This window comes from Bacteroidales bacterium (assembly GCA_014860585.1).
Lineage (GTDB): Bacteria > Bacteroidota > Bacteroidia > Bacteroidales > 4484-276 > RZYY01.
The window spans coordinates 1-57,671 of the sequence record JACZJL010000085.1 but is presented as its reverse complement, the minus strand read 5'-3'; the positions used below and the strand labels follow the sequence as shown (position 1 = coordinate 57,671).

Sequence of the window (57,671 nt, the reverse complement as noted above, 5' to 3'; positions counted from 1 at the left end):
AACTCACTATTTAACGAATTACTAAAACTCCCATCAATATATATAATCAGGGCTGTTAATGAGTTGGATCAAGAAGTTTTTCTACTGAACAAGAACATGGATGCATTTTTAAAATCCACAGAAGGAGAACTTTCCAGCCTTGAAAAACAATTGAGTTTGTTGCACCCTGAAAATGTGCTTAAGCGCGGCTACAGTATTACTTTGTTAAATGGTAAATCGGTAACCTCAACGAAGAACATTGTGCAGGGCGATATCATTGAGACCATTTTGCATCAGGGAAATCTAAAAAGCAAAATAATAAAAACATCAAATACCGAGGATCATGAGTAAACAAATGGACTATACAGAAGCCTTTCATGAGCTTCAGCAGATTGTAAGCGAAATCGAAAAGGGCGAAATCACTGTTGATGAACTTTCGGCTAAGGTGAAAAGAGCATCCGAGCTCATCAGGATTTGCAGGAAAAAACTAACTACAACCGAAAGCGATGTCAGCCGCATTCTTGCAGAACTCGATGGTTCCGGGATTGAAAGCGAAGAACAGTAATGCCGAAAAAAAAGCCGGTCAGTCTTATACGCTGCCGGCTTCCGTGTTTAGTGTGAATTGTTAGAATTTTCCAAATTTCAACGATAACCCCGTTGAAAATCCATCCAGCACGTGTTCGTCGGTTTTCACGAGGTTAAGTCCCGAAGTGTAACGATAATAGGCGCCTAAGCCGATCCGCATAAACTTTACCATGTTAAATTCAATCTCGATACCCGGTTCAACCACAAAAAACGGCGAACTGTCGATGGTATAATAATCCCAGTCGTCACCCTGGTAGTCATACCAGCCATTGTTTACATAGGCAGCACCCCCTCCTCCGATTAGGATTGGTAATGCAACGTGCACAGGTTGATGTGGAAAAAGAATTGGCTCAATCAGCAATCCTCCGTATCCTCCGCTGAGAAAATAGTCATCGTATGTTTGTCCACCTATCTGTAAATCATCATAGGCAATCTGGTTGGCGAATCCATATCCCCCCAATCCTATAGCAATTCCATGATTGATAATCCATCCGCCCCTGCCGCCAACGAGGATGACATCCTTATCTTCAAATTGAGAATAATTAATCAGGAGCGCTCCGTAACCCCCATGTGAAATTTTGTCGTTATTGCCAAACAAGGTGCGGATTTCCCCCTCTTTCTGTTCCTGAGCAAAAGACAAATTGCAAATAACAAATGTTGCAATTAAAAACATCAGACTTGTTTTTTTCATTGTGAAATAATTTATGGATTAATAATTTATTGAATTCATTAAAATGTGTACCTCAAAGTAAATCCGAAATCCCAGAGGTCAACCCTGACCATATTTTCGCTGAAAAATTCGATAAACGGTTTGTAATCGAGGCTCATGGCCAGTGGAATACTGTAAAAATGGTATTCGGCGCCAACAATCCCATCAGCCCCTAATACCGGATTGAACCTTGTGTCGGTATATATTTCGCATCCATTTACCCCTTGTCGTGCGTAAGTTCTTTCAATTCCTTTGTACCCTGCATGTCCGCCGGCGCCATAGTATAAGTATAAGTTACTGATCCGGTCAGTTTTGATAGGTTTATAGGCTTGAATAAGACCGATAAACTGTATTCCATTGTCGCGGAATGCAAGAATCGTTTCGAATCCCCGGTAATAATCTTCAATATACTTGTAGGAGATCCCTCCATGCCCAAAGCGTACTCCGATCGAGTTTACAACTTCCTGCGCTTTAGAACCTTTTGCTGCAATCATTACCAGGGTAATGACTAATAAACTGATTACTCTTTTCATACGGCTAATTTTCATCATTATTGACAAGATTAAATGTTAACAGTTGCAGTTGAATCAAATTATTTTAAAAATTTGTTAGCGACAGCTGTCCTGAGGTGATGTTGATATTCACATCAGGGAAATTTTTTCCTGAACCGATCATTCCTGAACTTTGATACAGTCCGGCTTTTTCGTCGATCACTTCCTTTTTAATGTTTGAGAAATCGAGGGTATTTGCGAGGGTTGTCTGTTTTGAATACGCCAGCATCAGTTTAAATGCCGATGTTTTGTCAAAATTCAGGCTGACCTCGGTATATTTAGCGGTGAGATGAATGGCGCCAAATGTTTTGTGAACTGACTGCAGGTCAATTTTTCCATAGTTGGCAGTCAGGATGGCATTTGTTGTTAATTGATCCATACGTAAATCTGTGAATGACAGGTCGCCTTTGATGACCTTTACTGCGTCAATGTTGATTTTATCGCGGCGGGAAGTGATCTCGAGGGATTCCACAACGCCAAAATCAAAGGTTGAAGACTTTGAATCGAGCCGAACTTTGCCTGCCTGTTGAATTTCCACCTCTGCATAGCCCGATGAAATTTTACAGTCGCCTGATTTTTTGATATTTACCGAGCCAAAATCAATTTTCAGATCGAGCTCTTTTGAGAATTCATTGGCCTTCATATCGCCGTTGGAAAGGATAATGTTGACCCGCTCTTTAAAATCAGTCATAAAGATGTTCCCAAATTTATTTTCAATTTTCAGTGGGCTGCTTTCCGGAACAAATACCTTGTAATCAATCTTCACACGATTGGTAGCGGTAAACAAGGTGTTGGCAAGGCTGCTCATTTCATCAAGAAACGTTCCCTGAGGATTTTTAAATACGGTTTTGGCAATCACATAATGTGAGGTGGGTAAAAAGTCAAAATTAATTTCGCTCATGGTCTTTTCGGCCTTGTCCATTTTGTTCGAAACCACCACGAGGTTGATCTCAAATCTCACGGAATCCTTGTCCCAGGCTACAATATGAACATTTCCGTACTTATTCGAAATCTGAATTTCTGTTCCGGCATTGATAGCGAATGCCCTCGTTTCGTTACGAACACTTTCGTAGGCAACGGCACTGAATTGACAGGCCAACAGCCAAAAGATCATTAAAATTAATGGTCGCTTATTATAAGTTGACATCATTTGTTTGGTTGGTTTCTGTTTCTTCATTTCTTGCTGAGCGCATCTGGCTCAGCACATCTTCAAGTATATCGAGTTTAATCCGGTAATTCTGGATCATGGCTTCGATCACTTCCTCATTGGAGGCATTGTCTTTCAAATCACGCTTCAGGTCGGCATAAATACTATCCAACTCCACCAGTTCATAGTTAATTTCCAGTTGAATTTCAGGTTGATCCTGCGCCAGCAGGTTCAGTTCCCTCCGACGATCGTCAATTTGTGCTGTGTAAAAAGCTTCGGCTTCGATCATCATTTGAATCATTTCCGAAGGTTGTTCGGAGGTGGCTTCAGCAGTCTGCGGTATTGGCTGCCGAGGACTCATATAGTCATGAAAATAGTAAGAGGCGACAAAAATTACCAAAACGGCTGCAGCTTTCCAAAGCACATTGTTCCAGCTAAACATGGGAATAACCGGTTTTGGTTTCCTGATACGCTCAAACAGCGCAGGATCAGGTTCGAACTCGTCGAACTTATCGCGGTTGCTGATAATAAACTGTTCTAATTTATCTTTTTTCATTTTAATCGGAATAATCTTTTCTTCACCTTTATGATTGACCTTTATAATTTGCTGATGTTAATCACATCCTAATTTTCATTGAAGTTACCTCCCCCACTCAGAAGTATTTCCTTAATCCTTCTTTTTGCCCGCATGTATTGCGATTTTGAGTTAGACTCGGAAATACTGAGTATCTCTGAAATCTCTGTATGATCGTAACCTTCGAGCAGATAAAGCGAAAAAATCAACCGGCTTCCTTCAGGCAACTGCACCAATGCCCTTTTTACGTTTTCTACGCTTAACTGATTCTCGTATTCCTGGTCTTCCGTTTCATCTTCGCTCTCAAACATCACCATGTCGTCAAAGAACTCCAGGTCAGTTTTACGGCGGTTGATCTCGTTAATACAATGATTAATTACAATTCTTTTGAGCCATGAACCAAAACCTGAATCAAACCTGAATGTATCCAACTTCCCAAAAGCATCCGAAAAGGCTTCCTGCAGCAAATCTTCAGCAGCTTCGCGTGTTTGCATCATTCTGAGGCAGATGTTGTACATCGAACGCGCATAGAGCTGGTAAAGCTCGTATTGTGCCCGCGCATCACCTTTTCTGCATTTTTCTATGACGTCTTTGTGTACCTCTGTATGCTCCAAATTCGCGTTATTCTGAATGACCTTTCGCATTAAAGACAAAATTTAAAATCAAGGGTTGCAAAAATCCCCGGCAAGATTAAATGAATCTGACTACATCGCATTTCGACGCGGAATTATTGCCAATGAATATAGCAGGTTTGATTTTGTAAAGTCTCCATTACCTGCGAGGTTTGAAGTGTGGGGAATCAGGCTGTGAGAAAATCCTTTATCTGCCTGTAGGTTTGCTCAAAATCAAATTCGCGTTCTACTCTCTCTCGCCCGGCTTTTCCCATGGCTAACCTGAGACTTTTATCTTTAATCATTAAAGTGGTTTTTTGAAAAAGCTCATCCATGTTGCCAGGTTCAACCAAAAAACCGGTTTTTTGGTTGTCAATCAATTCGGGATTACTGCTGTGATTGAATGCAATGACCGGTTTATGACAAGCCATCGCCTCAGCCAGCACATATCCGAATCCCTCCCATTGAGAGGTTAAAACAAAAATATCAATCTGTTGCATAAAGGCCGTAACATCTTTCACATATCCAACCAGTTGAATGAATTGTTGCAAACCTTCCTTTGCAATTTTACCCGCCAGCTCTTCCCTGAGCCTGCCATCCCCACCGATCAGTATTTTGAAATTAAAACCGCCCTCCCGCAACATTTTCCCCAATTCGATAAACAGGTGTTGTGCTTTTTGCTTTTCCAGTCTTCCAAGGTTACCGATGATCACCGGGTCATTTTGAGCCCTTACTGGGAAAACAGGCAGATCAAACTCCGATAGGTTCAATCCGTTATAAATCATCCTTATCCGTTCCGGTTCAATCAGGTCTGGCTTGTTGGAAAGTATTGTCCGTTTTGTTTCCAGCGAATTGACCAAAACATCGGTGATTACTTTTTTAAATAAAAAACGGTTGAGCATGGTATTGCGAATCGGGATGGCACTGCCTCTGCGGTAAATGACCCTGCGAACTCCGGCCAGCCGGGCAGCAATGCCTGCCAGTTTTAGATCAGCCGGAAGGTTCATCACGATCGCACGCACCCGGTGCTTCCTGAAGAACCGCTTCAATCGCAGCATTTTGAAAACATTCAGAAAACTTAGGTTCGAAACAGTGAGCGCAATTGGTTTCAGCCCTTTTGCCTCAAGCCTTTTTTGTAATTCTGAATTCGTGTTTGTTATCACAATTACTTTTTTGCCCTCATCCAAAAGTCTGGTAGCCATATCAAAATGCCATTTTTCGCCACCTCCCCAGGCTTTGGTTGTATTGAAAAAACAGATCATGACTGATGGGTTTTTGGTCTTTCCTGCTGCAACTGCCAGGCTTTGAAATATTTCAGGAATGTTTGAAGAGCCGAAATCCGGCAGATCACATAACCGTTGTATCCGTCAAGAAATCCGAGGTTGAAAACATATTTCCGGATAAATTTCACCAATGGATTAATCAACACTTTTAAAAAAGAAACTTTTTTTCCGCTTTCGACAAGCTGCCGTGCTCCGATCGTGCTGAATTTATTGGTCTGTGCAATGTGTTCCTCAACGCTGTAATAACTGTAATGCAGCAGATTACCGGTGAGATGGCTGACTTGTATTGATTTGTCATAGATAAGATCCTCATGAACTTCGCCTTTCCAGACGGCTTTGGTTTTGTCGAAAATTCTGAGTTTAGTGTCGGGATACCAGCCACAATGGCGGATCCACTGACCGCAGTAATTGGTTAACCGGTTGAAACTGGAAAATTGAGGATCGGGCAGCTTTTTCCATCCAAGGATTGATTCTTTCAATTCTTCTGAAATAGCCTCATCAGCATCAATGGACAAAATCCAGTTGTTCGACGCCAGGGCATTGGCATAATTTTTTTGACCTGAATAGCCTTTCCAGGCTACCTGGAAAAACTGCACTCCAAAACTTTCACAAATCTGCTTTGTATTGTCAGTTGAAAGGGAATCCACAACAACAATTTCATCGGCAATATCAGAAACGGATTCGAGGCAGCGGCCAATGTTGCGCTCTTCGTTAAAAGTGATGATGACGGCTGAAAGTTTTGGCATTTTTGGTTTTTGTAACCCTGTCAGGGTTGATGATTATCGTCTGAGTTCAAAATTCTGTCCTAGATACACCCGGCGTACATGTTCATCGGCGGCAAGCTCTTCGGCATTGCCCGATTTCAGGATTGATCCTTCGAAAAGCAGGTAAGCACGGTCGGTAATCGAAAGGGTTTCGTGCACATTGTGGTCGGTGATGAGGATGCCGATGTTTTTCTCCTTTAATTTGCTGACGATATTTTGAATATCTTCCACTGCAATCGGGTCAACGCCGGCAAAAGGTTCATCGAGCAGGATAAACTTTGGATCAACAGCCAGCGCGCGGGCAATCTCGGTTCTTCGGCGTTCACCACCCGAAAGTGTAATCCCCTGGCTTTTCCTGACGTGTTTCAGGCCAAACTCTTCAAGCATCTGCTCAAGACGTTCTTTTTGTTCGATTTTGGTAAATCTCGAAAATTCAAGCACCGCCCTGATGTTGTCCTCTACGCTTAGTTTTCTGAACACCGATGCTTCCTGTGCCAGGTATCCTATTCCCCGCTGCGCCCGGCGGTACATCGGTTCGAAAGTGATTTCCACATTATCCAGCAACACCCTGCCATCGTAAGGCTTGATCAATCCGACCATCATATAAAATGTGGTGGTTTTTCCGGCGCCGTTTGGCCCAAGAAGACCCACGATCTCTCCCTGCTCAACACTCACCGACACATCGTTCACAACCATGCGCTGCTTATACTTTTTAAAAATATTCTTTGTTTCTAATATCATCTGATTGATTTTCAAATCAAAATTCAAAAATAGTTTAAAACTGTAACTGAAGGCTCACAAAAACAGCAAATTTTGTAATTCCCGGATGATCGAGGTAAGATAACCTCCAGATGGCATCCACCCTAAGTACCTTAAAGATGTTTTCGATTCCGGCTCCTGTTTCAAAGTAGGGTTTATCCAGGGAATACAAGCCTTCGGGAAATACAGAATAATCCTGGTTCTTCTCGTCAAGCCCCCCAATTAACGCTCTTCCGTAAACTACCTCACGCCATTTTAACTTACGCAACAAAGGCACACGGTTGAAAAAGTAACCGTCGAAATGATGTGTATAAAAAACATTCAGGTATTTGTCACTTACAAATTCATAGTAGTTCATCATGTTAAAAGCGTACTCATCATAGATAAAGGTTTCGTTTCCCTCATGCAGTTTGAGCAAAGGGTAAGGGAGTCTTCCCCATATCCTGCCGGTTTCGATCATGTATTTACTCCAACCTATATTAAGCACGTTGAACCAGTGCGTGATGCCAAGTTGTAATTTGTGGTATTCATATTCGCCGTTCAACTTTTTAGGAATACCATACCCATAGCGAATGTCAAGAATCGGATACTTGGCGCCCAGGCTGATCCGTTCAAACTCACCCATCAGATATTGCTCCCGGTAAGCCAGACGGGTGTCGAGCCTGACTTCAGTATAAGGTATCTTGTTTTGCGCCACAAAACTTTGCACGGTATCGTCGTAGAAGTAAAACTGAAAATCCGTATTTGCAGGCGAATAAAGATCGCGGTGGATGAAATTGATTGTGTTTTGAAAACCCGTGAACCACTCATGTTCATAGTAAGTTTTATACTCCCTTACCATCGAAAGTTTATCAGCCGGATTTCGCCTGAACAGGAAAGCGAGGAAGAAATCCTCTCTGAAAGCGTTCTCACTGGCGCCCAATTGCTCGATATCAAATTTGTACGAAGCACCGAGCGCCCGCCTAGGGTTTTTGCTGAGCATGTAAAGCAGCCCTGCGCCATACTTAAACTCCTGATCTTTTGTACCATAAGCCAGGTGACCATTTACCATCAATTTTGTGCTGAATGCATTACTGGTACGCCCGCCAATCCTCATTCGCAGGCCTTCAACATCATTCAGGCTTAAGAGTGAGGCATAAGGCCCATACTCAAAATTCCCTGAAACATAGTAACCGGTTGTGATCATCTCAATGATATCAATATAGGTATTGAAGCGAGGTAATGTCTTCAGCGTATCAATCATAAAGTAAATGGTCTTTTCGTCTCGGGTTAGCTCCTCATGGCGGTTTTCGACCCAAAAATCATCTGACTGTTTACTGGCATTCTCTTCCACAATGATATTTACCGGCGTTTTATAAAAATCATCCGTACGGGGCTGATTAACAACATAGTCGCGGTAGGTTGTGGTTTTGTGTCCAAAAAATCCCAACACTTTGTCATTGTTTTCGATCAGGTTAAAATCGCCGATCACAAAGTCTCTCACCGGCAGCCACGAGGTGTCGCTGATCAAATCGTAGGTTTTGGCTATCACCATGTCATTGATGAAGTTAATATTGGCATCATCTGCAATCTTCATTTCAATCTCCTTAATGGCAAATGTTGTATCGTGCACCCAGTAATGGCCGGTAAAAGTCAGTGTTTGCTTTCGTCGTGGTTTGAACATCACCTTGTAACACCATTTGTTGTCGTGATAAGCACTGTCGACAAGGTAATACCTGTAAAAATTCAGCCCGAAGTTGGCAATCGGGCTCACGAAATTTTTCTGAAAAAGCTCGATATAATTATCATAAACGTTGGTGTATTGAACTTTGTCGCCTAAAAACTGTGTCATGCTCTCGTTTTCGATTCCCGATACTTTGGTCGCTTTTATCTTTTCGATGGAAGCACGCGGATTCTTACGATAATAAACATTCGAAACAGCTTCAGAAAGAAAAATCGGAAGGTAGGTTTTACCGTTAACTGCCGATGTATCCACATAATCGAAAATGAAACTAAATGGCCTGAAAATCCTTTTTTTCCGGAAATCATCATCAATATTGTTCACATCAATCTGAATCTTATTGTATGCTTCGTACTCAAATGCATCAAATTTGGTGGGATCATTATTTGATTTGTTTTCGATAATTTTCCGCAATAATACTTCGGCAGGGTTTTCCCCGGCAACGATTACGACCGTTTGCAATTCGAACTCAAGAGGAACCATTTGAAAATCGATGTATTGGAATTTTCCTTTTACCACTTTTTTAATTTGCCTTTCGTAGCCCATGAAAGAGGCAATCAGGCTGTCGCCGGGCGTTTTAGTTTCGATGGAATATTTTCCGTTAAAATCTGACGTAATACCAATGGCTTTGTCGTTGAATACGATATTCACATAGGGCATGGGTTCGCCGGTTTGTTGGTCAGTCACAGTTCCCATGATTTTTGTCAACTGGCCGGAAACTGTCTGGCCAATCACCAGAAGAAGGGATAAAAGCAAGAAACTGCGATTGTTGGTAAACAAGTTCATAGGCCATTTGTAAGCAAACAATTAAACAATTAAGCGCGGTTGTTTATTGCTTTTACAAAATCCCTTCTCTGAGAATGTCGTGGATGTGAATTACCCCTAGGTAGACATTATTGTCGGTAACGGGGAGTTGGGTAATGTTATTGGTGCGCATGACATCGAGGGCATGGGCCACTAACATTCCGGGGCTGATTGTTTTTGGGTTCTTTGTCATAATATCAGATGCTTTCAATTCATTCATCGGCCTGCCACCCTGCATCATCCTCCGTAAATCGCCATCTGTGATGATTCCAACCAATTGATCCCCATTAAGCACTGCAGTGGCGCCAAGTCTTTTTGAAGAAATTTCAATGATGGCCGAGGGGATATCAGCATCAACCTGAACGGATGGTTTTTCATTGTTGGGAAAAATATCAGAAACCCGCAGGAATAGTTTTTTACCCAGCGTACCTCCCGGATGCAGCATGGCAAACTTTTCCTGCGTAAAACCGCGATACTCGAGAAGGCAAACCGCAAGGGCATCTCCCATCGCCAACTGGGCTGCCGTACTTGTGGTTGGGGCAAGATTGTTCAACCCCACCTCTTTTTGAACAGAAGTCCTGATCACAAAATCGGCCTGCCGGGCCAGGTATGAGCTGGGATTGCCAACCATGGCAATCAATTTATTCCCTGAAAGTCTGATAAATGGCAGCAAAACTTTGATTTCGGGAGTATTCCCGCTATTTGATATACCTATTATAATATCATCCGGCTGAACAATACCCAGATCGCCATGAACGGCATCCGCAGCATGCATAAAAATCGAAGGCGTTCCGGTTGAATTGAGCGATGCTACAATCTTTTGCCCAATAATGGCACTTTTCCCAATCCCGGTCACTACTACTCTTCCTTTAGACTCATAAATGAGCCGGACACAATTGGCGAAATTTTCATCAACAAATTCTTTTAATCCATTGATCGCCTCGGCCTCTGAAATTAGCGTGGATACAGCAATTTCACTGATTTGTCTGTTTGTCAAATGCTTCATCGTTCTATCTTTAACCTCAAAAAAAGTTAATTTTTTCGACAAATGTAATTCATTAATAAAATAAGGTTTAATTTTACTAATAAGTTCAGATCACTAATTTGATCTTCAAATTATTTTTGTTTAAAAATGAAAGATTTTATTTTTATTTGGTGGTTTGTAAAAAACATTTAGATTTGTACTGAAGTCTTAAAGTTGGAAAATGGATATTTAAAAATATAGTATCCAATATTTCGTTAGCGAGCTTCAATAATGATAATCAGAACTATAAAAAATACTATCGGATTTTTAAGCTTTTATGTTGGAACAGGAAATGACAATAACCAGGACAGAAGATTACCCGCTACATCAGATGTTGAAGCGGTTTTTTGGGTTTGATAGCTTCAAGGGACACCAGGAGGCCATCATAAAAAATCTTCTACAGGGAAACAATACGTTTGTAATTATGCCCACCGGTGGTGGAAAATCAATGTGTTATCAACTGCCGGCCCTAATGAAAGATGGCACAGCAATCATTATTTCGCCGCTTATCGCATTGATGAAAAATCAGGTGGATGCACTCAGGAATTTTGGGGCAAAAGAAGGAATCGCACATTTTTTAAATTCATCCCTGACAAAGCCGGAAATCATTCAGGTAAAAAATGATATGACCGAAGGAACTACAAAATTGCTTTATGTGGCTCCCGAATCATTGACCAAAGATGAGAACGTCGATTTTTTGAAGGGGATAGATGTTTCGTTCTATGCCATTGATGAGGCGCACTGCATCTCAGAATGGGGTCACGATTTCAGACCGGAATATCGCCGCCTTCGTCCTATTATCGAGTCTATAGGCAAAGATGTTCCTGTGATAGCACTCACCGCTACAGCAACACCAAAGGTTCAGCAGGATATTTTGAAAAATCTCAATATCATCGATGCAACAATTTATAAATCCTCCTTCGACAGGCCGAATCTTTATTATGAAGTAAGACCAAAAACAAAAGATGTGATTAAAGATGTAATCAAATACATAAAATCACACCCCGGCAAATCAGGTATTGTGTATTGTCTTAGCCGCAAAAAGGTTGAGGAACTTGCAGAAACACTCCAGGTAAATGGGATTAAAGCATTGCCTTACCACGCAGGATTGGATGCCGTAACACGCCGTAACAACCAGGATAAATTCCTGATGGAAGATGTTGATATCATCGTTGCCACCATTGCTTTTGGGATGGGTATAGACAAGCCGGACGTGCGTTTTGTGATTCACCATGACATGCCAAAAAGCCTTGAAGGTTATTACCAGGAGACTGGTCGCTCCGGTCGTGATGACGGCGAAGGAAACTGCATCACCTTCTATAGCTATGATGACATTCAGAAATTGGAGAAGTTCATGAAAGGTAAACCGGTAGCAGAACAGGAAATTGCCCAGCAACTGCTGCTCGAAACCGTTTCCTATGCCGAATCTTCAGTGTGTCGTCATCGCCAGTTACTGCACTATTTCGGCGAAGAGTATAAACAGGATAATTGTGGCGCCTGCGACAATTGCCTGCATCCCAAAGAAAAATTTGAAGGGAAAAAATATGTGACCATCGTACTTGAGGCCGTGCTCGAAGTGAAGCAACTCTTCAAGTCAAAACACATAGTAAATATTCTTGTCGGTAGAAATACAGCTACACTCAAGTCATACAAGCACCACCTGATCAAATCATTTGGCCGGGGTGAGGAAGAAGATGAAAAATTCTGGAATGCCGTTATCCGGCAGGCACTGATTTCCAACCTGCTTGTAAAGGATATCGACAATTACGGCCTGTTGAAAATAAGCAAATTAGGGTACCAGTTTTTGGATAACCCCTGGTCGTTCATGCTCACCAAAGATCATGACTATGACAACTTTGACGAAGAAGTTGACATCATTACCGGCGCTCACAAAACAAGTTCGGCCGACCAGGCACTGTTCTCTATGTTAAAAGACCTGCGGAAACAGATTTCAAAGAAAGAAAACCTGCCACCATTTGTCATCTTCCAGGATCCTTCGCTTGAAGACATGGCCATCCAGTATCCCGTTACCATGGATGAGTTGACTCAAATCACCGGCGTTGGAATAGGTAAAGCACAGAAGTACGGAAAGCCATTTTTGGACTTCATCAAAAACTATGTCGAAGAAAATGAAATCATCCGTCCGAACGACATGGTTGTAAAGTCGGTAGTGAACAAGTCGGGGCTGAAGGTTTATATCATCAAAAGTATTGACCGGAAATTATCGCTCGAAGACATTGCCCACACCAAAGACCTTGCTTTCGACGAACTCCTGAACGAAATCGAAAGCATTGTGGCATCGGGCACCAAAATCGACATCAATTATTACATCAACGAATTTGTTGACCCTTATCACCAGGAAGAAATTATCGAATACTTCCAGGAAGCCGAGTCGGATTCGATTGACGCAGCTTTGAAAGAATTGGGTGAAGACGAATTCAATGAATATGAAATCAGGCTGATGCGAATCAAGTTCATGTCAGAAGTCGGTAATTAATAGAAAAATTCAATACCCGGCGTGGAGTTCCTGACTTCAGACAGCCGCGCTTTTTCTTTAAAAAAACTATCAGCGATAATGAAACAACAACTTATTGCTACCCTATTACTGGTCAGCTTGCTGGCAGGTTGTGCCCCTTCGGGTGAAGGTGAATCAAGGAAAATCCCATCAAACATCATACAACCGGAAGCCATGGCAGCCATCATTGTAGATATTCAGATTGCTGAGGCCGTGCTGCGCGAGAACGAGCGATCGGGTAAACGTACTGACGACCAAACAGTGAATTATCTTTCAGAAGTTTTTGAAAAACATAGCATTACACGTGAGCAATTCATTGAAAGCACAAGGTTTTATGAAAAAAATATTGAACTTTACGATAAGATTTACGAAAAAGTGATCACCCAGTTAACCCAAAGGCAAACCGAATTAAAGAACCCGGATCAAAAGGACTTGAACCAGGAGAGCAGTGAATAATGGATAGTGTTTATCCAGTCATAATGATTGGGGGTTCAACCAACTCTTTGTATGATCTCATAATTAATATTCGTCGCAGGTTTGCCATTTTTCCGTATTGTACTTCCGATTGCAAAAACATTTTTTACTTTTGGCAAAATTTTTCACTAACCAAAAATAGTAAAATCATGGCCTTAGAATTCACAGATGCAAACTTTGACGAACTGGCGCTGAAATCAGATAAGCCTGTTATTGTTGACTTTTGGGCAGTATGGTGCGGCCCTTGTCGTATGGTTGGCCCCATAGTCGAAGAAATTGGAAAAGAGTATGAAGGAAAAGTTGTTGTCGGAAAACTCGATGTGGACACCAACCCTGCAATTGCCCAGAAATTCGGAATACGAAACATCCCCACACTTTTGTTCCTCAAAGGTGGACAAATCGTGGATAAGGTAGTTGGCGCAGTACCAAAACAAGTATTGGTAAAAAAACTCGAAGCAATCATGTAATTGATCGCCTGGCGAAACTGATGATTGAATGCCGGCTATTCAATCATTTACCTCTGCCGGTAAGGGTAGGCGTCATTTCATCATTAATCTGTCGCTTATCGGGCAAAAAAATCAGGTGTAACAGGAAAACAAAGCAAAAAAAATCCTGTTACACCTTTTTGATTTTCTTTTCGTTTGCATAGCTAAAAACAAATTTGTGGAATATTCGATAGACAAAAACAGACTTCAACAATTTGGTTCACTGGAATTCATTGCCCGGCAAGTGGTTGAAGGTTTTATCACCGGCCTTCATAAAAGCCCGTTTCACGGCTTTTCGGTAGAATTTGCCGAACACAGACTTTACAACACCGGCGAGTCAACCAAGCACATCGACTGGAAGTTGTACGGCCGGACTGACAAACTTTTTGTGAAACGGTACGAAGAAGAGACCAATCTCAGGTGCCAGATCATCATCGACAACTCCTCTTCGATGTACTTTCCGGTGAAGGACAATCTTTCCATTGACAACCCGAACAAAATCACTTTTTCGATCTATGCAGCCGCAGCCATCATTGGAATGCTGAAAAAGCAACGCGATGCCGTGGGACTCTCCCTGTTTTCTGATCGTATCGAACTCCACACGAATGCCCGTTCCACCACTGCCCATCAGAAATATCTTTACTCCCAGCTCGAAAAAATGCTTCAGCCCATCGGCGAAGAGATACATAAGAAAACTTTCGCTGCTGATTCTCTGCATGAAATCTCCGATAATATACATAAACGTTCGCTGGTGATCATCTTTTCCGATATGTTCGACAGCATGGCCAGCGCCGAAGAGGTTTTTTCTGCCCTGCAGCATCTGCGGCACAACAAGCATGAAGTCATTCTTTTTCATGTAGTTGATCAGGCCAAAGAAGTTGAATTTGATTTTGAAAACCGGCCATACAAGTTCATCGATATGGAGAGTGGCCACGAATTAAAGGTTAATCCCCTCGAGGTTAAAGACCTGTATGTTGCACAATTGAAGGCTTACAAAAACGAACTAAAATTGCGCTGCGGCCAGTACCGTATTGATTTCGTGGAAGCCGACATCAACAAAGGCTTTAAGCAAATCCTTCTCCCCTATCTGTTAAAAAGAGAAAAGATGTATTGATCTTCAGTCGACCTGCGGTTGAAGAAAAATATTTAGTTTTATCGCTGAATTAATTCCGGATCAATTGACTGATTTTATGCCAGCAGCCGAAAACCCATTGCATATCGCCTCCAGGTATGTCAATTGCACTAACCGGCATGTATTCATCACCGGGAAGGCAGGTACGGGAAAGACCACTTTTCTGAAAAGTATTTCAAAAACTACGCACAAGAAAACAGTGGTTACAGCGCCAACCGGAGTGGCAGCCATCAATGCCGGCGGGGTTACGCTACACTCTCTGCTGCAACTGCCTTTCGGGAGTTTCATCCCAAACGATGCTCCATTCGGTTTCTACGATATTTCATCAAAAATCAGCACCCCAAAAACCATTGTCAGAGACCTCCATCTCAGCAAGCGTAAGCTGATACTCCTTCGCGAACTTGAGCTGCTTATCATCGACGAGGTGAGCATGTTGCGTGCCGATCTTCTCGACGCAATTGACGCCGTTTTGCGTTTTGCACGGAGAAAAAGAGAGCCTTTCGGCGGGTTGCAGATTTTATTCTTCGGCGATTTATTGCAACTGCCACCTGTGGTGAAAGACCATGAATGGAGGTATTTATCAGCCTATTACAAATCCCCCTATTTCTTTGAGGCTAAAGCTTTACAGGGTAATCCGCCGGTTTATATCGAGCTTGAAAAAGTGTACCGCCAGAGCGATGCCGATTTCATTGAGATTCTTAACCATTTCCGCTTTAACAAACCAACACAGCATGATCTTTCGGTTCTGAATGCCACCTGTGAAAAGATGGCTGCAGTGCACAGCAGGAATGACTACATTTTCATCACTACACACAACCGTATTGTTGACGAAAGAAATTCCGATGAATTGGAGAAACTTAAAGGGAAACAATTTACCTATGATGCTGAAATTACGGGCGATTTTCCGGAACATCTCTACCCGGTTGAATTTACCCTTAAACTGAAAAAAGGCGCCCGCGTGATGTTTATCAAAAATGACTACTCCGGCGACCAGCTTTATTTCAACGGTAAAATCGGAACCGTATTAAGTCTTGATGAGGATGACATTGAGGTAGGTTTTGATGACGATTCTCAGGAGGTTTGGGTTGAGCCCTATGTTTGGGAAAATAAATCCTATGAACTCAACGAGGATACCGGCGAAATCATGGAAGAGGTAACAGGTACTTTTTCCCACTATCCGCTGAGACTTGCCTGGGCGGTTACCGTGCACAAAAGCCAGGGGCTCACCTTTGAAAAGGCGATTCTTGATCTTTCAGGCGCCTTTGCTCCCGGGCAAATTTATGTTGCACTGTCCCGGCTGCGGGCTCTCAATGGGCTGGTTCTGGCTGCTCCGCTCACTCATAACCATCTCCGAACCGATCAAATTGTGATCGCATATGCCGAAAACAAACCGGACATCTCTTCAGTAAGAGATCATTTGCAAGCAGATACTAAAGCCTATACTTTGAATAATGTGTTGAAAACCTTTGACTTTTCGGAACTGCAGCGCAATCTGTACTATCATCTCCAAAGCTATGATAAAGACGAAAGTAAGTCGGCAAAACAAAAGTATAAGACCTGGGCATCCAACCTTCTCAAGTCGTTCAGGGAGGTGGCAGAAGTGGCCGATAAATTTGTGACACAGGTCACCCGGTTGATTCAGCAGACCGATCAGCAGGGATTGGCAACGCTTCATGCACGGGTGGGCGCTGCCAGAAATTATTTTGATCCGATATTCAGGGATTTTACAAAAAAAGTTTTCGAGCAAAAAGTAGCCGTAAAATCGGAGAAAAAGATCAAAGCCTACCTGAATGAACTGATGGAGCTGGAAATGATGTTTCTACGCCAGATGTATTACATCCACAAAGCCGAAGCCATTATCAGATCAGCGATCGACAACACTGAATTGAAGAAGGATGAAGTGAAAGGTGATGCGATTTATGGTGAACGAAAGAAGATGGCTGAAGAAATCCGGACAAATCAGGGCAAAAAGAAAAGGAGAGATGAAAAAGAACGGAAGCAAGGCACCCGCGTAATTACTTATAGCATGTTTCTTGAGGGCAAAACAATTACGGAAATTGCAAAAGAACGTTCGCTGGCCGTGTCAACCATCGAAGGCCACCTGGTTCCTTTTGTTCAACAAGGGTTGGTTGACATCTCAAAGTTGGTTGATGCGGAGAAAGTGGCTGAAATACTGAAGGCGGCTTCAGAGTTTGAGGAGGGTCAACTTACACCGATTAAAGAGAAACTTGGTGCAAATTTTTCCTGGGGAGAAATTAAATTAGCGCTGGCAAGCCTTGAAAAAGAACGGCCGGAAAGCAAGCTTTAATACTTTATCCATTTCCCGCGCACCCTGCTTTTATCCGCCAATTTTGCATCAAAATAATAAATCCCCGGTGACAACCCACTTACATTAACCTGCAGATTAGGGTCGGTTAATTCAAGCACAATGCGCCCGTGAATGTCTATTAAAGTCAGGTTAAAAACTGGATCTTTACAGCTTATTGAAATGAAATCGCTACCGGGGTTGGGATAAACAGTTACCTGATTTTTTTTGTTTGCTAATTTTACGGCAGTTGGCTCGCCAGGAATGTGGAATGGGGTTGTTGTGATTGTTGAAGCCGATTCATCGTCAGTGTTAACTGTAAACCGCAAATAACAATCTTCCGATCCATAATCGGGTACTATCCATTGATGTTTGCCATTGTTGGGGAGATTTTCAGCCACCAGCCACCAGGGACCATCTGGTCCGAGTGCTGAAATTTCGATTTTTACAGTCGAAAAAACATTCCCCGGCACAGCCGATCGCCACTCAACAAAACGCACCGAACCGGGATAGAACGTTTCGGAACCTAATGGGTAAACCGCTTTTATCCACAACGATTCAGCCGGATTATTTTCGAAATAAACGTAAAGGAAGTTTTTATCAAACTGAATCCACCCTCCCGACAATTCCTGCGCAAGAATCACAAGGTCAGCGTAGCCGTTATTGTCAAAGTCGCCGCCGGTTCTCATTGCTCTTCCTAATCCCGGGTTTCCGTCGGTCATGAAAGTAGCATCGGGAGTCCAGTTTCCGGCGCCATCGCCAAGCCAAAGTTTGAAGTTCCGGTTACCGAAAGCCATCACATCGGCAAAACCGTCACTGTTCATATCACAAAGTTGGGTCATCTGATAAGTTCCGGAAGCCGGGAGAGTACCTGACAAGTTTTGCCAGCCTGAAGACCCATGATTCCATGAATAGACAAAAACACCACCGGAAGAGTTGGTAAATGAAATACCGGTTAACGCTTCAGGGTTTAAATAGGCCACATCAAATCCGGCCCTGGCTGTATTTCCGGCTCCCGGCAAACCGCTGTCATTATTGATGAAATTGCCCGTTCCATCGCCAAAATATACCGTACCGTACTGGTGCCCGCTGATGATGTCCATAAACCCATCTTTATTTATGTCGAATACCCTGACAAGCAGGGAAGTATTGCCATTAAGAAATCCAAAGGAATTTACCCATGTTCCGTCCGACTGGTTCAAATAAACCTGCAATCCGGAACAACAGCCAAAGGAAATACTTACCAGATCGAGAAGGCTGTTATTGTTAAAATCGGCGAAAGCCGTTCCAAACATGCCCCAGGTTTCTCCATTGGTCGCCAGCCCTTCATCCCATGACGTCCAGTTCATTCCCGTGCCATCGCCCAGGACAACCTCTATCAGCTGGTCTCCCCAGTTCGTTCCCGAATAGTTGTGATGCACGCCATAACCGACATCTTTATATCCATCGTTGTTCACATCTCCAACGGCAATACCCCCATAGCCAAATTGTCCGTTCGAAAAATTCTGAAAATTGCCCTGTCCATCACCAAACCAAACCATAATGCCATGCTGGTCGGAGTTGAAAAACGGCGAACCGTGATCGCCAACAGAAAGTAAATCGAGATGTCCATCCATATTGATGTCATCCAGTGCAAAATCAGTTCTTCCCTCTTCAAATTCGGGAATTCCAAGGCCATTGGTGACCCTGCTGTAAGAAAGTGTTTTTTGCCCAAAGAGAACTCCATGCAGCAATAATGCTGTGATGAACAAACAGGTGAAGGAGTAAGTTTTCATTTTTCCATGCGCTAATTTGATACTTTGCTTTTCACCCATTTCCCATTAAGCGAATTGCCATTATTCATCTGAATTTTATAAAAATACAACCCGGGAGGAAGGGCAGAAACATTCAAAGTAACTGGTGGATTTTCAATGTCAAGAACTGTTTGCCCAAGGCTATTCATCAGCACAAATTGCTTAACCGGCTGAATGGTATTGATCATCAGGATTTGATTTCCCGGGTTTGGGTAAACCGCTGCATCAAATGAAACTGGTTTTTTGGATACTGCTGTTGGCTCTCCAATAATGATGAAAGGAGCATCGATAACGGAGGACATTTCTTCAATACCATCACTGACAGTAAGTTTTAGATAACACTCATCAGAGCCGTAGTTTGGAACCGTCCATTGGTATTTGCCATTATTGGGAAGATTATCGGCCACAAGCCACCAGGGTCCGGTAGGTCCGAAAATAGAAATTTCGACCTTAACTGACGAAGAATCCCCGTTTGGAATCGCAGATGCCCATCGAATAAACCGGACCGATCCGGGATAAAAATTTTCATTTCCTTTCGGGTAAAGTGATCTTATCCAGACGTTTTCGGGTGTGTCATTTTCGGCATAAACATAGAGGTAGTTTTTGTAGTTGATCCATGTTCCTTCCTGGGTAAGAAGCACAATATCGCCATGCCCGTTTTTATTCAAATCACCGCCAACCCTGAAGGCTTTGGCAGAGCCGGGTGTATTGTCGGTCTGAAAAGTTGCATCTGCGATCCAGTTGCCTACGCCATTCCCTAACCACAGTTGGAAAGTTCGTCCGCCATAAGCCATCACATCCATAAATCCATCGGCATTCATATCGTAAAGCTGGGCAAGATCGTAACTTCCTGCAGTCGGTAAATTACCGGAATAATCAGTCCAGATGTTGTCATCATTGTCCCACTCAAAAACTTTAATACCGCCACCACTGGTAACATAGGCAAACCCGCTGCCGCCATTATTATTTACATCGCCCACTGCAATCCCGTATCTTGGCGAAAATTCTCCCACAGCAGGTAGTCCGGTATCGTTTTTTACAAAACTTCCGGAACCGTCTCCAAAATAAGCTGTTCCCTGCGCGTGACCGGCAATAATATCCATAAAACCATCATTGTTGATGTCGCAAAATTGAACAAGTTGATCAGAATTGTTTCCAAGAAATCCGAAACTGGGAATCCAGGCGCCATTGGCCTGATTGATGTAAACGTGCATTCCCGCTCCTGAACCGAACGAAATGCTGACCAGGTCGAGGAAGCCATCGTTATTTACATCCCCAAAATCAGTCCCGAACATGCCCCATGTTTCGCCGTTTGTAGCCAATCCAACATCCCAGGGTGTCCAACCCTGACCGGTACCATCGCCCAAAGCTACTTCGATCAGTTGATCACCAAAGCTGGTAGTGGAATAATTATGGTGCATTCCAAACCCAATATCTTTGAAGCCGTCGTTATTCACATCACCGGCTACAATGCCGCCATAGCCGAAATAGCCGGTCATAAAGTTCTGAAAACTGCCGTCACCCTGGTTGAACCATATCAACAGTCCTTCCTGGGTAGAGCCGATGTTTGGATTTCCGTGATCGCCAATGGAAATAATATCAACATGCCCGTCCTCATTGATGTCGCAGAAATGGAAATCGCTGCGGCCTCCCTCAAAAGTTGGAACATTAAATCCTGAGGTAACACGGCTATAGGACAGAATTTGAGGTTGCGCCGAAATGGTCAGAAAAAGAAACCCCAATACCATTACAGAAATTTTGTTTTCCATTAAACCTTGATTTTAATTTACCACGAAGACGCTATGGCTCTGAATATAACTCTTTGTTTCTTTGTGTCCTAGAGACCTGATTTTTTTTGCCAAAAATAAATAAAATCGAATGATCATTATTTGTTTTTAATTTGCCGCCAATATGATTTTTTGCAGAGATAAAAATAAGCGCATCGAAAATCTTCGGACTGATGAAATCGACCGGATAAATCCGTTCAAAAAAGCACTGCTGGTTACTGGTGGTGTTGTTTCTCTGGCACTCGGGCTGATCGGGATACCTGTTCCAATGCTGCCCACCACACCGTTTCTGCTTTTATCAGCTTATCTTTTTGCCCGAAGTTCACAGCGGCTTTACAAGTGGCTGATTTATCACCGTTATTTTGGAAAATATATCAGGGATTACCGCGAAAAAAGAGGTGTGCCGATGAAAGTAAAAATCGGGTCTATAGCCCTTCTTTGGGCTACGATTTTATTTTCTGCTTTTTGGGTAGTCGATCTTGTATGGGTCAGGTTGCTGCTGATCGTGGTTGCAATAGGTGTAACATCGCATATCCTGTGCCTGAAGACCATCAGGTAGGTTTTTCTGATTCATTGACCAAAAACCCGTAGTTTCTAAGTTCGTCCTTTAACGCGGGCAATCGTGGCGAAATGTTGACATAATAATTAATGAGCGTTTTTATCTCTTCGTCTTTCCCGGGGATCTCAGTTCCAAGTTTTAAAAATCCCACCAATCTGCTGTATCCATCACGGTTGCGATGATGCTTGAATGAATGTGCTGCATTGCTTTCGATAATAGCAAGACAATCATCGGGGAAGTGTTTCATAATTGGAGGAAGTAAGTCGTTGAGCTGATCAGCAGCCTGCTTTGATTTAGCCATCAGAAGAATATCGTCCCAGGCTTCTTCTTTGGTCAGAATTCCCAGTTTAAATTCAAAATCCGGATGCTCTTTCGCAAAAGCAATCCCTTCGTTGCGCGAGATGTATTTTCTTGCCTGCTCGTAAATAGATATGGAGCATTCAAATCCTGCCCTTGCAAGCTGATAACTGCAAAAGAGCGGACTTCCCTCTTTCATCTTGCCGGCTAAATAATCCGCCAAAACCAATCCATGATGTTTGAAGGCAATCATGGCCATATGCTCAAAATCTTCTGGGATTCGGTTGTAATAATAATCGAGCAGTTCTTTGGCCAGGTCAAAATCATCCGGGAAAATAGTCTCGGCAAAGTTGAGCCAAATTTGCTCATCACCTGTTTTTGTAGTGAGCAGATCTGCAAGTTTTGGGATAATCTGAAGCGGTATGGAATTTTCATCCAGACTGGCTATCAACGACTTGGCCAGTTCCGGAGTCTTTACCAGTGTGTCATAAAATTGAGGCAGGTGCTTTAGAAGGCCAATACTATGATTTTTGGCAAACTGAAAGAGACTCTCAGAAATGGTTAAAATATCGGAATCTTCAGCTGGTAAATCTTCAAAACCATCTTTAATCAGTTTATCAAGTTCTTTTTCAATCCATTCGATAAATACAAGATTGGGAGGATCGCCCAAATTAAGGTGTGGATCATGAATCCTGGCTTCCAGCGCTCCAGCCATCATTCCTGCAATCATTGCCAAACCCTGGTAATGATAGCCTGAACTGATTTCGGTCATGATGTCCATACGCCAGGCTTCGAAATAATCGAATGCTAAACTTTTTGCAACTTCCTTTTTTACTTCATGGTCATCAAGATATTCTCCAGGTTCACTACGCCATTTTTCAAGGCTAAGGTGCTCAAAATCGAGCTCTTCAAGACCCTCCTTAAAGGCTTCGTATGCCTGCTGTAATTCGTCTTCGAATGAAATCACGTTCAACTCTCGTCTTACATGGTTGGTGCCGGGGTCGAAACTCTTTACAAATTCTTCAAACCGCATGAGCAATCTGTCATTACTATGCATCAGTTCAAAAAGGAAATCATCCTTTGCTGCTGTTTTTACAGACCGGATAAACTCCCGCTTCTCAAGTATCGTTTTCATTATTTATGATCAATTGAAAATACTAAAATAATCATGCCCCAAAAGTATGATTTTATTTTAAAAAAAGCATCAAAATATTTTAATTTTTGATGAATACGGAATTTTTCCAACTGAATAAGATATGGCCAAATGTCCATAAAAATGAAAGCCTGTGATGACTCCAACTAAGAAGAAGCTCCTATATTCAGTAATCTATTGCTGAATAAAATTTTTAATTTTGAGTAAAATCGTGAGGAATAAACCGTCGGAAAGCGTTAATGATTCATTATTGACGGAATTAATAAGCAACGAGTAACTATCCATTGGTCAAATCAATCCCCAGTTTCACGCCATCAACCGCTGAACTGGTGATGCCGCCAGCATATCCGCTGCCTTCGCCAACAATAAAGATATTGTCGAAGCCCTCACACCGGCGATGCTCATTACGGATAACCTGAACGGGTGAAGATGTTTTACTTTCCAGCCCCATCATCAGGCCGGACTCAAAACCTTTGATCTTTCTGGAAAAATCAGTCATACCCTCTCTGAGGCTACGGGTGATCGCTACCGGGAAAAGATCTTCAAAATTGTACGGAAAAACCTCGAAAGGGTAACTGTTTGATGGAATTGATGAGGAAATTTTTTGTCCAAGAAAGTCTGCTATCCTTTGCCCTGGGATTTTGTATGAGCCGGTGAGGTCGAACACTCTTTTTTCAAGATTTTCGAGCCATGCAAGTGCTTCAACAAAACCAACGTCCTTTCCCAATATTTTGTTCAGGTCAATACCTGCAACAATGGCTGAGTTGGCAAAGGTCGAGTTGCGCGCGTAATCGGAAACGCCGTTCACAATGTTCTGCATGTCAGCGGGGGCTGAGGGGATGACTTTACCTCCCGGGCACATGCAGAATGAGTACACAGGAAGCCCCGAAGAAGCAGTATGCGTAAGTTTATATTCGGCGGCTTTCAGCCCCGGAAGCGTTGCTGTATTCCACTGTGAAGTGTTGATCAACTCCTGTGGATGTTCAACCCTGACTCCTATGGCAAAAGGCTTTGAGCGGAAAAGGATTCCATGTTGATGCAACATGCGGTACGTTTTATAAGATGAATGTCCGGGCGCCAGAATGAGCATGTCGCAAAGGATTTCATCGTTTCCCGCAACAACGGCCCGGCATTTTTTATCCTTGATAACAAGGCATGAAACTTCAGTTTCAAACAGCATTTTACCACCGAGGCTTTCAAACTGTTTCCGAAGGTTGGGGATGACTATCCGGAGTCTATCGCTACCGATGTGTGGTTTGGCCAGGTAACGGATTTCCTCCGGTGCACCTGCATGGGCATAACTATCAAAAATAAATTGCTTTTCGATGGCAATTCCTTTGGTTCTGGAGGTCAGTTTCCCATCGGAAAAAGTTCCGGCGCCACCCTCGCCATGACAATAATTTGAATTGTCTTTAAATTCACCTCCCGATTCAAAGGAGATGATGTCCTGATACCGCTGTCCTACCTTCGGTCCCTTTTCTAAAATGGTCACCTTAAATCCAGCCTTTTGCAAGACGAAACCTGCAAAAAAACCTGCCGGTCCGCTGCCAACAATAATCACCTTCCGATCGCGCTTCCGATAAGGAATAACCAACCCCGGATCGCTATTGTAGCTTTCCCCATTAATCTCTTTCGACATCACTCTGACCCTAAGCACCCAATAAACATCAGGTTTATGACGTGCATCAAGGCTTTGAAGCAGAATTTCGTAGTTGAACTGCTTTACATGCAGTTTTTTGCTGATGACTTTGCGCAAATCCTGCGCAGTAAACTTTGTCGGCAGCTTGATCTCAATTTCTTTGTACTGCAATTGATCTTGAATATTTGGTTGATAAATGTTTGGTTTAAAGAGATCTCCGGTAGATGTATAACAGGAACAATTCCAGGAGGTCGCTGTGATTATTTCAGCCTTTTTAAAAAGTTATGAATCCGGGCAAAGATGATAAATTTTTGCGCATTGATAAACCGATTTTGATAGGTCTGCAGCCGCCGTTCTTTCATTTTCCTAATTTTGCCAAAAAAATTAACGTGATATTCCCACACAATTTTGAAGAGAAAATAGGTTTTGATCAAATCCGCCATTTGCTCAAAGATCACTGTGTAAGTGAGATGGGGAGGGAATATGCCGATAAAATGAGATTTGATGCCAATTTCAGCCAGATTGAGCGGAAAGTCGGACAAGCTGCCGAATTCCTCAGAATCCTTAAATATGAAAATCCTTTCCCTGCGCAGAATTACTTCAACCTTGTCCCTGAATTGCATCGTATCAAGCTCCCCGGCACTTATATTTTTCAGGAACAGTTATTCGATTTGAAAAGCTCGCTTGAAACCCTGAATGAGGTCCTTACTTACCTTAAATCACTCAACATCGAAAATTATCCATTATTAAGAGCCGTCACCGGTGATCTGGCTGTTGATCGTGATATCATGCGTGCAATAGGGCGGATTATTGATGAAAAAGGGAACATAAAAGACACGGCTTCGGAGAAGTTACGCGAAATCAGGAAAAGGCTGATAAAACTTACCGGAGAAATTGATAAAGCAGTAAGGCAGGTTTTGTTGCAGGCCCGCAAAAGCGGATGGATCAACCCCAACGACGAAGTGACGATCAGGAACGGCAGGTTGGTGATTCCTGTACCGGCTTCCAACAAGCGCAGGATCAGGGGTTTTATACACGACGAGTCATCTACCGGCCAAACGGTATTCATTGAACCTGCTGAAGCACTCGAAGCCAATAACGAAATTCTCGAATTGCAAAATGCAGAAAAAAGGGAGATTATCCGCATTTTGACTGCATTTACCGATAAAATCAGAGACCAACTGGATGTTTTGATTGAGTGTTACCACTTTCTCGGCCTTGTTGATTTTATAAGGGCAAAAGCAGCGATGGCCATTAAAATAAACGCTGTGAAGCCGCTCATGAACGAAACAACGCTGATCCAATGGCAACAGGCCATTCACCCGTTACTTTTCCTGGTTCATCAAAAACAAAAAAAAAGTGTAGAGCCACTGGATATTTCACTTGATTCTGATGACCGCATCCTGGTGATCTCAGGGCCAAATGCCGGTGGTAAATCAGTTTGTCTCAAAACGGTCGGCCTTCTGCAATATATGCTCCAGTGCGGGCTGTTGATCCCAGTGAACGAAAACTCTGAAACCGGCATTTTCAAAGATATTTTCATTGACATTGGCGATGAACAATCCATCGAGGATGACCTAAGTACTTACACTTCTCATCTGCGAAACATGAAACATTTGTCTCTAAAAGCCGGCAAACAGAGTCTTTTCCTGATCGACGAGTTTGGAACAGGAACGGAGCCACAACTTGGAGGCGCCATTGCTGAAGCAGTCCTCGAACATTTGAACCAGAAAGAAGCCTTTGGCGTAGTGACGACACACTACGGAAACCTCAAACAACTGGCAGGAAGAACACCGGGACTGATCAACGGCGCCATGCTTTTCGATACGCGGGAAATGAGACCGTTATTCAGACTCCAGATTGGGAATCCGGGAAGTTCGTTTGCTTTCGAAATTGCAAAAAAAACCGGTTTCCCCTGGTACATTCTTCGAAATGCCGAGAAAAAAGTGGGAAAAGCCCAGATCAGGTTTGACCAGCAGTTGCAACAGCTGGAACTGGAAAAGAAAGAACTCATCGAAAAGCAGCGAAAACTGACTGACACAGAAAGAAAGCTGGAAGAACTCACCATGAAATATGATCAACTGATCATTAAAGTACAGGACTCAAAAGACAAAGTGCTCAGGGATGCCAAATCAGAGGCTGTGAGGATCATCGAAGAAAGCAACAGGCTGGTCGAAAACACCATTAGGGAGATCAGGGAGGCGCAGGCCGAAAAAGAGAAAACAAAACAACTGCGTGAGAAAATGAAAACTGAAGCTACTCATATCGTGGCAACCTTCAAATCTAACCCGGAAATAAAACAGCCTCAAGCCAAACCAAAGCCTAATATCGACAAGCCCGTGCAAGCCGAAACAAAAATTTTTGTTGGAAACCGGGTGCGCATCCCACCGCAGGAAACAGTGGGCGAGGTGATGGAGATTTCAGGCAATGACGTAGTGGTGAGTTTTGGAAGCATCAAAATGCGTGTACCGGCGTCGAAGGTCGTAAATGTGGGTGAGGAAGAGTATTACCAAAAGGTGATGATCCGCAGGAGCAGCCAGAATCATATTATGAGCGACATCAATTCGAGGATGGCTAACTTCAGTCTGACATTGGATGTTAGGGGTATGCGCGGTGAGGAAGCAGCATCAGACCTGAATAAGTACATTGATGAAGCCATGCTGCTCAATGTGAAAGAGGTAAAAATCATACATGGCAAGGGCGATGGCATATTGCGCAAGATCGTCCGTGAAAACCTCAGAGCAATCACCGAAGTTGTACTGTTCGAAGACGAGCATGTTGAACGAGGCGGAAGTGGCGCAACAATAGTGAGACTAAAGTGATTTATTTTCACTCGAAAAGAAAACATCTTCCCGACAATATTGTTACTTGAACATGACAAGCAGTAAAATGATCGCCTTAAACTTCACAAATTTTAATTCCTTTCTGGAGTCTAAAACCGTTCTGGTGGACTTCTGGGCTGAATGGTGTCATCCATGTAAACCGCAGCACCGGATGCTCGAGGAATTAAGCATCCAGTATGACTATCTTTTGAATTTTGCTTCTGTTAATGTTGATGACAATAAAGTAATTGCCGCAACTCACGGAGTAAGAAATCTTCCCACGCTGATTCTCTTTGTAAATGGAAAAGAAGTTCGCCGCTTCATTGGATTGCAGAACAAAGAACAACTTATAATTCAACTCGAAAAACAACTTGCCAACGACAAAATCAACAATGACTGATCAAACATCGAATAAAAACAGCCGGTTAAATTCCGGGATTTTCAAATATATTCCGCTCTCCACCCTGATTGGCATTCTATCCGGAGCAATAGGGGGTTACATTTATTATACCCAGGTGGTTTGCACCACAGGCGGGTGCCCCCTTACTTCCAATCCTTACCTGACCATTTTATGGGGAGCATTGGTCGGCTACCTGATCTCGGACATGTTCAAAAAAAGAAAACCTGCTGAAACCGGCGAAGGGAGCAAGTAAAACCCATTGGTTTCAGGTTTGTGGATCTTTGAATTAAATCCCTAAACTGGATAAACCAGAAAAGTTTCACGCAAACACCGCTAAGCTAAAACACGCAAACACCGCAAAGTTGCAATTCTTTGCGTGCTTTGAATAACCAAGCTTTGCGAACTTTGCGCGAAATATTCTGCCAAAAAAACAAGAAATTGGAAAATAAAATACTAAAAGTTTCTCCACCACTTTCATTAACAAAAGTAAGTTTTTCTTCCCCAAAAATGAGTACATTTGCTCTCAGGGTAAAAATTTCTTTATCCCCTGATTGAAACGTTATGTTAAATAAATTTTTTTCGGGAAAAGAAGGCAACTCCTCTGATGATTCAGGATTCACTGACAGGCAGCCATGTGTCGCCGGACAGTTTTATCCTGGCAATGCTGGCGAACTTAATGCTGAGCTAAAAAAAATGTTTGCCCTTGCCTTACCACGAAAGCAGGGAAAGATTCTGGCGCTGGTTTCACCTCATGCCGGTTATGTGTTTTCAGGCCAGGTTGCAGCTACAGCTTATAATCAAATAGAACCCGGAGCGAAATATGACCGGATCTTTTTAATTGGCTCCAGCCACAGGACATGGTTTGATGGCGCTTCTGTTTACAACCAGGGTGATTATGTCACTCCACTCGGCAAGGTCAGGGTTGATCTTGAACTGGCCAACCAATTCATCAAAACCTCTGATGTGTTTGAGTTTCGACCTGAAGCCCACACCAAAGAGCATGGCCTCGAAGTGCAGTTGCCGTTTTTACAATACCACCTGGAATCCGATTTCCGGATTGTTCCAATTATCATTGCAACCCAGTCAATAGCCACCATTCAAAAGATTTCTGAAACACTGAAACCGTTTTTTAACCCAGGAAATCTTTTTGTAATCAGCAGCGATTTTTCACATTACCCCGCGTATGAACAAGCCATGGAGGTCGATAGGATGACCGCAGAAGCTATTGCCTTAAACTCCGCTGAAAATTTTCTTGAAACCATCAAAAAGATCGAAAGCAGGAATATTCACGGCCTCTCGACAGCTATGTGCGGATGGTCATCTATGCTGACTTTGCTGTACATTACAGAGCATAATTCTTCCATTGTGATAAAACCGATTGATTACAAAAATTCCGGTGATTCCCGCTATGGTAGTATGGATCACGTGGTGGGGTACTGGGCCATGGCGGTTTATGAAAATGAAAAGCTGAGCAATACCGAAATTCTATTCTCAGATGAGGACAAAAACAGCCTGATCTCATTCGCCATGAATGCAATTAAAAGCAAGGTTGGCGTTACTGAAATTTTACAAATTGAGCCAAAAAATCTTTCAAAAGCCCTGTTAGCTGAACTAGGGGTTTTTGTTTCAGTGTATGTTGATGGAGCGTTGCGTGGATGCATTGGGCGTTTTGACGGTAAAGAACCGCTTTTTAAATTAGTGGAAGAGATGGCTGTTTCTGCTGCCACCGGCGATTCCAGATTTCATCCGGTCACAATGGATGAACTTGACCAACTGGCAATAGAACTTTCGGTGTTAACACCTTTAGAAAAAATTGATTCCATTGGTAAAATTGAACCAGGGAAGCACGGTATTTACATCAAAAAAGGCTTCAATAGCGGAACTTTTTTACCCCAGGTGGCTGCCAAAAACAACTGGAGCCGCGAGGAATTTCTGGGTCATTGTGCACGCGACAAAGCTCATATTGGATGGGATGGATGGAAAAATGCCGAGATTTATATTTACGAAGCCATTGTTTTCGGAAGTGAATTTTCTTAATTAGTACCTGCCAGAAAACGCTTCATGTTGAAAATCAAATTCAGGGGGTTTTCTGGCAGGTCTTATTAGTGATTGCGAAAAAACACCCTGAAAGTGAATTTTAACATCAGGGGGATTTTTGTTGACCCGAATTATTTCTCCAACACATAATCCACATCGCTTGTTTTCGCTATCCACTTCAGGAAGGTTGCGGGGCTCACACTTATCGCCCCATTGTTGAAGTTCAACCGCAATTTTTCAGCAGCATCTATCACCTGAAAATGAAGCTTGCAATTTCCTTTATGTTTTCCGGCCTGGTCGAAAATGCTGTCAACCAGATCAGGGTTGAGATCTTCAATATTGATCAGAAGTTTAATGTTTTTTACACGTTTCTCGATAACATCCTGAAGTAGCTGGAGGTCAATGATTCTTAATTCGAATTCATCATCGGCTTTGTATCTCTTTTGGATTTGTGCAGAGATGAGCAGGAAGAACCCGTCCATCAGGTAGTTTTTATATTTGAGATAATCTTCCGAAAAGAGCCTGATTTCGTATGTGCTGTCAAAATCCTCGATCGTGAACAGTCCCCAGGGTTTACCTTCCTTGGTTACCCGGTGAGAGGTGGATATCACCATACCGCCAAAGGCGAGTGCCCTGCCAGAATACTTTTGCAGGTTTTCTTTAAAATCGGCAATGGTACAATTCGTAAAATGCTTCATCTCCAGTTTATAATCATCCAGTGGATGGCCGGTGATGTAAAAGCCGGTGACCTCTTTTTCATTTTTTAGCTGCTCGATGTTTGACCAGGGCTTAGACTCGGGCAACTTTGGATCTTCGATCGTGATTTCTGTCATTTCGCCAAAAAGGGACACCTGGGGGGAATTTTTCTGTTCCTGGAACTTCTGGGCGTAGCGGATCAGTTTCTCGATAAAAATCGAATCTTCGGTATTGTCGCGATGAAACAGTTGTGCACGGTGCAGGTTTTCGAACGAGTCGAAGGCGCCGGCCATAGCGAGCGCCTCAAAACTACGTTTGTTTACCACCTTAAGGTTAATGCGCTGTGCGAAATCGAAAATGCTGCTGAAAGGTCCATTCGCGTTGCGTTCGTCGATGATGGCCTCGGCTACTGATGTGCCCATGCCCTTTATGGCGCCCATTCCGAAACGGATGTCGCCTCTTTTATTGACGATAAATTTTAAATCCGACTCATTCACATCCGGCTTCAACACATTGATACCCATCTGCTTGACTTCATCAATGAAAAAAGTAATCTTGGTGATGTCGCTCAGGTTGCGGCTAAGCACAGCTGCCATGAACTCAGCCGGGTAGTTGGCTTTAAGATAGGCCATGCGGTAAGAGAGGTAAGCATAGCAGGTGGCGTGGGATTTATTGAATGCATAATTGGCAAATTTCAGCCAGTCATCCCAGATTTTCTTCAGCTTATCAGGATTATGATTGTTGCTTTTGGCGCCGGTCATAAATTTGGGTTTCAAATCCTTCAGCATTTTTTCGATTTTCTTCCCCATGGCTTTCCTCAGGTTATCGGCATCACCACCGCTAAAGTTAGCCAGTACCTGCGAAAGCTTCATCACCTGTTCCTGGTAAATGGTGATCCCGTAAGTCTCTTTCAAAATATCTTCCATTTCCGGAATGTCGTATTCCACCTTTTCTTTACCATGCTTCCGGGCGATGTAGTTTGGGATATACTCCATAGGTCCCGGACGGTATAGGGCATTCATGGCAATCAGGTCTTCAAACCGGTTGGGCTTGAGTTTGCGCAGGTTTTTCTTCATTCCGTCCGACTCAAACTGAAAAATGGCTGTTGTGTCGCCCCGGCTGTAAAGGTTGTATGTCGCCTCATCATCGTGTGGTATAGCGTCGATATCGATATCAATTCCGCGGGATTTTTTGATGAGTTCCACCGCATCTTTGATGATCGAAAGGGTTTTTAATCCGAGGAAATCCATTTTCAGCATACCGGCTTTTTCTGCATGAATGCCGTCGAACTGGGTAACCAGCAGGTCAGTATCTTTTGCAATACTCACCGGGATGTGTTCCGTCAGGTCGTCTTTACTGATGATGATTCCGCACGCATGTGTACCTATGTTTCTCACTGTTCCTTCGAGTTTTTCGGCAACGTTGAGTGTATTTTTAATCAAAGGATTGGCTGAATTCTTTTCCTGGCCAAGTTCTTTAACAAGTTTATAAGCATCCGGGAAGGTTACCCCGGGTTTTGCAGGAATCATTTTTGAAAGACGGTTGGCTTCGTGCAACGGAAGTTGCTTTACCCTGGCTACATCACGAATAGCCATCTTTGGCGCCATTTTTCCGAAAGTGATAATGTGCGCTACGCGCTGATGACCGTATTTATCAGCTACCCATTTTAAAATCCTGTCTCTGCCATCTTCATCAAAATCGATATCAATATCGGGCAGTGAAATACGATCGGGATTGAGAAAGCGCTCGAATAATAATCCATATTCCAGGGGGTCTATGTTGGTAATGCGCAGGCAATAGGCCACGACAGAACCGGCAGCAGAACCTCGTCCCGGCCCAACCCAGACACCCATTTTTCTCGCTTCACGAAGGAGATCCTCAACTATGAGAAAATAGTCCGGATAGCCCATTTTTTTTATCGTTACTAACTCGTATTCTATCCTTTCTCTGATGTCACCGGTAATGTCGTGATATAACTCTCCGGCGCCACGGTAAGTGATGTGTCGGAGGTAGTCGTTAGGATCATCAAAACCTTCGGGAAGGGTAAAGTGCGGCATCATGGCGTCGCGGCTTAGTTTGTAAGTTTCCACCTTATCCACGATTTCCTGTGTGTTGCTCAACGCTTCGGGATGATCGGCAAAGAGTGTAAGCATCTCTTCTTTGGTCTTAAGGTAAAATTCATCATTGGGAAAGCCATACCGCCTGCCACGCCCCCAGCCTTTCGGAGTTGACTGGTATTCGCCATTTTTAATGCATAAAAGGCTGTCATGCAGGTCAGCATCTTCTTTTTCGATGTAGTACACATTGTTGGCTGCCACAATTTTTACATCATGTTTCCTTGCCAACTGCAGTAAAACCGCATTTGCACGGTCTTCTTCTGGCAGGTTGTGCCGGTTGATCTGTACATAAAAATCATCCCCGAATTGCTCTTTCCACCATAGGAAAGCTTCTTCAGCCTGGTGCTCGCCTACATTAAGGATCAGGTCATTGATTTCGGAGTAAATCCCTCCTGACAATGCAATCAGGTCATCCTTATACTTTACAAGCAACGCTTTGTCGATTCTCGGGCGCTCGTCGTAATATCCTTCAATCCAGCCCATCGAAGACAACTTCGAGAGATTTCTGTAACCGTTCAGGTTCTTTGCAAGCAGCACCTGGTTGGTACGACGATCGGGGTTATCCTTGGTAAACTTGAGTTTCGTATGATCTTCAACCATAAAAAACTCACAACCAATGATCGGTTTGATCCCTTTTTCAATGGCTTCCATATTAAACCCAAAAGCCCCGAAGAGATTCCCATGATCGGTCAATGCAAGGGCATGCATCCCGAATGAAATGGCTTTTGCAATCAAGTTTTCAGGTGCAGGTGTGGCTTCAAGTACCGAAAAATGGGAATGGACATGCAAATGGGTAAAATGTTGCACATCAGTACCTTTACTACTATCCTGATTTATCCCTGAATCCTGCTTCGACTGCTCAATTTTGGCCAATTCCTCACTCAGGCGCCTGTTGCTTTCAGATTGCTGGGCGAAAGGTTGTATCTCTCCGGGGTTTTTTGATTTGAACGCACTGATGATTTCCACATCAATTTTGAGTTGTTTTTGGGCAATGACCCCAATCCGGATCAACTCGAGAAAGCACCGGGCTGTGGCAGCAACATCGGCAGACGCATTATGCGCTTCTGAAAACTTCTCATTAAACAATTTCTGGTACAGTTCCTCCAATGTCGGGTATTTCAATCCCCCACCCCGACCACCCGAAAGTGCACAATATTGCACCGATTCATGCATTGAATCCACAATATTTTTACCTTCGAAGGGATTGGCGCGTCCATTGCGCAGAAATTCAGAACCGGCAATGTTCAGGTCAAATTCGATGTTGTGGCCGGCAATGTGCGAGCATTTTTGAACTGCCTCTTCAAATTTTCCAAGGACTTCATCTAAAGGAGTGCCACGCTCCATGGCCATTTGCGTCGAAATGCCGTGAATCTTCTCCGCATTAAAAGGAATCGTAAACCCGTCGGGACGGATGATAAAATTCACGGTTTCAATCAGAATTCCTTCAAAATCATGAATTTGCCAGGCTAGTTGTACCATCCGGGGCCAGTTCAGGAAATCGGTTAATGGTGCTTTATGATCACGGGGAAGGCCGGTGGTTTCGGTATCGAAGATTAAATACATTGTCGCAAAATGGTTTGATCAATATGAAAATTAAACTGAGGGCAAAATTAGGCAAAACCAAACGGTCGGGCTGTGTTTGTTAATAAGTTTAATAAATACTAAATTATTGATATTATGTGGTTTAAGAACAAATGTAAATAAAAGACACTGTAGTAAGAAGCCTTAAAGAGGACGGATGCCTGGGCTGAAACAGAGAATTGAGCACGATAAATTAATGATTGATTTTTTAAATCCGATAACTTAATGTTTCTAACCTTTTACTTGATTGACACATGGTTTGACCAAAAAATGAAACTATTTTTGTGCTAAGTAGAAATTTTATGCTGTTCAATTGGCCTTACAATTTTTCTTTATCTTTGCCCAAATTTGAAAAATCAGTATTTTAATCATTAAAATTCAAAGATGTCATGAAGAAAATTTTACTTTTAGCATTTACAGTTTGCTTTGCACTAATGAGTGTTGCACAGCAAAAACGAGTACCTTTCTCAAAAGAGGTGGCCAACAAATCAGTAGAGAGAAAATATTCGCAGTTAAAGGAACCATTGGTACCCATTGTGAATTTCAACTTTGCCACTGCTCCATCATTGAAGGATGCTTCGCTGGCAGGGGTGGAAACCGAACTCATGGAAACAGCGTATGACCTTCAAACAAACTCTTCTATCGGTAATCGTTTTTGGGTTTGGGAAGATGGAACTATGGCTGCAACTGCTACCAGGGGTATGATTTCATCCAACTGGAGTGACAGAGGTACAGGTTACAACTATTTCGACGGATCCACATGGGGTCCCAAACCTACAGCCAGAATTGAGAATGTGGCTACCGGATGGCCAAGCATAGCTCCCTGGGGACCAAACGGAGAAATGGTAGTGGCTCACACTATGGGTGCTCCTTACATCCTAACGATTTACAAGCGTGAAAATAAAGGTGTTGATGCATGGGAGCGCGTTAATTACCCCGGACCTGGCGGTACCGTTGAACCAACCTGGCCTCGTTTGGCCACAACTGGCGAAAACAACGAGATCATTCACCTTTTTTATAGTTCATACAATCTTTATCAGGGACAGGACAATGCATTGCTTTACTCTCGCTCGGAAGACGGCGGTGTAACATGGTTTCCTGAAGATGAGATTTTACCCGGATTAGGATCTGACAGTTACACTGATATCAGGGCAGATGCTTATGTGCTTGCATCAAAAGGCAATACTGTTGCCATGCTTTACACCGATGCTTTTGCCGATATGTTCATACTAAAATCCACTGATAATGGAGAAAATTGGGAAAAAATTATGATCTGGGAGCATCCCTATCCATTTTTTGACTTTAACACCACCCTCATGCCCGACACCTTGTATGCCGTTGACTATTCAGGAAATCTTGCCATCGACGACAATGGAATGGTTCACATTGTATTCGGTCTTGGACGTGTTGCACGTCTGGCAGCTGCCCCGCCTGCACCGGGGAGCTATTCCTACTGGCCTTTTACCGATGGTATCGGTTACTGGAACGAAAGTATGGGACAAATTCCTGATGCTCCAAATGTTCACCACACCATGATGCCAGAGTACCTTGAATCGTTGGGAATGTTGATTGGCTGGACCCAGGATGTAAATAACAGCGGTCTTGTTTTTGACTATGAAGGTACTGCTGAAACACCTTTCGCAGTTTACCGTTCGCTGGGAATTTCTACCATGCCTTCCATTGCTATTCATGGCAATATGATCGCATTGGCTTATTCGTCAACAACCGAAACATTTATCACTGCAGATGGAATGTACAACTACAAGCATATTTGGACCAGATTTTCTTACGACCTCGGTCAGACCTGGGGTGGATTTACTGATCTTCAGACCGGTAATATTTTTCATTTGTATGATGAATGCCTGTGGCCGCTTGTAGCAGCAAATACAACTGAAGATGGAGTCTTCCATCTGATCTATAATGCTGACAACTCACCCGGATTGTACCTGATCGATGACGATATGCAAGTTGAACCATTGATTAACCTGATCATTCACAATAAGATGGATTACACCATCGGGATTGACGAACCTCAGGCAGATGCGAGGGCACTCACAGTTTCTCAAAGCTATCCCAACCCAACCAGTGGGGTAACTGACATCATTGTTGAAGTGACAAATCCGGCTACTGTAAGTGTGGAAGTTTTTAACATGACCGGCCAAAAAGTATTTGAACTACCTGCAAAATCAGTGAATGCCGGTAGCCACAATCTGAGGTTTGATGCTTCAGGGCTTACTTCAGGTGTATATTTTTACTCCGTTTCAAATGGCAGCGAGACCATTACCAGGAAGATGATTGTTAAATAAGAGTATAGAACATGGGCTTCCGGTATCTTCTGGAAGCCCATGTTCAAACTCAATATATTGAGTTTTGGTCATAAAAACATTGAATGTTATTTGATTTTTCTATTTTTGCCGACGTAATCAACATTATAAATCTAATTTAAACATTAAAAACTATGAAAAAAGCATTACTAATTGTTTTCGCGATGAGCATTGTTTTGATCGGGTTTGCACAGCAACGTGCTGTTCCTGCATCAAACGAGTTAATTAACAAGTCAGTAACCAGGTTCTACAATGTACCTGTTGATCCGGTTCCGCCGATGGTCAATTCGACCTATACCACCCCTGGTCTGATGAAAGATGCCAGGCTGCTTGGCGATGAAACAGAAATTATCGAAACGGTGTATGATCTGCAGTCTAACACCACTGTTGGTAACAGGTTTGTTGTATGGGAAGACGGAACAATGGCGGCTGTTTGTACACGCGGCGTTGAGAACCCAACAGGCTTTGCTTTCCCTGACAGGGGAACAGGTTACAACTATTTCAATGGCTCAACCTGGGGACCAAAACCCACAGCAAGAGTTGAAACTACCAGAACAGGCTGGCCTTCCATTGCAAAATGGGGCGCTGATGGTGAAATTATTTGCGGTCACGTTTCAGGTACTGCACCTATGGTGATTTCAAGCCGTGCTACAAAAGGTACCGGTGCATGGACACAGACAACTTATAATGGTCCTGCCGGAACTGCTATTCCTCAATATTTATGGCCAAGAATGGCTACCTCAGGACCAAATAACGAGTACGTACATCTGTTCGGTCTGACTGCACCATCAGCCAATGGCGGAACACCATGGTTAGGTCAGGATGGCTGCATGTTGTACAACCGTTCAACCGATGGTGGCGCAACCTGGGACATCCAGCACGTGAATCTTGAAGGAATGGGCGCCGATTTTTACCTTGATATCAGTGCTGATGATTATGTTTTAGCATCAAAAGGTAACACGGTTGCTTTGTTATTGACCAGCGCATGGATTGACATGTTTGTAATGAAATCAACGGATAACGGTGAAACATGGGATAAAATCATGATCTGGGAACATCCTTATCCTTTCTTTGATATGCAAACTACCTTGATGGATGATACACTTTATGCTGTTGATAATTCAGGTAATCTTGCCATTGACGACAATGGTATGGTTCACGTAGTATTCGGAATCGGCCGGGTTGCACGTCTTGCAGCTGCTCCTCCGGATCCAGGTTCATACAGCTACTGGCCTTATACTGATGGTATTGGTTACTGGAACGAAAGCATGGGACAAATTCCTGAAAATGATAATCCGCATAAAACCATGATGCCGGAATACCTTGAAACACTTGGTATGTTGATTGGCTGGACACAGGACGTAAACAACAGCGGTTTCATTTTTGACTATGAAGGAACCGGCGATCCGCAATTTGCCACTTACCGTTCATTGGGTATTTCCACAATGCCAACTCTTGCAATCAACGGTAACATGATGGCACTGGCCTATGCTTCAACCACCGAAACTTTTGTAACCGCCGACGGAACCCAGAACTACAAACATATCTGGGCTCGCTTCTCCTATGACATGGGACAAACATGGGGTGATTTCCAAAACATTGTGGGTGATAATATTTTCCACCTCTATGATGAGTGTATTTACCCGGTGATGGCTGCAAATACCAACCCGGATGGCGCATTCCAGCTGATTTATCAGGCTGACAACATTCCTGGTCTCTATCTTGACGAAGATCATGATCCTGTAATCAACCGGGTAATCCACAATTCGATGAGCTTCACTGTTGGTATCGAAAACCCAACACAGCAAGTTTCATCAGTCAATGTTTCACAGAGTGTTCCAAACCCAACTACCGGAACTACAAGCGTTTCAGTTGAACTCGCTCAGCCTTCAACAGTTGGTTTTGAAGTATTCAATATGACCGGACAAAAAGTGTATGAAATTCAGGCAAGAAACATGAATGCCGGCATCAACGAAATTACTTTCGATGCTTCTCAATTCACTTCAGGCGTTTATTTTTACACAGTTAATGCCGGTGGCGAAAAAGTTACCCGCAAAATGATTGTGAAGTAATTGAACTCCACAAAATAAAAAAAAGGCTTCTGCAATGCAGAGGCCTTTTTTGCTTTATGAACATCATTTCTTTTTTGTATTTTCGCACCTCAAATTATTTACTAACCATTTAAACATTTTACTATGAAGCATTTATTCTTATCGTTAATTGTTTTAGGATTCCTCTTTGCAGGTTATTCCCAAAGCCGGATACCTGCCGACAAGGAACTGACCAAAATGTCGCTAACCAGGAAATTTGATGTTCCTGCCGACATCCCTCCCCCAATGCTCAATCCCATTTACATTGCTCCCGGAAAAATGAAGGACGCAAGACTTCTTGGCGATGAAACCGAGATTATCGAAACAGTTTTTGACCTGCAGAGCAATTCAAGCCTTGCCAACCGGTTCCTGGTTTGGGAAGATGGCACTATGGCTGCTACCTGCATTCGCGGCGTGGAAAACCCTACCAACAATGCATTTCCTGACAGGGGAACAGGTTACAACTATTTTGATGGGATTTCATGGGGGCCAAAACCCACCGCTCGTATTGAAACAGTAAGAACCGGCTGGCCATCCATTGCCCCACTTGGTCCAAATGGTGAAATCGTGGTGGCACACGTTTCGGGAACAGCGCCAATGATTGTTAATTACCGCGCAACAAAGGGAACCGGCGCATGGACTCAAACTGAATTTGCTCCTGCTCCGGCCGGATCTACCGGATTGCTTTGGCCAAGAGTGGTCACCAGCGGCCCCGACAACAACATTGTGCATGTATTTGTAATGACGGCACCCAGTGGTAACGGCGGCACCCCTTACCTGGGACAGGATGGCGCTTTGCTTTATTACCGCTCATCTGACGCCGGCCAAACCTGGGATATCCAGGCTGAACTGATTGACGGCCTCGGATCAGACTTTTATACCAGTTTCAGTTCCGACAACTACGCATTGGCCTCAAAAGGAGATATGGTGGTGATGCTGCATGGAAGCGCCTGGTCGGATATGTTTATTCTCAAATCAATGGATAACGGAGAAACCTGGGAAAAAACCATTATTTGGGAACATCCCTACCCATTTTTTGATTTCAACACCACGCTGATGGACGATACGCTTTATGCCTGCGATAACTCAGCAAACATGGCCATTGACAACAACGGGATGGTGCACGTAGTTTGGGGTGTTGGCCGTGTTGCAAGGCTTGCTGCGGCGCCCCCCGATCCGGGTTTCTATTCTTACTGGCCTTACACTGATGGCATTGGTTACTGGAACGAAAGTATGGGTCAAATCCCCGAAGCCGATAATCCACACCACACCATGATGCCCGAAAATCTTGAAGAATTGGGAATGTTGATCGGGTGGACACAGGATGTGAACAACAGCGGATTTATCTTCGATTTTGAAGGAACGGCCGAAACGCCTTTCAATGTGTACCGGTCGCTTGGAATCTCCTGCATGCCAACTATTGCCATCTACGACAACTATATTGCGCTTGTTTATTCATCCGTCACGGAAACATTCGTCACTGCCGACGGTACCATGAACTACAAGCACCTCTGGCTGAGACAATCCTATGATCTGGGACAAACCTGGGGTGATTTTCTTGACATGAATGCCGACAATATCTTCCATTTATACGATGAGTGTATTTATCCGGTACTGGCTGATAAACCCGATCCAGGTGGGTCATTTAATCTGATTTACAATGCTGATAACATTCCGGGGATCTATGCTTTCGACGGAGATCATGACCCGGTGATTAACCGGATTATTCATAACCGTTTATGGTGGCTTGTTGGGATTGATTCCCCTGAGCAAAACAACAGCATATCGGTAGCTCAGAATTATCCCAACCCGGCAACAGGAATCACTCAAATCAATGTTATTCTAGATAAACCTGCTTTAGTTGGCCTCGAAATTATAAACGCAACCGGTCAGAAGGTGGTGGATATTCCTGCCATAAACCTGCAGCAAGGCAGCCACAATCTGAGCTTTGATGCATCAGTACTGAAACCCGGCGTATATTTCTACACCGTTACAACCGGCAGCGAAAAGGTTTCGAAGAAGATGGTTGTGAAGTAAATACTTACACTTCCTGACAGTAAAAGAGGCTGTCTCAAAAGTCTGGATTTAACCCGAACCGTTGAAAATCAGGAGTACCCCGTCCCTAAAGGGAGCCTGATTTTCAACGTTTTCACTTTAGGGATCAAGGGTCAAAAAACGTTGAAAATCCAAATGAAAGACTTTTGAGACAGCCTTTAATATTTTTGTACTTTTGTCTTCACAATCATTTTTATCAATCACCAAAAACTTACCAACATGAAAAAAGTTTTTATTCTTCTTTTGACCATCGGATTCCTTTCATCTGGTTTCGCCCAGGAGCGGGCAACAGTTGTGAATGGACTCAGTAAGATTGCTGTAATCAGGCAACATACGGTCCCATCAGACCTGACTTACCCCATGACAAACCACAACTATACAACTCCCGGTGTAATAAAAGATGGGAGATTACTTGGCGATGAAACAGAAATCATCGAAACGGTGTACGATTTACAATCTAATGCAAATCTTTCCAACCGGTTCTGGGTATGGGAAGATGGCACGATGGCTGCAACCTGTACCCGTGGAGTTGAAAATCCGACAGGATTTGCTTTTCCTGACAGAGGCACAGGATACAACTATTTTGATGGAACTGCATGGGGCCCCAAACCTACCGCAAGGATTGAGACCAAAAGAACAGGATGGCCAAATATTGCGCCATGGGGTGAGACCGGTGAAATAGTGGTATCTCATAACTTCAATGTTGAGATTGTTTTAAACCACCGCGAAAATAAAGGGACAGGACCATGGCAGCAATTTATATATTCCGGCCCGGGTGGTGGATTGCAGCCGGCATGGCCACGTGTAGTAACAAGCGGTCCGGACAATAATTACCTGAATATGTTCTATAACACAAATTCGGTATACCAGGGGCAAACAACCGCAATTCTCTATTCGCGCTATTCAAAAGACACCCAAACCTGGGACATCCAGGATGAAGTGCTTGAAGGGGTGGGATCAGACTATTATTTGCAAATCAATGCTGATGATTATGTGATGGCTTCAAAAGGAAATATTGTTGTACTGCTTGGGTCAAGTGCATGGTTCGACCTTTTTATGATGAAATCGACTGATATGGGTGAAACATGGGAAAAGACAATCATCTGGGAACACCCCTACCCTTTCTTCGATTTCAATACGACCCTGATGCCGGATACGCTTTATTCAGTTGATAATTCAGCCAATCTGGCTATTGATGACAACGGTATGGTTCACGTAGTTTGGGGGATTGGTCGTGTAGCTCGTCTGGCCGCAGCCCCTCCCGATCCGGGTTTTTACTCTTACTGGCCATACACTGACGGAATCGGTTACTGGAACGAAAGTATGGGGCAAATTCCCGAAGCCGACAACCCACATCACACCATGATGCCCGAATACCTTGAAAGCCTCGGCATGTTGATCGGCTGGACCCAGGACGTGAACAACAGCGGTTTCATTTTTGACTTTGAGGGCACGGCAGAAACACCCTTTGGAGTTTATCGTTCCCTGGGTATTTCCACCATGCCAACCATTGCTATTCATGATGGTATGATAGCGCTTGCTTATGCCTCAACAACCGAGACATATGTAACCGCTGATGGCTTGTACAATTACAAACACATCTGGACAAGGTTTTCCTACGACTTAGGACAAACCTGGGGTACATTCTTTGATCTTCAGGCAGGAAATATTTTCCACCTTTACGATGAGTGTATTTACCCTGTTTTGGCGCCAAATACTTCCCCGGAAGGCGCCTTCCAGTTGATCTACCAGGCCGATAATATCCCCGGTCTTTTCCTTGACGAAGATCATGATCCGGTGATCAACAGGGTGATCCACAATTCAATGGAATTCACTGTTGGTGTCAATGATCCGAAACCGGTTGAAACTGCACTTTCTGTTTCACAAAGCTACCCCAACCCAACGGGCGGCAATACTCAGGTAACTGTCGAAATTACACAACCTAACCTTGTTGGAATTGAAGTGTTTAATCTAACCGGACAGAAAGTGTTGACAATTCCTGCAAAATCATTACAACCCGGTAGTCATTTCTTGTCATTTGACGCTTCAGGACTTAACTCCGGAGTTTATTTCTACACTGTAACAGCAGGCAATGAGACAGCCACCCGCAAAATGATTGTTAAATAGTGTCAGCAGGAAAACACCATTTGTTGAAAATCAAATACAGGATGTTTTTCTACTGACACTAAATTATCCTTCGGAAAAGTAATTCCCAAAAAAGCTTCTGCTTTCGCAGGGGCTTTTTTTGCTCTTTATCGATCAATCATAACTTCAATTGAAAGTCAGAAAAATTAGGGTAACCGGTCACACAAATTTTCCCTACTTTAGCGGCATTAATTCTAAAGCTTAAATTGCTATGCTTAAAAAATTTACCTCACTGCTTGTTATACTATTTGCCGGGCTGATCCTGAACGCCGGCCCGATTGAAGATTTGATCAAAAACTCAGGAAATGCCGCTGATTACAAAGGAAGCAACCTGCTCATCCTGTTCGACAGCACCAGGGTGGATGTTCAGGAGACCGGCCTGAGTTATTTCCACATGCATCAGTTAACGAAGGTGCTCACCCCCAAAGGCGCTTCAGAGCAACGGGTGATTAAGATTGATTACGACCCATTGTCAGCCGCCCTTGATATCCTGTTGATAAAAATATACAGGAAGGACGGGACGGTTGAAAATGTGGATCTTGGCGGAGTACGTGATTATCCGGCGCCTGCCCGCGCCATCTATTGGGGCGCCCGCGAAAAAATGATCGAGGTGGGCAGGCTTGAACCTGGCGATGCCGTTGAAGTCAAGTATTTTAAAAAAGGATTTACATACGCCCTGCTGATGCAAGACGATGAGGAGCGGTTCATTCCCCCTATGCGAGGGCATTTTTACGATATCATCCCTTTCTGGAGTTCTCATCCGATACTCGAAAAGGTTTACATCACCCATGTACCAGCAGACAAGCCGCTGCAATATGAGTTTTTCCACGGTGAATGCAAGACAACATTGCGGTTTGTGGATGGGAAGCATGTTTATACATTTTCAAAAAAGGATATCATGCCCATCAAAGCCGAACCCAATATGGTTGATTTTTTTGACATAGCTCCCAAACTGCTGTTAACCACCAGCCCTGACTGGGAGGCAAAATCACGCTGGTTTTACGGTGTAAATGAAGATTACGGAAGTTTTGACCCAACCCCCGAAGCGGAAGCTTTTGTAAAGGAATTGCTCAAGCCTGCCAAAACAGAAATGGACAGCGTTTCGATACTTACCCACTGGGTGGCCGATAACATGCGCTATTCAGGGATTTCGATGGGGCCGGGCGAGGGATTTACCCTGCACAACACCGCCATGAATTTCCGCGACCGTTGTGGCGTTTGCAAAGACAAAGCAGCTTTGCTGATCTCATTCCTGCGTATGGCAGGTTTTGAATCTTATGCAGCCATGACCATGGCCGGTTCCCGAATCGAAGATATTCCCGCCGATCATTTTAATCACAGCGTAACCGTTGTAAAACTTTCTGATGGCGAATACCACCTCCTCGATCCAACCTGGGTTCCTTTTGTCAGGGAGCTATGGTCAAGCGCCGAACAGCAACAAAATTACCTGATGGGGCTACCCGAAGGAGCCGACCTGGCCATCACACCTGTTTCGCCCTCCGAAAATCATTACCTCAAAATCAAAGCAACATCCGAACTGAAAACCGATGGAACCCTGGAAGGACAAATGGTACTGGAAGCCGAAGGACAAACTGATGCAGCAGTTCGGGGTATTTTCACCCGCGATTATAAATCGGAGTGGAACAAAGGTGTCGAAGCAGAATTGTTAAGAATACATCCGGCGGCCGAGATCATCGCCATGGATTACGGAGATCCGATAGATTATATGGCAGGGCCGATCAACATCAAAATCAGTTACCGCATTCCGGGTTATGCATTTACCGGAGAAAATGAGCTCATCTTTATTCCGCTCTTAGCCACCAATTTCATGAGCCGTGCCATGGGTCATCTTTACATGAATACAGACCTCGAAGAACGCAAATTTGATTTCCGCGACCGTTGCAGCCGCATGGTAGAACTGGATGAGACGATTACCATACCCGCAGGATACTCCCCCGTTTTGCCAGATGTGAACACAACTTCACTGGGTTGTTCGGCTTACTACAATGGTGGTTACCAGGCAAAGAACAATACCATTGCACTCAAACAGGAAGTCCTTCTTGAGAAACGGGTTTATCAAGCCAGCGACTGGCCTGAAATGAGATCAGCCGTTAAAGCCCAGAAAAAAATGGCCGACTCCCCAATTGTCTTAAAAAAATAACCGCCAAATCTTCCAAAATTCCAGATTATGAATGCATTAACACAAAATAAAATGAAACAGATTATTCTATCCTTAGCCGCATTTTTATTCGTCAATATAACTTTTGCACAAACTGAAAATGCCGATGCTGTGTATGAAAAGCTGATCCGGGAATATACACTCGAAAACGACGGCAGCACAAGTTTCAGGGAAGTAAAACAGTTGAAACTGAAAACACATCTTTCGTTCAATCGTCTTTATGGTGAAACCTTTATCATTTACAATCCAGAATTTCAAAAGCTGACAATAAATGAAGCCTACACCATTATGGCCGACAGCACAAAGATTGAAACTCCGGAAAATGCCTTCAATGAAGTGCTACCGCGTAACGCCGCCCTTTCGGCTACCGCCAATCACCTTCGCGAAATGGTGGTCACGCATACAGCACTTGAGATCGGCGCCACCATTTATCTCGACTATACCCTGACTTCAGCCAAAGGGTTCACGCCCGGGCTGATGGGTACGGTAATTATTGAGGAATCATCCCCGGTGCTCGATATGGAGGTCAATGTTAAAGTCCCGCCCGATGTTGAGCTAAATCACAGGATGACGGGATTAAGAACTGCGCCGGAAATTATGGTGGTTGGGAGCCAGAAGGTGTATACCTGGAAATTCACCGGATTGCAGGCTTCTCCAAAAGAACAATTCCGTGGAAAATTCCAGCCGGCAACTCCACGGCTTTCCTTCACTACAGCTGGAACCACAGCAGATGTGGTCAACTGGATCACCAGGCAACAGACTTTCAATTTTGAAATGAACGATCAAATGAAAAGTTTAGTGGACAGCATAAAAGCAAAACAAACTGATGAGATAAAAACGCTGCTTGCCATCCAAAAGGAAGTTACAGGAAATATAGTTTACGAAAGGTATGATCCTTCATGGCTCGGATATCAGGTGAGACAACCAGTGGAAGTTTGGAAAAGCAATGGAGGAAGTAAGCTGGAAAAATCCATCCTGCTTGCAGCACTGCTCGGTTATGCCAATTTCAATGCTGTGCCGGTGCTCATTGCCCCACAGCAATTTTTTGATGTCAATTCAGGCAACCTTTCTCTTTTTGACGATATCGCCGTGATGGCTAATACCAAAGGATTCGGGACAATTTATTTATCCGCTGTTACAACGGATAGCCAAAGCCTTGAATATAGCCTGGCACAGGTTGTGGTGATACCGCTTTCAAAAGATGCAGCAGCCTCTCCTGTTGAACCTGCTAAGATGGATAACGAGATTATTTATACAGCAAAAATTACATTTGATGCTGAACTGAAGGCTTCTGGCCAGGTTGACCTGGTACTCTCCGGTGCTGCTAACCCTTTCCTTGCCTTGCAGGAAGATAAAAACAGCATAAAATCCATGTTAACCGGCGATCTGATTAAGAATGACAGTACTATTCAGGTTGTCAATAGTAATATTGCAAAATCAACACTCACATTCAAGGCTGAAAACAATAAACCCGTTACCGAACAGTCAGGTTATTATCGTTGGATGCTGCCAAACATGACCAATGGTTTCGACAGGTGGCGGATTACTTATCTCGAAAGCACCAGAAAAGACCCCTTCGTAATACCTTTCCCAATCACAGAAAAATATGTTTATACAATTGAGCTACCGGATGGTTATGTTTTTGTAAACAAGCGCACAGGCGACCGTTTTAAAAGTGAAGCAGGATCAGTAAGTATTGATATTAAGCCAAAGGAAAACCAGGTAGAGATAACCCGGGAAATAAGAATCAGCGAAACCTTCATTCATCCGGAAGAATACAATGAGTTCAGGGCAATGATCAATCAATGGCTCGATAAAAATCTGAGGGCAGTTGTTTTTAAAGCAGAAAAGTAATTTTTAAAGTTTATTGTACTTCTTCAGATAACCTATTCTACCAGGTTTGGGGACGGAATAAGGTTTTGCTTTATAGATGAAGGTAAAAAATACCGACCTGGCTGCTTTGTCATCAAATCCCTGAAAAACTTTTCGGATGAGAAAAGTGCAATTTGATTACTGTTTAGGCTTTCTGGTTGGACTTCTTCTGGTGTCAAAAAACATCAGGAGAATAATTTTATCCGATTTCATTCTGTAAAACAGCGTAGTCTGATGGGTTATCACAACGCTGAAAAGGTCGGTTTTTGGGTTTTCAGGCCGTCCAATCTCAGGATATGATTGGAGGAGGAAAAGAATGTGATTCACTTTTCTAACAAACCTGATAGCAGCATTTATTCCCCACTCGTTTTCAAGGTAAACCACCGTTTTATAAAATGAAGCAATGGCGCTGGTGTTCCATTGAAGAGCTAAAGCCATTTTTCATATTTTTTCATTACAGCCTCATGATCCACAAGGTTTTGCTCGTCCTCGCTTTCTTCGTATGCTATTAGCAACTCCTGCTTTTGATCTTCTGATAAATTGTCCCAGGCGCCATCATTCTGATGTTCGATCAAAGATTTCATATCATCATAATAATCTTTGAGTATCTGCCTGTTTTCAATCTGATCAATAAACTTATGAAGGTCGGTTTTTAATGTTTTGATATCCATGATTTGTGTTCTTTTTTAAAGTTATTCAGCTTAATTTCGCCCAACATCTGATCAGTAATAGCTGATACCAGGCATTTTTAAATTAAGTTTTCTCATAGAGATATAAAATTGCCACAAAAATAAGAATAATTCGTTTGTTGATTCTCATGTTTTCTGCCATCCCAATGACAATTCACCCCGTGAGTTCTCTCCGGTCCAGCACTGAATTTTCAACTTTGGTGGTACTATATTAACCACTCACGGGGTGAATGTTTATAGTACTCTATTCCGAAATTCACCCCGTGAGTTCCGTCCGGCCAACACTGAATTTTCAACTATGGAGGTCGCAAATTAGCCACTCACGGGGTGAATTGAATAAGGTTATGAATTTCAATGCATTGCACCATTCTACTAAGGTTTATTGATTTGATAAGGTTTTTCTTTTTCATTTGAAGCTAATGAAAGGAATACAGCCAAAAATGCGGCAATTCATTTTTCAAAATGCCTGTGGTGAAGAGGAACAACCTTATTTTCAATAAACAACCTTAGTAGAATTGCCGCCACCCAAGTCACCACCAAACCTTTTTCACCTTATTCCAAAATTCACCCCGTGAGTTCCGTCCGGCCAACACCGAATTTTTAATTTTAGTGGTCGCAAATAAACCACTCACGGGGTGAATAGAAAATTAGTTTTTCCCTCCGCCCTGTGCCTGGATGGCAGTGATCACCACGGTATTCACAATATCTTTCACGGTACAGCCACGGCTCAGGTCATTCACCGGCTTGTTCAAACCTTGCAGAACCGGTCCAATTGCCACAGCATTGGCAGCACGCTGCACTGCTTTGTAAGTATTGTTCCCTGTATTCAGGTCGGGGAAAATAAAGACGGTAGCTTTTCCGGCCACATCGCTGCCGGGCATTTTCTGCTTTGCAACGGTAGGTTCGATGGCAGCATCGTATTGAATCGGCCCTTCGATTTTTAGATCAGGACGGCGCTCTCGGGCAATTTGCGTGGCTTTGCGCACCTTTTCCACATCCTCCCCTTTACCGGATTCGCCGGTTGAGTAGGAGAGCATAGCAATCCGTGGCTCAATACCGAAATTCATGGCAGTTTCGGCTGAACTAATGGCGATATCGGCCAGCTGATCGGCATCCGGGTTGGGATTCACAGCACAATCAGCATACACGAGCACACGATCGTTGAAGCACATCAGGAAAGAACTGGACACAATAGACACACCTGGTTTTGTCTTGACAAATTCAAATGCAGGTTTAATGGTATGTGCCGTAGTATGAGCTGCGCCAGAAACCATCCCGTCGGCATGCCCCTTGTGTACCATCATTGTGCCGAGGTAACTGACGTCATGCATCAACTCGTAAGCCTTTTCCTTGGTGGCGCCTTTATGCTTGCGCAGGCGGTAATATTCGGCAGCATATTCATGAACCAGATCATTGTCGTAAGGATCGATAATATTGACGCCGGTAAGCTGCAACTGCAATGAAGCTGCTCGTTTTAAAATCTCATTTTCATTGCCAAGCAGGGTAATATCCACGACATTTCGTTTGAGTAAAATTTCAGCAGCCCGCAGGATGCGTTCATCTTCAGACTCCGGCAGCACGATATGTTTACGGTCGGCGCGGGCACGCTCGAAGAGTTCGTATTCAAACATTACGGGGGTAACTACTTTTGAATGGGTAATTTTTAGGATTTGCCCCATGATTCCCACATCCACGTTCGACTCGAAATGATTGAGTGCTGTTGTAAGTCTTCTTTCATTCTCGGGATTCAGCGCCGGGTGAATCCTGCTCACGGCCATTGCAGTCTCGTAAGTATCAGTATTTACCGACATGATGTACAAAGGAAGGGGCTGGATTCCGTCCATCAGTTTTATCATTTGCGTGCCTGGTTGGATACCTCCGGTAAGCAATATCCCTGAAATTTTGGGGAAATTGTCGGCAATCATGGTCATCAGCAATCCGATTATAATATCTGTTCTGTCGCCGGGAGTGATGACAAGAGAACCGGATGTTGTGAACTTTAAAATTTGATCCAGCGACATGGCTGCAATCCTGAAATCGAGTACATCAAGGTTCAGGCTTTCTTTACTTCCATAAATGTGCTCTGCCTGCAACGCTGAGGCAATCTGGCGGATAGTGATGGTTTGGAGTACACTTTTTTCGGGAAGTATGAAGTTGATCTCTCCTTCTTTACTGAATTTGTCGAGCATGTGCTTGATGGCAGCAAATTCATCCTCGGCAACCCGGTTGATCACGGTTCCAATCTGTGCACAATTCTCAGCAGTCAGGGTTCCTTTGACCATCTGCATTGAGTCTGCAATCTCGTTTGCGTTTTTACCGGAACCATTGATAACAGCAAGAATAGGAGCGCCAAGGTTGTTGGCAATGCGGGCGTTCATATCAAACTCAAACGAAACCAACGAGCCCCTGAAATCTGTCCCTTCAATAAGGATGAAATCACAATCTTTTTCAAGGTTCTTGTACTTATTTAAAACCGCTGTAAAAATGGAATCCATGTCGCCGGCCTGGATCAGCTCAAAAGCCACCTTACTTGTAACCCCGTACATTGAAGTGTAGGAAAATGGCAATTTAAACCGCTGGGAGATTAGGCGTATATGATTATCCTGATCTTTACCGTCCTTCACAATAGGTCTGAAGAATCCAATCCTCCCAACATGTCTTGAAAGCAATTCCATGAAACCCAATACGATCAGCGATTTGCCCGACATCGCTTCAGATGCTGCTACATAAAGATTTTGCGCCATTCTGCTCTGTATGTTATCCTTTTAACAAAAAGTTTTGTGGTGCAAAATAACGATGTTTATTTGGTTTTGACGCACCTGGAAATGATTTTTTTAATATTTCGTCATTCATAAAAATACTGCCTTGGACGGAGGTGGCCCTTTTTCTCACCGGGTTTTCTGAATTTAACCAGCAGCAGCATAATTGTGCCTGCGATCATTAATGCAATGATGCGTTGTAGCCAGGTTTTAATCCAGTTGATTTCAGGTGATGGGGTTCTTTCCGGCAAACGTTCGTCATAACGGATTACCGGGTTGAGGAAAAATTGTGTATTGTCATCAAAAATGATCTCGGTGCGGATATAGGGATCGTCTGGTGAGATGGGATAAAATGCCTTTTCGGTGTTTGATGATGACTTTTTGATCATGCCCTTATGTCCAATGAAAGTAACAATCCTTGCCTGTTTACTTAACTCCACAAAAAGTGTATCATTTTTTACTACTACTGATTTTAACACAGGGATTTTCCGGTGGTCTTCTGCTTTTTGAAAAAAATCAGCGCCTTCGAGCATATTGATTTTTGCCCCAAACGCTTTCCCTGCTTTCAATGCTGCCAGAATATCCTCTTGCTCAAGGCTTTCAGTATTAATGAAAGTGCAATACCGCCCTACTTTTGTAGGGTTCAGAACATCATGAGAATCATCATTGGAAACGATATAAACTGCATGGCCGGAAGATAACGCTGAATCCCAATAGTCCAGCGATACCACATAATGGCTGACGGCCTCAAGCAGGTCGTAGTTAGCGAGTACCTCCATTTCCGCAGGTACATATCCATGTCTTACCCGGGGATGAACAACACAGACCACTTCATTGTGACGTTGGAGTATGTTGATGATATGCTGTTTGTGATTCAGATTCTGGTAAAAAGGATAGTCAAGCCAGGTCACTCTTCCGGCGCCAAGACACACCTGGTGTGTCTTCCTGATCCCATAGCCATGTTCGTATGCAGCAACATAACCTTCCTTTTCAACCCCAAAACGGTTGATCTTCATGTAGTCAGTAATGGTAATGATGTCGTAACCCAATTGCTCATAAATGGCATACACGGCTGTTGGGGTGTTGTTGCTACCATCGGTGATGCCAAACCAAACACGGGATTGAATCTGAAAGTTTCCTTTTTTCCAACAGGTGCTATCCATGCCTTCATAAGGATTATGAATATTTTCCCCTGAAAATGGCTTAGAGTGTTGAAAATCATAAACTGGAGCAATAGCATACACAATGAAGAAGGTGACTATCAAAGCAATGATCAGCCAGAGGAATGCTTTTAACAGAAACCTTATGCTTTTGAGAATCATCCCGTTCTATTTAGAATTTGATAACTTTTCATCATTTGGTCAGAGCAAAAATAGCAATAAAATGAGAGAGTTACATTTTTAATGATAAATTTTAAGAAATCTTGTAACCGGTTTACAATTTATTACTCAAATAACAATCCGGTAATTTTTAGCATAACTTTGACACAATTTAAAAAAAACACTTCATATGGAACAAACTAAAAGGCTTTATCGTAGTCGCTACGACTCAGTTATTGCCGGTGTTGCCGGCGGGCTCGCAAAGTACTTCAACATCGACCCGATTATTTTCAGGATTCTGTTTGTTGCGCTCGTCTTCGCAGGAGCAAGCGGTGTGCTGATTTATATCATTTTATGGATTGCTGTACCACTTGATCCGGATTATACTTTTTTTAAATACAACCGACAGACCGGGTACAAACCAACAATGGAACCGCCGCAGGAAGTCGAACCAGATATGGAAAAAAAGGATGAACCTCAGTCAGAAGCCAGGGAAACTACCTTTACCATGGATGTAAAGCGAAATCCCCGTAATGAAGGAAGCCTTATTGCAGGAATTATTTTCATTGTTCTGGGCAGTATTTTCTTGTTTGCCAGAATTATTCCGGGTATTAATATGAGAGACCTGTGGCCATTGTTGCTGATTGCCGCCGGGATCTTAGTGATGAGAAGTGCAATATCAAAACCAAAAATCAATAGCTGATGAAATCAAAAGACATATTTTGGGGCGTGGTGCTGGTAGGCATCGGCCTGATGTTCCTGCTCAGGAATTTCGACGTTATTTCGTTCGACTGGCGTATGTTTCGCACGTTATGGCCTGTTCTGATTATCCTGTTAGGAGTTGCATTGCTCCCTATTCACGGACTCATTCGGATTCTACTTGCTTTGATCATCATGGCAGGATCAGTTATCTTTCTCTCAGTTCAGGAACCAGATAGTTCAAGTTTTTTCAGGTTTCCGGAAAAATTCAGTTGGGATTGGGAAGATGACGAAAACTGGGGAGACGAAAACGAATGGACTGATCAGTCGCTTTATGAAAGCTTCAACCCTGAAATTCTGAATGCAGTGCTGGAACTGGATGCCATTGCCGGTGATTTCAAAATTACCCCAACTGAAGATTATCTGCTGAAATTCGAAAAAGTCGGTACAATGGGTTTGTATAAGCTAAACACTGAAAATGCAGGTAGTTCGGTAATTCTCAGGTTAAGGATGGAAGAGGGTAAAGTCAGGCGGATGAACCGTTCCAATACCGCTACGATCGGCTTGAATACCCAACCTACATGGGATATTAAAATGGACGCCGGGGCTGCAGATATTGATTTCGACCTTCAACCTTTTAAAGTTGACCGGGTAGAGGTTGATGGTGGAGCAGCCTCAATAAGAATACGGCTTGGTGATTTGAATGACAACACCAACTTGCGCATTGATGCAGGGGCTGCTTCAATTGAGGTGGAAGTGCCTGAAACCTCAGGCTGTGAAATCCAAACAAGCACTGTGCTCACCTCCCGTGAGTTCGAGGGATTCATCAAAGGGAACAATAATCATTACAAAACTGCCAATTTCGAGGATGCAACCAAAAAAATCTCCATCAGAATTGATGCTGCAGTTTCCAGCCTGAAGGTGGTGAGGTATTAGATTGTGTTGGTTGCAGACTCCCTCTCACTGACATAATTATCATAACTTAAACAGACCTCCTGACTGAGGCTTATCCCGGTTTGAATGAGTTGATCCCATTGATTTGGAGAAATTTCTGAAAGCCCACGCTTCAGAATGCTCTGATCAATCAGCGATTTGGCTATGCCTGCATTAAAAGTGTCGCCGGCCCCGATCGTGCTCAAAACCTCAATTGCAGGTACGCTATATTCACGAATACAATCTCCTGCAAAAAGTTTGATCCCGTTTGACCCTCTGGTAAAAATCAATGCAGCATCACTATACACTTTTACAATCCGGGAGGCCTCATCTGCTTCATCAGTTCCAAAAATAGTTTGAAAATCCTCATGCGAAGCCCTGACGATATCGGCCAGTGCGAAATTTTCAAAGATCATTGGCAACAACTCAGGAATTTCATTTTTGCGTGGTTTGCGGATGTTTGGATCATAAATTACCAGCGCACCAGCCTCCCCGGCCTGCTTTAAAAACCTTAAAACGGTAGCTCTGACAGCAGGGCTTATGGAAAAAAACGAACCAAACATCACGATGTCATTTTCAGTAACCTGCGGGAGGTGTTGCTGTAAGCGTATTGAAGGATAGTCCTTCAAAAATGTGTATCGTGCATTTTTCTGGTCATCCAAAAATGCAAGCGCCACAGGCGTTTTACCCTCGTTGAAGCGATCAATGAACCGAGCGTTGACCTTGTTTCTTTCGAGAAAATCAATCACGAGTTCCCCCAGGTCATCGTTACCAACTTCGCTTACAAAGCAACTATTATAACCAAGCCGGCCAAGCGATACCGAAGAATTGAGCATCGAGCCCCCTACCCTCCCGGCCTGAATTTGACCGTGATGGAAGATGATGTCGTAAACCGTTTCGCCGATCGTATAAACCGTCCTTTTCATTTGAAAAATTTGAAGGATGAAAGTTGATAATTATTTTGGTTTTAAATCATTCCTAATCCTAACAATACGCCGAGTACAAAGATCATTATCCCAACAATCAGATGGATGGTCGGCAGTTTAATCTTTTTCAAAGCTTTACGCCCGATAAACGAACCGGCAAATGCAAAAAGAATCGCAACGATCATCATGTTAACGGATTGATCGCCGGCAAGCGTATCGAAATGCCTGGCAAAGAATGAAGTGCCATACACCGAAAGCCTCGAAATATCAATCAACACAGCCGATGCAATGCCTGTGGCGATATAACCTTCTTTTCCCAAACCTGACCGCAGTAAAAATACCGAGCGCAGTGCCCCCTGGTGTCCGGACAGCCCTCCAAAAAAACCCGAGAGCAGTCCGCCAAGCGGAAGGTATTTTTTCGAAAGGGTAACCTTTGCCAGCTTCTTGCTGAGTTCAAAAAACGAGAAGATAATCAGCAATGTGGCAATGATCACTTTCAGTAACGTGATTTGAAATGATTTCCCGGCAATTTCATAACCATAAATCAACATTTCGTTGCGGCTAAACCAGTTAAGCGTTGAAGCGCCTAAAAATGCTGCCACAGCCGCCGGGATTGCAAACATGGCTACAACTTTCAGATTGATGGACCGCCAAATCAGGCTGGTCTTGAACAGGTTATTGGTTAAATGAACAACGGCCGTTAGAGCAATGGCAATTTCTACCGGAAAGAACAGCGCAAACACCGGCATCAGGATCGTACCCAGCCCAAATCCGGAGAAAAAAGTCAACATGGCGGCGCCGAAGGCAACAATCGCAATGACAATGAAATCCATTTTCTTTTTTTCGGCTAAAGTAAATTGTTTTTCAATTTGAGCTATTTTTGCTCAAAATCATTAAACTCAGCAACAATGTACAACAAAGTCATTATCAACATCAAGCCGTTGGGATTCATGTGGGACACCATTGACCCTTTCCTTTTCTGTGTTCATCATGCCGATGCTTATCCCGCCGGCAATGAAGATATGGGGCCTGCGGCATCGCTTGCAGGACGACATCTCGGGCAGGATTTTACTGTCAAAGACGGCTGGCGGATGTATCACGGAACAAAGATTCCTGGATTTCCGGCTCATCCGCACCGGGGCTTTGAGACTGTGACTATTGTACTGAATGGCTTTGTTGATCATTCCGACTCGCATGGTGCTGCCGGTCGTTATGGCAATGGCGACGTACAATGGATGACTGCGGGCGCCGGTTTACAACACGCCGAAATGTTCCCGCTGATTGCTAAAGATCGGGACAACCCGGCTGAATTGTTCCAGATTTGGCTCAACCTCCCGAAGGCAAAGAAATTTGCAAAACCACATTTTGCCATGCTTTGGGCTGAAACCATTCCAACAATCAAAATGAAAGATGAAAACGGGAAAACAACCGAAGTAACCGTAGTTGCCGGACAAATTGGCGAAACCCGTTCGCCGGCGCCTGCCCCCGATTCCTGGGCCGCCGACCCTGCAAACGAAGTGGGCATCTGGAAAATCAAAATGGAACCGGGAGCAAATTGGTCTATTCCGCCAGCTTCAGATGGCGTGCGCAGAACACTTTACTTCTATGAAGGCTCAACCATCTCCGTTGCAGGCATCGAAATTACCCCCAAACAAGCCATCGAAATGCTTCCCGACCAGGAGATTATTGTCGAATCGGGAATTACTATAAGCAAACTGCTCCTCCTTCAGGGAAAGCCCATCAATGAACCGGTCGCACAATACGGTCCTTTTGTGATGAACAATCAAAATGAAATCCAGCAAGCCATCAGCGATTTCAGAGCAACCCAGTTTGGCGGATGGCCATGGCCTCGATACGACAATGTGCATCCCCGCGAAAAAGGCCGGTTTGCCAGGTACAGCGATGGCATAGAAGAATTTCCCGGAAAGTAACTAATTTAAATATCTCTGGTTTGTTTTTCCGTCTCCTTTGAAACTCGTTCTGCTATTGTTTTCTTTTACAAAATCTTACCCTAAACTGCTTGCAATAATTTTATCAAAGAATTAAAGTTAGAATCCTTTGCTACTGAAAACGGTATGCAGCCAATTCATTTTTAAGTCTAATTCATCAAAACTAAAGTTTATGAAAAGAATCGCATTTGCAATGATTGCAGTTTTAGGGTTTACAATGCTGAGTTATGCTCAGGAGTTCAAAGTGGTAACTATTGTTGAGTCGATCGTCCCGGCAGGTCTGGGAAGGTCCAGGATGGTTGAAACCAAATCCGATATCGAGGTTGATAATTTCACTACCAGCCGTACCGACGGAAAAACCAGTAAGCAGGATGACATCAGTCGTGCCGATGCCAAAGTGAGTGAATTTGATGAAACCAAGCTGTTGAACTTTTACAGCCTTGCAGGGATCAATTTCCAGAACATCGCTTCCAATGACGCTTTGATCACTGCGAAGATCAACAAACTGGTGAAAGAGGGATGGAAACTGACTTTTGTAACCAGCGCTGTGGAAAGTGACGGAGGCAAAGAAGACGGTAACGGAATTTTTATTACCAGGCTGTTTTTTACGAAGGATTAAGGTTTTCGAGGAGGTTATCAGATGGATATTTCACCCTTGATGTGTGGATGTGACTGGTAATTGACCAGGTGGAAATCATCAAAGGTGAAATCGAAAATGTTCGTTATCTCCGGATTGATTTGCATTTTAGGTAACGGGTGTGGCTCGCGGGTAAGTTGCAGCTTCACCTGCTCGATATGGTTCAGATAGATATGGGCATCGCCAAATGTGTGGACGAACTCGCCAGGTTTCAGGCCGGTCACCTGAGCTACCATCATTAAAAGCAGAGCATAGGAAGCAATATTAAACGGAACTCCGAGGAAAATATCGGCGCTGCGCTGGTACATCTGGCAGGAGAGTTTCCCGTTGGCCACATAAAACTGGAAAATGATATGGCATGGCGGAAGTGCCATCTTATCCAATTCCCCGACATTCCAGGCACTGACAAGGTGCCGGCGGGAGTCGGGGTTTTCTTTTATCGATTGGACAACATGGCTGATCTGGTCAATGTGCCTGCCGTCCGGCGCTGGCCATGAGCGCCACTGATAGCCGTAGATAGGCCCGAGGTTGCCCTGGTCATCAGCCCATTCATCCCAGATGGTCACTTTGTTTTCGTGAAGATAGCGGAGATTGGTTTCTCCTTTTAAAAACCACAACAACTCGTGGATGATGGAGCGGAGGTGCAACTTTTTGGTGGTCATCACCGGAAATCCAGCTTCCAGGTTAAAACGCATCTGGTAGCCAAACACGCTGATGGTTCCGGTTCCTGTGCGGTCGCGTTTTTCGACACCGTTTTTTAATACATGATCAAGTAAATCAAGATATTGTCTCA

General features: G+C 43.5%; 44 protein-coding genes (1 of these 44 running past the window's edge). 22 read left to right on the top strand and 22 right to left on the bottom strand.

Annotation, left to right across the window (positions count from 1 at the left end; genetic code table 11):
* Together xseA and xseB are read left to right on the top strand one after the other, a co-directional pair.
* On the top strand, positions 1–330 hold the 3' portion of the coding sequence (gene xseA, locus IH598_08580) for an exodeoxyribonuclease VII large subunit (protein MBE0638562.1). The gene continues 1,077 nt to the left of window position 1, outside the view; the window shows 330 of its 1,407 coding nt (coding positions 1,078–1,407); its start codon lies off the left edge, out of view; the stop codon is at positions 328–330.
* A complete protein-coding gene (xseB, locus tag IH598_08575; GenBank protein MBE0638561.1) occupies positions 323–544 on the top strand; it encodes an exodeoxyribonuclease VII small subunit in 222 nt (73 codons plus the stop codon). Before xseA ends, xseB begins: the two co-directional genes overlap by 8 nt.
* A 60-nt stretch (positions 545–604) precedes the next feature.
* On the opposite strand, the gene IH598_08570 is transcribed toward xseB, so the two are convergent.
* The 10 genes from IH598_08570 to IH598_08525 all read right to left on the bottom strand — a co-directional run bounded on the left by IH598_08570 (position 605) and on the right by IH598_08525 (position 10,492).
* Positions 605–1,255: a hypothetical protein gene (locus tag IH598_08570; protein ID MBE0638560.1), complete on the bottom strand. Its 651-nt coding sequence runs from the start codon at positions 1,253–1,255 to the stop codon at positions 605–607.
* Between the two features lie 38 nt (positions 1,256–1,293).
* The gene (locus IH598_08565; GenBank protein MBE0638559.1) at positions 1,294–1,806 is read right to left on the bottom strand and encodes a hypothetical protein; all 513 of its coding nucleotides are present in this window, start codon (positions 1,804–1,806) and stop codon (positions 1,294–1,296) included.
* A 64-nt stretch (positions 1,807–1,870) separates the two neighbouring features.
* A complete protein-coding gene (locus IH598_08560) occupies positions 1,871–2,971 on the bottom strand; it encodes a hypothetical protein (GenBank protein ID MBE0638558.1) in 1,101 nt (366 codons plus the stop codon).
* Positions 2,958–3,527, bottom strand: a complete 570-nt coding sequence (locus IH598_08555) for a hypothetical protein (protein MBE0638557.1) — start codon at positions 3,525–3,527, stop codon at positions 2,958–2,960. The genes IH598_08560 and IH598_08555 overlap by 14 nt, the downstream gene beginning before the upstream one ends.
* Positions 3,528–3,595: 68 nt before the next feature.
* Positions 3,596–4,189, bottom strand: coding sequence for a sigma-70 family RNA polymerase sigma factor (locus IH598_08550; GenBank protein MBE0638556.1), 594 nt, complete (start codon positions 4,187–4,189; stop codon positions 3,596–3,598).
* A 155-nt stretch (positions 4,190–4,344) separates the two neighbouring features.
* Positions 4,345–5,418 carry a glycosyltransferase gene (locus tag IH598_08545; protein MBE0638555.1) on the bottom strand — a complete coding sequence of 358 codons (1,074 nt, stop codon included), beginning with the start codon at positions 5,416–5,418 and terminating at the stop codon, positions 4,345–4,347.
* On the bottom strand, positions 5,415–6,185 hold the full coding sequence (locus tag IH598_08540) for a glycosyltransferase family 2 protein (protein MBE0638554.1): 771 nt from the start codon (positions 6,183–6,185) through the stop codon (positions 5,415–5,417). The genes IH598_08545 and IH598_08540 overlap by 4 nt, the downstream gene beginning before the upstream one ends.
* 33 nt (positions 6,186–6,218) lie before the next feature.
* Entirely contained in the window at positions 6,219–6,944 is a 726-nt protein-coding gene (lptB, locus tag IH598_08535) for an LPS export ABC transporter ATP-binding protein (GenBank protein MBE0638553.1), read from the bottom strand.
* Between the two features lie 34 nt (positions 6,945–6,978).
* Positions 6,979–9,468 carry a carboxypeptidase-like regulatory domain-containing protein gene (locus IH598_08530; protein ID MBE0638552.1) on the bottom strand — a complete coding sequence of 830 codons (2,490 nt, stop codon included), beginning with the start codon at positions 9,466–9,468 and terminating at the stop codon, positions 6,979–6,981.
* Between the two features lie 52 nt (positions 9,469–9,520).
* The gene (locus IH598_08525) at positions 9,521–10,492 is read right to left on the bottom strand and encodes a KpsF/GutQ family sugar-phosphate isomerase (protein ID MBE0638551.1); all 972 of its coding nucleotides are present in this window, start codon (positions 10,490–10,492) and stop codon (positions 9,521–9,523) included.
* A gap of 349 nt (positions 10,493–10,841) precedes the next feature.
* Here IH598_08525 and recQ point away from each other — a divergent pair, with 349 nt between their 5' ends.
* The 5 genes from recQ to IH598_08500 all read left to right on the top strand — a co-directional run bounded on the left by recQ (position 10,842) and on the right by IH598_08500 (position 17,424).
* On the top strand, positions 10,842–13,007 hold the full coding sequence (gene recQ / locus IH598_08520) for a DNA helicase RecQ (protein MBE0638550.1): 2,166 nt from the start codon (positions 10,842–10,844) through the stop codon (positions 13,005–13,007).
* A 78-nt stretch (positions 13,008–13,085) separates the two neighbouring features.
* Complete coding sequence (locus IH598_08515) at positions 13,086–13,481, top strand: DUF4296 domain-containing protein (GenBank protein ID MBE0638549.1); 396 nt, start codon at positions 13,086–13,088, stop codon at positions 13,479–13,481.
* 167 nt (positions 13,482–13,648) lie between these two features.
* On the top strand, positions 13,649–13,966 hold the full coding sequence (trxA, locus tag IH598_08510) for a thioredoxin (GenBank protein MBE0638548.1): 318 nt from the start codon (positions 13,649–13,651) through the stop codon (positions 13,964–13,966).
* 196 nt (positions 13,967–14,162) lie between these two features.
* A complete protein-coding gene (locus IH598_08505; GenBank protein MBE0638547.1) occupies positions 14,163–15,098 on the top strand; it encodes a DUF58 domain-containing protein in 936 nt (311 codons plus the stop codon).
* Between the two features lie 76 nt (positions 15,099–15,174).
* The gene (locus IH598_08500) at positions 15,175–17,424 is read left to right on the top strand and encodes a helix-turn-helix domain-containing protein (GenBank protein MBE0638546.1); all 2,250 of its coding nucleotides are present in this window, start codon (positions 15,175–15,177) and stop codon (positions 17,422–17,424) included.
* Here IH598_08500 and IH598_08495 read toward each other — a convergent pair.
* Both IH598_08495 and IH598_08490 read right to left on the bottom strand, forming a co-directional pair.
* On the bottom strand, positions 17,421–19,196 hold the full coding sequence (locus IH598_08495; protein MBE0638545.1) for a T9SS type A sorting domain-containing protein: 1,776 nt from the start codon (positions 19,194–19,196) through the stop codon (positions 17,421–17,423). The two genes, IH598_08500 and IH598_08495, sit on opposite strands and share 4 nt — an antisense overlap.
* Positions 19,197–19,207: 11 nt before the next feature.
* Positions 19,208–20,983: a T9SS type A sorting domain-containing protein gene (locus tag IH598_08490; GenBank protein MBE0638544.1), complete on the bottom strand. Its 1,776-nt coding sequence runs from the start codon at positions 20,981–20,983 to the stop codon at positions 19,208–19,210.
* A 142-nt stretch (positions 20,984–21,125) separates the two neighbouring features.
* Here IH598_08490 and IH598_08485 point away from each other — a divergent pair, with 142 nt between their 5' ends.
* Positions 21,126–21,560 (top strand): YbaN family protein, encoded by a 435-nt coding sequence (locus IH598_08485; GenBank protein ID MBE0638543.1) that lies wholly within the window; start codon positions 21,126–21,128, stop codon positions 21,558–21,560.
* On the opposite strand, the gene IH598_08480 is transcribed toward IH598_08485, so the two are convergent.
* Positions 21,553–22,992: a hypothetical protein gene (locus IH598_08480; GenBank protein MBE0638542.1), complete on the bottom strand. Its 1,440-nt coding sequence runs from the start codon at positions 22,990–22,992 to the stop codon at positions 21,553–21,555. The genes IH598_08485 and IH598_08480 overlap by 8 nt on opposite strands.
* A 295-nt stretch (positions 22,993–23,287) precedes the next feature.
* Positions 23,288–24,820, bottom strand: coding sequence for an NAD(P)/FAD-dependent oxidoreductase (locus tag IH598_08475; protein MBE0638541.1), 1,533 nt, complete (start codon positions 24,818–24,820; stop codon positions 23,288–23,290).
* A 218-nt stretch (positions 24,821–25,038) separates the two neighbouring features.
* On the opposite strand from IH598_08475, the gene IH598_08470 reads away from it, so the two are divergent.
* The 4 genes from IH598_08470 to amrB all read left to right on the top strand — a co-directional run bounded on the left by IH598_08470 (position 25,039) and on the right by amrB (position 29,908).
* The gene (locus tag IH598_08470) at positions 25,039–27,471 is read left to right on the top strand and encodes a Smr/MutS family protein (GenBank protein MBE0638540.1); all 2,433 of its coding nucleotides are present in this window, start codon (positions 25,039–25,041) and stop codon (positions 27,469–27,471) included.
* Positions 27,472–27,523: 52 nt separating this feature from the next.
* Positions 27,524–27,871 carry a thioredoxin fold domain-containing protein gene (locus IH598_08465; GenBank protein ID MBE0638539.1) on the top strand — a complete coding sequence of 116 codons (348 nt, stop codon included), beginning with the start codon at positions 27,524–27,526 and terminating at the stop codon, positions 27,869–27,871.
* A 37-nt stretch (positions 27,872–27,908) separates the two neighbouring features.
* Positions 27,909–28,124, top strand: a complete 216-nt coding sequence (locus IH598_08460) for a hypothetical protein (protein MBE0638538.1) — start codon at positions 27,909–27,911, stop codon at positions 28,122–28,124.
* Between the two features lie 308 nt (positions 28,125–28,432).
* Positions 28,433–29,908 (top strand): AmmeMemoRadiSam system protein B, encoded by a 1,476-nt coding sequence (amrB, locus tag IH598_08455; protein MBE0638537.1) that lies wholly within the window; start codon positions 28,433–28,435, stop codon positions 29,906–29,908.
* A gap of 131 nt (positions 29,909–30,039) precedes the next feature.
* On the opposite strand, the gene dnaE is transcribed toward amrB, so the two are convergent.
* Positions 30,040–34,284, bottom strand: a complete 4,245-nt coding sequence (dnaE, locus tag IH598_08450; protein MBE0638536.1) for a DNA polymerase III subunit alpha — start codon at positions 34,282–34,284, stop codon at positions 30,040–30,042.
* A 407-nt stretch (positions 34,285–34,691) separates the two neighbouring features.
* Here dnaE and IH598_08445 point away from each other — a divergent pair, with 407 nt between their 5' ends.
* From IH598_08445 to IH598_08420, 6 genes are all read left to right on the top strand, one after another.
* Complete coding sequence (locus IH598_08445) at positions 34,692–36,608, top strand: T9SS type A sorting domain-containing protein (protein ID MBE0638535.1); 1,917 nt, start codon at positions 34,692–34,694, stop codon at positions 36,606–36,608.
* 152 nt (positions 36,609–36,760) lie between these two features.
* The gene (locus IH598_08440) at positions 36,761–38,698 is read left to right on the top strand and encodes a T9SS type A sorting domain-containing protein (protein ID MBE0638534.1); all 1,938 of its coding nucleotides are present in this window, start codon (positions 36,761–36,763) and stop codon (positions 38,696–38,698) included.
* A gap of 123 nt (positions 38,699–38,821) precedes the next feature.
* Entirely contained in the window at positions 38,822–40,753 is a 1,932-nt protein-coding gene (locus tag IH598_08435) for a T9SS type A sorting domain-containing protein (protein ID MBE0638533.1), read from the top strand.
* A 237-nt stretch (positions 40,754–40,990) separates the two neighbouring features.
* Positions 40,991–42,898 carry a T9SS type A sorting domain-containing protein gene (locus IH598_08430; GenBank protein ID MBE0638532.1) on the top strand — a complete coding sequence of 636 codons (1,908 nt, stop codon included), beginning with the start codon at positions 40,991–40,993 and terminating at the stop codon, positions 42,896–42,898.
* 229 nt (positions 42,899–43,127) lie between these two features.
* Complete coding sequence (locus IH598_08425; GenBank protein ID MBE0638531.1) at positions 43,128–45,077, top strand: DUF3857 and transglutaminase domain-containing protein; 1,950 nt, start codon at positions 43,128–43,130, stop codon at positions 45,075–45,077.
* A 51-nt stretch (positions 45,078–45,128) separates the two neighbouring features.
* Positions 45,129–46,949, top strand: a complete 1,821-nt coding sequence (locus IH598_08420; protein MBE0638530.1) for a DUF3857 domain-containing protein — start codon at positions 45,129–45,131, stop codon at positions 46,947–46,949.
* A gap of 156 nt (positions 46,950–47,105) precedes the next feature.
* On the opposite strand, the gene IH598_08415 is transcribed toward IH598_08420, so the two are convergent.
* The 4 genes from IH598_08415 to IH598_08400 all read right to left on the bottom strand — a co-directional run bounded on the left by IH598_08415 (position 47,106) and on the right by IH598_08400 (position 51,737).
* The gene (locus IH598_08415; protein ID MBE0638529.1) at positions 47,106–47,405 is read right to left on the bottom strand and encodes a type II toxin-antitoxin system RelE/ParE family toxin; all 300 of its coding nucleotides are present in this window, start codon (positions 47,403–47,405) and stop codon (positions 47,106–47,108) included.
* The gene (locus IH598_08410; GenBank protein MBE0638528.1) at positions 47,396–47,638 is read right to left on the bottom strand and encodes a hypothetical protein; all 243 of its coding nucleotides are present in this window, start codon (positions 47,636–47,638) and stop codon (positions 47,396–47,398) included. The genes IH598_08415 and IH598_08410 overlap by 10 nt, the downstream gene beginning before the upstream one ends.
* A 665-nt stretch (positions 47,639–48,303) precedes the next feature.
* Positions 48,304–50,400, bottom strand: a complete 2,097-nt coding sequence (gene pta / locus IH598_08405; protein ID MBE0638527.1) for a phosphate acetyltransferase — start codon at positions 50,398–50,400, stop codon at positions 48,304–48,306.
* A 101-nt stretch (positions 50,401–50,501) separates the two neighbouring features.
* Positions 50,502–51,737: a hypothetical protein gene (locus IH598_08400; GenBank protein MBE0638526.1), complete on the bottom strand. Its 1,236-nt coding sequence runs from the start codon at positions 51,735–51,737 to the stop codon at positions 50,502–50,504.
* Between the two features lie 187 nt (positions 51,738–51,924).
* On the opposite strand from IH598_08400, the gene IH598_08395 reads away from it, so the two are divergent.
* Complete coding sequence (locus tag IH598_08395; GenBank protein MBE0638525.1) at positions 51,925–52,437, top strand: PspC domain-containing protein; 513 nt, start codon at positions 51,925–51,927, stop codon at positions 52,435–52,437.
* Positions 52,437–53,369, top strand: a complete 933-nt coding sequence (locus tag IH598_08390; protein ID MBE0638524.1) for a hypothetical protein — start codon at positions 52,437–52,439, stop codon at positions 53,367–53,369. The genes IH598_08395 and IH598_08390 overlap by 1 nt, the downstream gene beginning before the upstream one ends.
* Here IH598_08390 and IH598_08385 read toward each other — a convergent pair.
* Both IH598_08385 and IH598_08380 read right to left on the bottom strand, forming a co-directional pair.
* Positions 53,366–54,292, bottom strand: coding sequence for a carbohydrate kinase (locus tag IH598_08385; GenBank protein ID MBE0638523.1), 927 nt, complete (start codon positions 54,290–54,292; stop codon positions 53,366–53,368). The genes IH598_08390 and IH598_08385 overlap by 4 nt on opposite strands.
* A gap of 41 nt (positions 54,293–54,333) precedes the next feature.
* The gene (locus IH598_08380) at positions 54,334–55,125 is read right to left on the bottom strand and encodes a sulfite exporter TauE/SafE family protein (GenBank protein ID MBE0638522.1); all 792 of its coding nucleotides are present in this window, start codon (positions 55,123–55,125) and stop codon (positions 54,334–54,336) included.
* 75 nt (positions 55,126–55,200) lie between these two features.
* Here IH598_08380 and IH598_08375 point away from each other — a divergent pair, with 75 nt between their 5' ends.
* Complete coding sequence (locus IH598_08375) at positions 55,201–56,223, top strand: pirin family protein (GenBank protein MBE0638521.1); 1,023 nt, start codon at positions 55,201–55,203, stop codon at positions 56,221–56,223.
* A 190-nt stretch (positions 56,224–56,413) separates the two neighbouring features.
* A complete protein-coding gene (locus IH598_08370) occupies positions 56,414–56,860 on the top strand; it encodes a hypothetical protein (GenBank protein MBE0638520.1) in 447 nt (148 codons plus the stop codon).
* A gap of 17 nt (positions 56,861–56,877) precedes the next feature.
* On the opposite strand, the gene IH598_08365 is transcribed toward IH598_08370, so the two are convergent.
* On the bottom strand, positions 56,878–57,671 hold a 794-nt coding region (locus IH598_08365), incomplete at its 5' end, for a thymidylate synthase (GenBank protein ID MBE0638519.1).

Coding starts and splice junctions, on each gene's coding strand:
- IH598_08485 (MBE0638543.1), top strand. CDS start 21,126: ATGATTTTTTGCAGAGATAAAAATAAGCGCATCGAAAATCTTCGGACT.
- IH598_08515 (MBE0638549.1), top strand. CDS start 13,086: ATGAAACAACAACTTATTGCTACCCTATTACTGGTCAGCTTGCTGGCA.
- IH598_08495 (MBE0638545.1), bottom strand. CDS start 19,196: ATGAAAACTTACTCCTTCACCTGTTTGTTCATCACAGCATTATTGCTG.
- dnaE (MBE0638536.1), bottom strand. CDS start 34,284: ATGTATTTAATCTTCGATACCGAAACCACCGGCCTTCCCCGTGATCAT.
- IH598_08525 (MBE0638551.1), bottom strand. CDS start 10,492: ATGAAGCATTTGACAAACAGACAAATCAGTGAAATTGCTGTATCCACG.
- IH598_08390 (MBE0638524.1), top strand. CDS start 52,437: ATGAAATCAAAAGACATATTTTGGGGCGTGGTGCTGGTAGGCATCGGC.
- IH598_08385 (MBE0638523.1), bottom strand. CDS start 54,292: ATGAAAAGGACGGTTTATACGATCGGCGAAACGGTTTACGACATCATC.
- pta (MBE0638527.1), bottom strand. CDS start 50,400: ATGGCGCAAAATCTTTATGTAGCAGCATCTGAAGCGATGTCGGGCAAA.
- IH598_08500 (MBE0638546.1), top strand. CDS start 15,175: ATGCCAGCAGCCGAAAACCCATTGCATATCGCCTCCAGGTATGTCAAT.
- IH598_08530 (MBE0638552.1), bottom strand. CDS start 9,468: ATGAACTTGTTTACCAACAATCGCAGTTTCTTGCTTTTATCCCTTCTT.
- IH598_08445 (MBE0638535.1), top strand. CDS start 34,692: ATGAAGAAAATTTTACTTTTAGCATTTACAGTTTGCTTTGCACTAATG.
- IH598_08570 (MBE0638560.1), bottom strand. CDS start 1,255: ATGAAAAAAACAAGTCTGATGTTTTTAATTGCAACATTTGTTATTTGC.
- IH598_08545 (MBE0638555.1), bottom strand. CDS start 5,418: ATGATCTGTTTTTTCAATACAACCAAAGCCTGGGGAGGTGGCGAAAAA.
- IH598_08480 (MBE0638542.1), bottom strand. CDS start 22,992: ATGAAAACGATACTTGAGAAGCGGGAGTTTATCCGGTCTGTAAAAACA.
- IH598_08550 (MBE0638556.1), bottom strand. CDS start 4,189: ATGCGAAAGGTCATTCAGAATAACGCGAATTTGGAGCATACAGAGGTA.
- amrB (MBE0638537.1), top strand. CDS start 28,433: ATGTTAAATAAATTTTTTTCGGGAAAAGAAGGCAACTCCTCTGATGAT.
- IH598_08490 (MBE0638544.1), bottom strand. CDS start 20,983: ATGGAAAACAAAATTTCTGTAATGGTATTGGGGTTTCTTTTTCTGACC.
- IH598_08400 (MBE0638526.1), bottom strand. CDS start 51,737: ATGATTCTCAAAAGCATAAGGTTTCTGTTAAAAGCATTCCTCTGGCTG.
- IH598_08380 (MBE0638522.1), bottom strand. CDS start 55,125: ATGGATTTCATTGTCATTGCGATTGTTGCCTTCGGCGCCGCCATGTTG.
- recQ (MBE0638550.1), top strand. CDS start 10,842: ATGTTGAAGCGGTTTTTTGGGTTTGATAGCTTCAAGGGACACCAGGAG.
- IH598_08540 (MBE0638554.1), bottom strand. CDS start 6,185: ATGCCAAAACTTTCAGCCGTCATCATCACTTTTAACGAAGAGCGCAAC.
- IH598_08425 (MBE0638531.1), top strand. CDS start 43,128: ATGCTTAAAAAATTTACCTCACTGCTTGTTATACTATTTGCCGGGCTG.
- IH598_08430 (MBE0638532.1), top strand. CDS start 40,991: ATGAAAAAAGTTTTTATTCTTCTTTTGACCATCGGATTCCTTTCATCT.
- IH598_08415 (MBE0638529.1), bottom strand. CDS start 47,405: ATGGCTTTAGCTCTTCAATGGAACACCAGCGCCATTGCTTCATTTTAT.
- IH598_08410 (MBE0638528.1), bottom strand. CDS start 47,638: ATGGATATCAAAACATTAAAAACCGACCTTCATAAGTTTATTGATCAG.
- IH598_08370 (MBE0638520.1), top strand. CDS start 56,414: ATGAAAAGAATCGCATTTGCAATGATTGCAGTTTTAGGGTTTACAATG.
- IH598_08420 (MBE0638530.1), top strand. CDS start 45,129: ATGAAACAGATTATTCTATCCTTAGCCGCATTTTTATTCGTCAATATA.
- lptB (MBE0638553.1), bottom strand. CDS start 6,944: ATGATATTAGAAACAAAGAATATTTTTAAAAAGTATAAGCAGCGCATG.
- trxA (MBE0638548.1), top strand. CDS start 13,649: ATGGCCTTAGAATTCACAGATGCAAACTTTGACGAACTGGCGCTGAAA.
- IH598_08565 (MBE0638559.1), bottom strand. CDS start 1,806: ATGAAAAGAGTAATCAGTTTATTAGTCATTACCCTGGTAATGATTGCA.
- IH598_08555 (MBE0638557.1), bottom strand. CDS start 3,527: ATGAAAAAAGATAAATTAGAACAGTTTATTATCAGCAACCGCGATAAG.
- IH598_08465 (MBE0638539.1), top strand. CDS start 27,524: ATGACAAGCAGTAAAATGATCGCCTTAAACTTCACAAATTTTAATTCC.
- xseB (MBE0638561.1), top strand. CDS start 323: ATGAGTAAACAAATGGACTATACAGAAGCCTTTCATGAGCTTCAGCAG.
- IH598_08375 (MBE0638521.1), top strand. CDS start 55,201: ATGTACAACAAAGTCATTATCAACATCAAGCCGTTGGGATTCATGTGG.
- IH598_08440 (MBE0638534.1), top strand. CDS start 36,761: ATGAAAAAAGCATTACTAATTGTTTTCGCGATGAGCATTGTTTTGATC.
- IH598_08395 (MBE0638525.1), top strand. CDS start 51,925: ATGGAACAAACTAAAAGGCTTTATCGTAGTCGCTACGACTCAGTTATT.
- IH598_08560 (MBE0638558.1), bottom strand. CDS start 2,971: ATGTCAACTTATAATAAGCGACCATTAATTTTAATGATCTTTTGGCTG.
- IH598_08435 (MBE0638533.1), top strand. CDS start 38,822: ATGAAGCATTTATTCTTATCGTTAATTGTTTTAGGATTCCTCTTTGCA.